This window comes from Myroides guanonis (assembly GCF_900114085.1).
In the GTDB taxonomy this organism is placed as follows: domain Bacteria; phylum Bacteroidota; class Bacteroidia; order Flavobacteriales; family Flavobacteriaceae; genus Flavobacterium; species Flavobacterium guanonis.
Genome location: NZ_FORU01000009.1, coordinates 57,672 through 115,342, shown reverse-complemented (window position 1 = coordinate 115,342; position 57,671 = coordinate 57,672). Strand labels below are relative to the sequence as shown.

The 57,671-nt window shown below is 32.9% G+C and carries 54 protein-coding genes and 1 pseudogene (2 of these 55 cut by a window edge); 27 read left to right on the top strand and 28 right to left on the bottom strand.

Annotation, left to right across the window (positions count from 1 at the left end; all coding sequences use genetic code 11):
• Together BM024_RS08975 and BM024_RS08970 are read right to left on the bottom strand one after the other, a co-directional pair.
• Positions 1-721: the 5' portion of a porin family protein gene (locus BM024_RS08975; protein WP_090679455.1), read on the bottom strand. It extends 65 nt beyond the left edge of the window; 721 of the gene's 786 nt are visible here — the first part of the coding sequence; the start codon lies at positions 719-721; the stop codon falls past the left edge of the window.
• Between the two features lie 10 nt (positions 722-731).
• A complete protein-coding gene (locus BM024_RS08970) occupies positions 732-1,820 on the bottom strand; it encodes a PCMD domain-containing protein (RefSeq protein WP_090679427.1) in 1,089 nt (362 codons plus the stop codon).
• A gap of 170 nt (positions 1,821-1,990) precedes the next feature.
• Between BM024_RS08970 and BM024_RS13725 the strand changes: the two genes are divergently transcribed.
• Positions 1,991-2,155: a hypothetical protein gene (locus BM024_RS13725; protein ID WP_177190189.1), complete on the top strand. Its 165-nt coding sequence runs from the start codon at positions 1,991-1,993 to the stop codon at positions 2,153-2,155.
• 174 nt (positions 2,156-2,329) lie between these two features.
• On the opposite strand, the gene BM024_RS08965 is transcribed toward BM024_RS13725, so the two are convergent.
• Positions 2,330-3,376, bottom strand: a complete 1,047-nt coding sequence (locus BM024_RS08965) for an NAD(P)-dependent alcohol dehydrogenase (protein ID WP_090679425.1) — start codon at positions 3,374-3,376, stop codon at positions 2,330-2,332.
• 381 nt (positions 3,377-3,757) lie between these two features.
• On the opposite strand from BM024_RS08965, the gene BM024_RS08960 reads away from it, so the two are divergent.
• Both BM024_RS08960 and BM024_RS08955 read left to right on the top strand, forming a co-directional pair.
• Positions 3,758-4,243, top strand: coding sequence for a hypothetical protein (locus BM024_RS08960; protein ID WP_143077747.1), 486 nt, complete (start codon positions 3,758-3,760; stop codon positions 4,241-4,243).
• 153 nt (positions 4,244-4,396) lie between these two features.
• The gene (locus BM024_RS08955; protein ID WP_090679421.1) at positions 4,397-5,035 is read left to right on the top strand and encodes a YdeI/OmpD-associated family protein; all 639 of its coding nucleotides are present in this window, start codon (positions 4,397-4,399) and stop codon (positions 5,033-5,035) included.
• A gap of 58 nt (positions 5,036-5,093) precedes the next feature.
• On the opposite strand, the gene BM024_RS08950 is transcribed toward BM024_RS08955, so the two are convergent.
• From BM024_RS08950 to BM024_RS08930, 5 genes are all read right to left on the bottom strand, one after another.
• Positions 5,094-5,582 (bottom strand): VOC family protein, encoded by a 489-nt coding sequence (locus tag BM024_RS08950; RefSeq protein WP_090679419.1) that lies wholly within the window; start codon positions 5,580-5,582, stop codon positions 5,094-5,096.
• Between the two features lie 88 nt (positions 5,583-5,670).
• On the bottom strand, positions 5,671-6,906 hold the full coding sequence (locus tag BM024_RS08945) for a PQQ-dependent sugar dehydrogenase (protein ID WP_090679417.1): 1,236 nt from the start codon (positions 6,904-6,906) through the stop codon (positions 5,671-5,673).
• A 102-nt stretch (positions 6,907-7,008) separates the two neighbouring features.
• Positions 7,009-7,752: a dienelactone hydrolase family protein gene (locus tag BM024_RS08940; protein WP_090679415.1), complete on the bottom strand. Its 744-nt coding sequence runs from the start codon at positions 7,750-7,752 to the stop codon at positions 7,009-7,011.
• Positions 7,753-8,018: 266 nt separating this feature from the next.
• Positions 8,019-8,897 (bottom strand): diacylglycerol/lipid kinase family protein, encoded by an 879-nt coding sequence (locus tag BM024_RS08935; protein ID WP_090679414.1) that lies wholly within the window; start codon positions 8,895-8,897, stop codon positions 8,019-8,021.
• A 164-nt stretch (positions 8,898-9,061) separates the two neighbouring features.
• Positions 9,062-9,373, bottom strand: a complete 312-nt coding sequence (locus BM024_RS08930; protein ID WP_177190194.1) for a rhodanese-like domain-containing protein — start codon at positions 9,371-9,373, stop codon at positions 9,062-9,064.
• A gap of 127 nt (positions 9,374-9,500) precedes the next feature.
• On the opposite strand from BM024_RS08930, the gene BM024_RS08925 reads away from it, so the two are divergent.
• Positions 9,501-10,163 (top strand): thiamine diphosphokinase, encoded by a 663-nt coding sequence (locus tag BM024_RS08925; protein WP_090679409.1) that lies wholly within the window; start codon positions 9,501-9,503, stop codon positions 10,161-10,163.
• 60 nt (positions 10,164-10,223) lie between these two features.
• Here BM024_RS08925 and BM024_RS08920 read toward each other — a convergent pair whose 3' ends face one another.
• The 5 genes from BM024_RS08920 to rocD form a co-directional block, all read right to left on the bottom strand.
• A complete protein-coding gene (locus BM024_RS08920; protein WP_090679407.1) occupies positions 10,224-10,805 on the bottom strand; it encodes an outer membrane beta-barrel protein in 582 nt (193 codons plus the stop codon).
• Between the two features lie 174 nt (positions 10,806-10,979).
• Complete coding sequence (locus BM024_RS13720) at positions 10,980-11,117, bottom strand: hypothetical protein (RefSeq protein WP_177190188.1); 138 nt, start codon at positions 11,115-11,117, stop codon at positions 10,980-10,982.
• Complete coding sequence (locus BM024_RS08915) at positions 11,101-11,646, bottom strand: hypothetical protein (protein WP_090679405.1); 546 nt, start codon at positions 11,644-11,646, stop codon at positions 11,101-11,103. Before BM024_RS08915 ends, BM024_RS13720 begins: the two co-directional genes overlap by 17 nt.
• Positions 11,647-12,261, bottom strand: coding sequence for a bifunctional nicotinamidase/pyrazinamidase (gene pncA, locus BM024_RS08910; protein WP_090679403.1), 615 nt, complete (start codon positions 12,259-12,261; stop codon positions 11,647-11,649).
• Between the two features lie 50 nt (positions 12,262-12,311).
• Complete coding sequence (gene rocD / locus BM024_RS08905) at positions 12,312-13,550, bottom strand: ornithine--oxo-acid transaminase (RefSeq protein ID WP_090679401.1); 1,239 nt, start codon at positions 13,548-13,550, stop codon at positions 12,312-12,314.
• A 164-nt stretch (positions 13,551-13,714) separates the two neighbouring features.
• Between rocD and rlmD the strand changes: the two genes are divergently transcribed.
• From rlmD to BM024_RS08875, 6 genes are all read left to right on the top strand, one after another.
• Positions 13,715-15,127, top strand: a complete 1,413-nt coding sequence (rlmD, locus tag BM024_RS08900; protein ID WP_090679399.1) for a 23S rRNA (uracil(1939)-C(5))-methyltransferase RlmD — start codon at positions 13,715-13,717, stop codon at positions 15,125-15,127.
• Between the two features lie 124 nt (positions 15,128-15,251).
• Positions 15,252-15,761, top strand: a complete 510-nt coding sequence (locus BM024_RS08895) for a DUF6452 family protein (RefSeq protein ID WP_090679397.1) — start codon at positions 15,252-15,254, stop codon at positions 15,759-15,761.
• Positions 15,727-16,506, top strand: coding sequence for a DUF6048 family protein (locus BM024_RS08890; RefSeq protein ID WP_090679395.1), 780 nt, complete (start codon positions 15,727-15,729; stop codon positions 16,504-16,506). The genes BM024_RS08895 and BM024_RS08890 overlap by 35 nt, the downstream gene beginning before the upstream one ends.
• Before the next feature lie 152 nt (positions 16,507-16,658).
• On the top strand, positions 16,659-17,228 hold the full coding sequence (locus tag BM024_RS08885) for an L-threonylcarbamoyladenylate synthase (protein ID WP_090679393.1): 570 nt from the start codon (positions 16,659-16,661) through the stop codon (positions 17,226-17,228).
• A 26-nt stretch (positions 17,229-17,254) separates the two neighbouring features.
• A complete protein-coding gene (locus tag BM024_RS08880; protein WP_090679391.1) occupies positions 17,255-18,688 on the top strand; it encodes a CCA tRNA nucleotidyltransferase in 1,434 nt (477 codons plus the stop codon).
• A gap of 8 nt (positions 18,689-18,696) precedes the next feature.
• Positions 18,697-19,734 carry a COX15/CtaA family protein gene (locus BM024_RS08875; RefSeq protein WP_090679390.1) on the top strand — a complete coding sequence of 346 codons (1,038 nt, stop codon included), beginning with the start codon at positions 18,697-18,699 and terminating at the stop codon, positions 19,732-19,734.
• On the opposite strand, the gene BM024_RS08870 is transcribed toward BM024_RS08875, so the two are convergent.
• The 3 genes from BM024_RS08870 to BM024_RS08860 form a co-directional block, all read right to left on the bottom strand.
• The gene (locus BM024_RS08870) at positions 19,731-20,567 is read right to left on the bottom strand and encodes an alpha/beta hydrolase family protein (protein WP_090679388.1); all 837 of its coding nucleotides are present in this window, start codon (positions 20,565-20,567) and stop codon (positions 19,731-19,733) included. The two genes, BM024_RS08875 and BM024_RS08870, sit on opposite strands and share 4 nt — an antisense overlap.
• A gap of 167 nt (positions 20,568-20,734) precedes the next feature.
• Positions 20,735-21,829 carry an inorganic phosphate transporter gene (locus BM024_RS08865; protein ID WP_090679384.1) on the bottom strand — a complete coding sequence of 365 codons (1,095 nt, stop codon included), beginning with the start codon at positions 21,827-21,829 and terminating at the stop codon, positions 20,735-20,737.
• A 19-nt stretch (positions 21,830-21,848) separates the two neighbouring features.
• Entirely contained in the window at positions 21,849-22,493 is a 645-nt protein-coding gene (locus BM024_RS08860) for a DUF47 domain-containing protein (RefSeq protein WP_090679382.1), read from the bottom strand.
• A 269-nt stretch (positions 22,494-22,762) separates the two neighbouring features.
• On the opposite strand from BM024_RS08860, the gene BM024_RS08855 reads away from it, so the two are divergent.
• Complete coding sequence (locus tag BM024_RS08855; RefSeq protein WP_090679380.1) at positions 22,763-24,391, top strand: acyl-CoA carboxylase subunit beta; 1,629 nt, start codon at positions 22,763-22,765, stop codon at positions 24,389-24,391.
• A gap of 77 nt (positions 24,392-24,468) precedes the next feature.
• On the opposite strand, the gene BM024_RS08850 is transcribed toward BM024_RS08855, so the two are convergent.
• The 3 genes from BM024_RS08850 to dinB all read right to left on the bottom strand — a co-directional run bounded on the left by BM024_RS08850 (position 24,469) and on the right by dinB (position 29,074).
• The gene (locus BM024_RS08850; RefSeq protein WP_090679379.1) at positions 24,469-24,876 is read right to left on the bottom strand and encodes a hypothetical protein; all 408 of its coding nucleotides are present in this window, start codon (positions 24,874-24,876) and stop codon (positions 24,469-24,471) included.
• Positions 24,877-24,969: 93 nt separating this feature from the next.
• Entirely contained in the window at positions 24,970-27,912 is a 2,943-nt protein-coding gene (locus BM024_RS08845) for a DNA polymerase III subunit alpha (protein ID WP_090679377.1), read from the bottom strand.
• Between the two features lie 13 nt (positions 27,913-27,925).
• On the bottom strand, positions 27,926-29,074 hold the full coding sequence (dinB, locus tag BM024_RS08840) for a DNA polymerase IV (RefSeq protein ID WP_090679376.1): 1,149 nt from the start codon (positions 29,072-29,074) through the stop codon (positions 27,926-27,928).
• A gap of 156 nt (positions 29,075-29,230) precedes the next feature.
• On the opposite strand from dinB, the gene BM024_RS08835 reads away from it, so the two are divergent.
• From BM024_RS08835 to BM024_RS13830, 3 genes and pseudogenes are all read left to right on the top strand, one after another.
• Complete coding sequence (locus tag BM024_RS08835; RefSeq protein WP_090679374.1) at positions 29,231-30,004, top strand: XRE family transcriptional regulator; 774 nt, start codon at positions 29,231-29,233, stop codon at positions 30,002-30,004.
• Positions 30,004-30,783: a GIY-YIG nuclease family protein gene (locus BM024_RS08830; protein WP_090679372.1), complete on the top strand. Its 780-nt coding sequence runs from the start codon at positions 30,004-30,006 to the stop codon at positions 30,781-30,783. Before BM024_RS08835 ends, BM024_RS08830 begins: the two co-directional genes overlap by 1 nt.
• Positions 30,784-31,496: 713 nt before the next feature.
• Positions 31,497-31,718, top strand: a pseudogene (locus tag BM024_RS13830) (conjugal transfer protein TraG); the annotation flags it as partial.
• Between the two features lie 60 nt (positions 31,719-31,778).
• Here the strand turns inward: BM024_RS13830 and BM024_RS08820 are convergent.
• Positions 31,779-32,546, bottom strand: a complete 768-nt coding sequence (locus BM024_RS08820; RefSeq protein WP_090679370.1) for an AraC family transcriptional regulator — start codon at positions 32,544-32,546, stop codon at positions 31,779-31,781.
• Positions 32,547-32,653: 107 nt separating this feature from the next.
• Here BM024_RS08820 and BM024_RS08815 point away from each other — a divergent pair, with 107 nt between their 5' ends.
• A complete protein-coding gene (locus tag BM024_RS08815; RefSeq protein ID WP_090679368.1) occupies positions 32,654-33,799 on the top strand; it encodes a multidrug effflux MFS transporter in 1,146 nt (381 codons plus the stop codon).
• A gap of 426 nt (positions 33,800-34,225) precedes the next feature.
• On the opposite strand, the gene BM024_RS08810 is transcribed toward BM024_RS08815, so the two are convergent.
• The 4 genes from BM024_RS08810 to BM024_RS08795 form a co-directional block, all read right to left on the bottom strand.
• Positions 34,226-35,863 (bottom strand): DUF6770 family protein, encoded by a 1,638-nt coding sequence (locus BM024_RS08810; protein WP_090679366.1) that lies wholly within the window; start codon positions 35,861-35,863, stop codon positions 34,226-34,228.
• Between the two features lie 23 nt (positions 35,864-35,886).
• Positions 35,887-37,083 carry a M48 family metalloprotease gene (locus BM024_RS08805; RefSeq protein ID WP_090679452.1) on the bottom strand — a complete coding sequence of 399 codons (1,197 nt, stop codon included), beginning with the start codon at positions 37,081-37,083 and terminating at the stop codon, positions 35,887-35,889.
• A 458-nt stretch (positions 37,084-37,541) separates the two neighbouring features.
• Positions 37,542-38,180: a nitroreductase family protein gene (locus BM024_RS08800; RefSeq protein WP_090679364.1), complete on the bottom strand. Its 639-nt coding sequence runs from the start codon at positions 38,178-38,180 to the stop codon at positions 37,542-37,544.
• Between the two features lie 234 nt (positions 38,181-38,414).
• On the bottom strand, positions 38,415-38,867 hold the full coding sequence (locus tag BM024_RS08795) for a DUF1569 domain-containing protein (RefSeq protein WP_090679362.1): 453 nt from the start codon (positions 38,865-38,867) through the stop codon (positions 38,415-38,417).
• A gap of 210 nt (positions 38,868-39,077) precedes the next feature.
• Here BM024_RS08795 and BM024_RS08790 point away from each other — a divergent pair, with 210 nt between their 5' ends.
• From BM024_RS08790 to BM024_RS08775, 4 genes are read left to right on the top strand one after another with little or no spacing between them, the layout of a single operon-like run.
• Complete coding sequence (locus BM024_RS08790; protein WP_090679361.1) at positions 39,078-39,893, top strand: 2,3,4,5-tetrahydropyridine-2,6-dicarboxylate N-succinyltransferase; 816 nt, start codon at positions 39,078-39,080, stop codon at positions 39,891-39,893.
• 9 nt (positions 39,894-39,902) lie between these two features.
• Positions 39,903-40,673 carry a glycosyltransferase family 2 protein gene (locus tag BM024_RS08785; protein ID WP_090679359.1) on the top strand — a complete coding sequence of 257 codons (771 nt, stop codon included), beginning with the start codon at positions 39,903-39,905 and terminating at the stop codon, positions 40,671-40,673.
• A complete protein-coding gene (locus BM024_RS08780; RefSeq protein ID WP_090679357.1) occupies positions 40,670-41,776 on the top strand; it encodes a glycosyltransferase family 4 protein in 1,107 nt (368 codons plus the stop codon). Before BM024_RS08785 ends, BM024_RS08780 begins: the two co-directional genes overlap by 4 nt.
• A gap of 1 nt (position 41,777) precedes the next feature.
• Entirely contained in the window at positions 41,778-42,866 is a 1,089-nt protein-coding gene (locus BM024_RS08775; RefSeq protein ID WP_090679355.1) for a glycosyltransferase, read from the top strand.
• Between the two features lie 150 nt (positions 42,867-43,016).
• Here BM024_RS08775 and BM024_RS08770 read toward each other — a convergent pair whose 3' ends face one another.
• Entirely contained in the window at positions 43,017-43,721 is a 705-nt protein-coding gene (locus BM024_RS08770; protein WP_090679353.1) for a polysaccharide deacetylase family protein, read from the bottom strand.
• A gap of 130 nt (positions 43,722-43,851) precedes the next feature.
• Between BM024_RS08770 and BM024_RS08765 the strand changes: the two genes are divergently transcribed.
• A complete protein-coding gene (locus BM024_RS08765) occupies positions 43,852-45,375 on the top strand; it encodes a hypothetical protein (protein ID WP_090679351.1) in 1,524 nt (507 codons plus the stop codon).
• Between the two features lie 64 nt (positions 45,376-45,439).
• The gene (purL, locus tag BM024_RS08760; protein ID WP_090679349.1) at positions 45,440-49,105 is read left to right on the top strand and encodes a phosphoribosylformylglycinamidine synthase; all 3,666 of its coding nucleotides are present in this window, start codon (positions 45,440-45,442) and stop codon (positions 49,103-49,105) included.
• Positions 49,106-49,267: 162 nt separating this feature from the next.
• Here the strand turns inward: purL and BM024_RS08755 are convergent, their stop codons facing one another.
• The gene (locus BM024_RS08755; RefSeq protein WP_090679346.1) at positions 49,268-50,884 is read right to left on the bottom strand and encodes an ABC-F family ATP-binding cassette domain-containing protein; all 1,617 of its coding nucleotides are present in this window, start codon (positions 50,882-50,884) and stop codon (positions 49,268-49,270) included.
• 178 nt (positions 50,885-51,062) lie between these two features.
• On the opposite strand from BM024_RS08755, the gene BM024_RS08750 reads away from it, so the two are divergent.
• Positions 51,063-52,478: a thioredoxin-like domain-containing protein gene (locus tag BM024_RS08750; protein WP_090679450.1), complete on the top strand. Its 1,416-nt coding sequence runs from the start codon at positions 51,063-51,065 to the stop codon at positions 52,476-52,478.
• A 29-nt stretch (positions 52,479-52,507) separates the two neighbouring features.
• Here BM024_RS08750 and BM024_RS08745 read toward each other — a convergent pair whose 3' ends face one another.
• Positions 52,508-52,897 carry a group III truncated hemoglobin gene (locus tag BM024_RS08745; RefSeq protein ID WP_090679343.1) on the bottom strand — a complete coding sequence of 130 codons (390 nt, stop codon included), beginning with the start codon at positions 52,895-52,897 and terminating at the stop codon, positions 52,508-52,510.
• 55 nt (positions 52,898-52,952) lie between these two features.
• On the opposite strand from BM024_RS08745, the gene BM024_RS08740 reads away from it, so the two are divergent.
• The 5 genes from BM024_RS08740 to BM024_RS08720 all read left to right on the top strand — a co-directional run bounded on the left by BM024_RS08740 (position 52,953) and on the right by BM024_RS08720 (position 57,232).
• On the top strand, positions 52,953-53,702 hold the full coding sequence (locus tag BM024_RS08740) for a Rossmann-like and DUF2520 domain-containing protein (protein WP_090679341.1): 750 nt from the start codon (positions 52,953-52,955) through the stop codon (positions 53,700-53,702).
• On the top strand, positions 53,702-54,229 hold the full coding sequence (locus tag BM024_RS08735; RefSeq protein ID WP_090679339.1) for a KdsC family phosphatase: 528 nt from the start codon (positions 53,702-53,704) through the stop codon (positions 54,227-54,229). The genes BM024_RS08740 and BM024_RS08735 overlap by 1 nt, the downstream gene beginning before the upstream one ends.
• An 8-nt stretch (positions 54,230-54,237) precedes the next feature.
• On the top strand, positions 54,238-54,819 hold the full coding sequence (locus BM024_RS08730; RefSeq protein WP_090679338.1) for a Maf family nucleotide pyrophosphatase: 582 nt from the start codon (positions 54,238-54,240) through the stop codon (positions 54,817-54,819).
• 2 nt (positions 54,820-54,821) lie between these two features.
• Positions 54,822-55,349 carry a mechanosensitive ion channel domain-containing protein gene (locus tag BM024_RS08725; protein ID WP_090679336.1) on the top strand — a complete coding sequence of 176 codons (528 nt, stop codon included), beginning with the start codon at positions 54,822-54,824 and terminating at the stop codon, positions 55,347-55,349.
• A gap of 188 nt (positions 55,350-55,537) precedes the next feature.
• Positions 55,538-57,232, top strand: a complete 1,695-nt coding sequence (locus BM024_RS08720; RefSeq protein WP_090679334.1) for a sodium:solute symporter family protein — start codon at positions 55,538-55,540, stop codon at positions 57,230-57,232.
• Here BM024_RS08720 and BM024_RS08715 read toward each other — a convergent pair.
• Positions 57,229-57,671, bottom strand: partial view of a trimeric intracellular cation channel family protein gene (locus tag BM024_RS08715; protein ID WP_090679332.1) — the 3' portion only. The gene runs 163 nt beyond the window's last position; the window shows 443 of its 606 coding nt (coding positions 164-606); its start codon lies beyond the right edge, outside the window; it ends in the stop codon at positions 57,229-57,231. The two genes, BM024_RS08720 and BM024_RS08715, sit on opposite strands and share 4 nt — an antisense overlap.

Below are 57,671 nucleotides of genomic sequence, written 5' to 3'. Positions count from 1 at the left end.
AATCAGACTTAAAAACATCATTTAAGCCCCAACTTAAATTTGAAAACACATTTAAATGCCTTGAAGCATTCCAATTGCTTCCAATCTCTATACCATAGGTAAACTTTCTTAATTCATTTGAAAAGTCATAAGTTGCAATATTATCTTCTCTAAACTCAACCTTATTACCTGTTGGGCCTCCTTCTCTAAGATAACCATCATACACATATCCTGAAAAATCCTTTTCTAAAATCAGAGAGCAAAAGGTTCCTAAAGAAAATCCCCAATTCTCATTCATAGCGTAAGTTACAGCTATGGGAATTGTTATATAAGAATTGACAACCTGAGTAGACACACCTCCTGTCCAATTTCCTGCTACGCGCTCTCCGTTATCACCTAATATCTCCATACTATAGTTTTTGACTTTTGAATCGGTTTTCATACCCTTATTTTCAAGTTTAATACCAGCCTTTACTCCCCATAATCTCTTCTCTCCTCCAATCCAATAGGTAGCACTTCCTTCTACACTAAAATTTAATCTAGGGTTGAATCCTTTAATTTCTCTAATTTCGGCAGGAAAAGGTAATGGAGAAAATCCCCCTATATTAATTCCTGTTCGTATTTGATAAACGATACTATCCTGATGTAATTTATAATCGTCTATAACACTTCCTTGAGCCATAGAATTTCCAATGTTTCCTAGGAGTAGAAACAGGATAGCAAAAAGGTTTAATTTGACCATTTTATCTGTTTTATTCATGGATTATTTCTATTTCATCTATAAGAAGGGTACTCCCCTCTGCTCCAGCAAAAGTATCTCCATCTATACTAGAAGTAAATACTAAAGTTAAACTGTATTTTCCGTCTTTCAATTTTTTCTCATCAATAATGGCATTGTCTTTAAAAACAAAAGGGATATGAAAAGAAGACCACTCTCCACTTTCAATTCGATCTTCTGGTAAAATACGCGCTATTGCTAAAATATTATCATGTGTAAATCTATTAGTTCCATCTAAATGTTTAAGAGTGCTGTCTGTTTCAAAAAATATTGCATAGCAATCCCAAGAATCTTTTCTATCAGGTTTTTCAACATTACCTTCTTTAAATAACTCACCTGCTTTATACTTGAAAAAACCTCTAAAAGCGTATGGAACAAAATCAACCGGCATTCCTAATCGCAAACTTTTTAAAGGAGCTGTAATAGAGGTTCCTAAGTCGAATTCACCCATAAATATATTTCCAGCAGCTAAAGGTTTCCCCATAGTTGCTCCTAAAGCACCCGTTAACCGAGTTACTAATCTTACTCCTTGGCCCTCCTTACCATTTAGCAATCTAGCTGTTGGATAATCATCTGGTTTTGATGCAATTCCAGTTAAACTAAAACCAGCATTTCCACTCGCCCAATCCATAATATTTTGATTATCATCATCTATTTCATAGAAAATATCATATTTCGAATTTTCAGTTCTTACGTGCTCAAAACTATATTTTGATCCGACTGCCGAACTTATATAGGAAACCTCATAAGTCTTTTGCGATTGACCATCTTCTGATGTTACTATGTACAACTGGGGTTTAGTAAAATTTAAAGGGGTGCCACTTTGAGGATAAATCGTAGCACCTGGAGATAATGTAAAAACAGGAGCTTGTGATGTTAAATCAACAAAAGACTTAACAAATATCTGAACACGCTCATTTTGAATAATAGGGTCTTTTTTAAGAATCATACTATCGACAGAACAAGATAAAATATCAGCTTCGGCATTGGGTAGTTCATCTTTTATACATGACATAAACGGTAGACAAAAAAGAACTGTGAAAAAAAGTAAGATATATTTCATATAATTCTATTTAGAGTATAAAAGACATTTTTTAGTTTGCATGTATAATTATTTAAATTTAGCTATATAATCGCATATTATGTTGAAAAACCCAAAAAATATCCATAGGGTTTGTATCTATCTAAAAGCATTAGATTATTTTAAAAACATAAAACCACAAAAAAGCAGCAATGCATTTTGAAGCAGCCGCAAAAAGTCATCTCGAAGCAACGATGTATCATGAAGCGGGTAACCACGAAAAAGCAGCAAAATGTACTGTAGAAGTACATGGACACTCTTGTCTAGGTAATGAGGCGCAGAAAGAAGATGTTAAGCATCATACTTCAAAAGTATAAATTCACAACTTAACTAAAAACACTTTTATTAAAAGTATTTTTAGTTTTGTATCTCTAATACAAAAACAAGGAATAAAATATATAAAGTAACTACCATAAAAAAGTGGAGACTTTTCCTATTTAAAAATCTCCACTTTTAACTTATAAGTTCTGAAATTATAATAAACTCTTTTTTTATTTCTTCAAGGAGTTCATATCAATTACAAATCTGTATTTCACATCGCTTTTCAACATTCTTTCATAAGCAACGTTTATATCCTGCATCTCAATAAGTTCAATATCAGATACGATATTGTGTTTACCACAAAAATCTAACATTTCTTGAGTTTCTTCAATCCCTCCTATCAAAGAACCAGCAATCGATTTTCTCCCCAGAACTAAAGGTGCTGTATTTAATGGAGGATTTAATTCACCCAAAAAACCAACAAGTACTAATGTACTATTCGTTTTTAATGTAGTTATATAAGGATTCACGTCGTGGGCATAAGGAACAGTATCGATAATTAAATCAAAAGTATTAGCAACCGCTTTCATCTGTTCTTTATCAGTTGAAATTACAACGTTACTTGCTCCTAGTTTATTAGCATCCTCAGTTTTCCCTGGTGTTCTAGAGAACAATGTAACATCTGCTCCCAATCCTTTTGCTAGCTTTATAGCCATATGCCCTAAGCCACCTAATCCTACAACAGCTACCTTGCTCCCCTTTTTTACATTCCAATGACGCAATGGTGACCATGTAGTTACACCTGCACATAACAAAGGAGCTACAGCTGCCAAATCAAGATTAGCAGGAACTTTTAAAACAAAACTCTCTTTTGCAACAATTTTCTCAGAATACCCTCCAAAAGTTTGTTGATTTAAATAAGCATCATGACTATTATAGGTAGCTGTAAAACCACTCTCGCAATATTGTTCTTCTTTACAATTTGGACAAGCACATTCAACCATACATCCAATAGCTGCTAAATCACCTATTTCAAATTTGGTTACTTCAGCACCAATTGCAGTCACTCTTCCAACAATTTCATGTCCGGGAACAGCAGGATACTTTGTTCCTCCCCAATCATTTCGAGCGGTATGCAAATCGGAATGGCATACTCCACAATACAAAATATCAATTTCTACATCATGAGCTGTTATCTCTCTACGCTCAATATCCATTTGCATTAAATCTGCATCTGGCGCTATCGTACCGAATGCTTTTGTGTTTGTTGTTTTCATATTTTATATTTTGATGTCATTATAATACTCGTGTGTTTTTCACCTAACATGATATTCATTCTATCATACTGTACTAATCTTGTCTTTAGTAATCTATAATTTGTAAATATAATTATAACTAATAAGGTTAGTCATGCACATACGTTACTTTGTGTTTAATTTAGGTTCTTGTGCTTTTAGACAAATTACAACAACTGCTCTTTATCGATCAATTGCATACACTTTGAAAACCTTTACTTTAAACATATTTTTCATCAAAAACACTAAGAACTAGAACGTAAACACCTTATTATTGAATTTTCAATCATACCTACAAAAACTATTTTTTTGTAAATTTGATTAGACTAATTGCTTTAATTCTAAAAACTAATAATGATCACTATGAAAAAACTCATTATGCTCTCATCTCTGTGTTTACTCTTCTTTTCATGCAATAAGAAACAAGTAAAAGTAGAGGAAACCATCTCTACAGAAACTCAAGAAATAATGATTCCAAAAAGCAACTGTTTTGCTTCACTATCAGACAAAGACAGTATTTGGCTTAAAATTGAAGTGTTTCCAAATGTAGCAACAGGTATACTAAAATATCAACTTTCTGGAAAAGATAAAAACACAGGTACCCTCGAAGGTACTTTTGAAGGGAACAAATTGTTTGCTAATTATACTTTTAATTCTGAAGGAGTAGAATCAGTTAGAGAAGTCGCATTTATAATCAATGATGACAGCGCTATAGAAGGTTTTGGTGAAATGGAAGAAGTAAATGGAAAAATGGTTTTCAAAGATAAAACCAAAATTGATTTTTCAAAAGGTATAAAATATCATCAAATCAGTTGCATTGATAATGATATTCAATTTCAGATAAATTAATTGTGTCTTTTTTCTAGATATCTCTGTGAACGATCTTTTGCATCTAAGCTATTGACGAGACTAAACTAAAGAAGTCTTACTCCCTTTAATTCTAAAGCATATTTCTAAGTCCTCGCAGCTAGGTAACCTCAAAATTTAATAGTAGAATCAATTATGAAAATCAATTTAAACCCTCTTGTAGATAAATATCTCATCGATGGCTGTATGCGTTGCAAATTTGGAGGAACTTCACGGTGCAAAGTAAAAAAATGGACCGAAGAGCTAGAGATATTAAGACAAATCGCATTAGAGACTGGTTTAACTGAAGAAATTAAGTGGGGAGTACCCGTTTACACAAAAAATGGGAAAAATATAGTTATAATAGGAGCTTTAAAAGATTGTGCTACTATTGGATTCTTTAAAGGAGTACTACTATCGGATACAAGTAAAATATTAATACAACAAGGTACTCTTCAATCTGATAGAATAATTAAATTCACCAATACAGATGATATAAATAATATAAAAGATGTATTAAAGGAATATATATTAGAAGCAATACATATAGAGAATCAAGGTCTTAAAGTGGAATTTAAGAAAAACCTAGAACCTCTACCTGATGAACTATTACAAGTTTTTGAAAATAACCCTTCATTTAAGAAAGCTTTTTATGATCTAAACCCAAGCCGCCAAAGAGGTTACATTATTCATTTTTCACAACCAAAACAATCTCAAACGAGATTTGGGAGGATAGAAAAAAGCATGCAAAACATTCTTATGGGGATTGGGTTAAATGATAAATACACTAAATAAAGTAAAATATTATTTACTGTTTACTTTTAATAAGTGTTTAATAGAGGACGAAAGTTTACTATATAAGATTTAGTAAACTCTCAATATCCAACCTTTTTGTGTACATATCAAGGGAACCATCTTCTTTTGTAGGCCAAAGTTCCTTTGGTCTGTCCCAATACAACTCAACTCCATTCCCATCAGGATCATTAAGATATAAAGCTTCTGATACTCCATGATCACTTGCTCCTGAAAGTGGATAATTAGCCTTAAACAATCTCTCTAAAATTAAAGCTAAATCCTTTCTTGTAGGATAGAGAATAGCTGTATGATACAGTCCAACAGAGTCAGTATTTGCAGCAGGTGCATTTTTACTGTGCCAAGTGTTTAGACCTATATGATGATGATAACCACCCGCAGAAAGAAAAGCCGCTTGGTCACCGTATAGCATAGTTACTTCAAATCCCAACAAATCTCTATAAAATTCTAGAGCGCGATCAAGATTTGAAACTTTTAAATGAATATGCCCAATTCGAGTTTGTGATGGAATAGTATATTGGTCACTCATAATAGAGAATAATTATTTTTTTAATGAATTCTAATTTATAAAAGAAATCAATGTTATAGGTTAAGTAAAATTAATAAAAACTAACATTCTATTTTTTATCAATCTTATAAAGTCTCCCTGCTTGTGTTATAGCGTATAAAGCCCCGTCCTTCCCCTGGGTAATGTCCCTGAAACGCTGTCCTTCTCTTTCTAATAATCGCTCTTCTCCTACTACTTTATTATCCTTTATGACAATTCTAGCAATGTGTGTACTACTAAGTCCTCCAATAAACAAGTTATTTTCCCATTCAGGCATTTTACTTCCCGTATAGAAAGTCATACCGCTTGGTGAAAGAACAGGATCCCAATAGTAAATAGGTTGTTCCATTCCCTCTTTTTGCTGTATTGGTGGATTGCCTATTGGATCCTCACTATATTCCAATCCATAAGTGATAACGGGCCATCCATAATTAGCACCAGCTTTAATACGGTTTATTTCATCGCCGCCCATCGGGCCAAACTCACTGTTCCATAATTCTCCTGTTTTAGGGTGAATAGCAAGTCCTTGTGGATTTCGATGTCCATAAGAATAAATTTCGGGCAATTTGCCTGCTTGTCCTTCGAACGGATTACCTGCTACAGCTTGTCCATTTGGGGTAATATGAAGTATTTTTCCAAGTGCTGATTTTAAATCTTGTGCTTGTGGACGTGTTTCTTTATCTGAACGTTCTCCAGTACTTACAAATAGATTTCCATTACTATCAAAGACAATACGCCCACCATAGTGTAATATCCCATCATAAGTAGGTAGTGCACGATAAATTACTTGTGCATTCTCAATCATTTTTTCATCATTAGCTAATCTACCTTTACCTACTGCAGTATGAGTTCCATTGGAAGCTTTTTCAGAGAATACCCAATACACCATCCTACTTGTTGAGAAATCAGGAGCTATTGCCAAACCTAATAAACCTCCTTGTCCTCTATCATCAACAGAAGGAATTCCAGTAATCGCTTCGCTCAATGTACCACTCACCGGATTCACTATACGCATAGTTCCACTTGTTTCAGTGATTAACAGTCTACCATCAGGAAGCGATACAATCCCCCATGGAGCCTTTAAATCTTTGGCGATGATATCAAATCCATAAGAAGTCATTGTTTTTACTCCACCTATTCTAGTTTGTCCTTTAAAAGCAGGTTTATAATTTGTGTTTGCAGGATCAGTTTCTACTGGTGGTAATGTATTAGTATCTGGTGGTACGTTATCGTCTTTAGAAGAATCCGCCTTATTACATGAAAAAAATACGGTAACTATAAAGACTAAAGAAAGAATACATTTCATAATATCTATATTTAAAATTCACTAATATTTTATTTGTTCATATATTCTTTAGCATCCCAACCAAAAAACTACAATAAAATCTTTAATTCGCTAGTATTCAAATTATTTCAAAACTTCTTTTAAAAACATTAAAGTATGATTCCAAGCTCTATTAGCCATTGTTGGATTAAAATCATTTGATTCAGGATTTGTAAAAGTATGTGCGCTATTAGCATAAGTAATGATTTGCCAATCTGCCTCACCTTCGTTCAATTCAACAACAAGATTGTCATAATCAGTTTTACTGATAGATGTATCATTAGCAGCATGCTCCACAAGGACTTTACTACTTATTGATTTATTCTGTCTATCTGTTGATTTTGCATAACTACCGTGAATGCATACTACTCCGCTAACATCCATATCAGAACGAGCTACTTCTAAAGCTCCCGCTCCACCAAAACAATAACCTATAACTGCAGTTTTGCTTGGTATAGCTCCTGCTTTTATAAGTTCATCCAAAGCTAAACCAATTCGATGTTGATAGGCTTTATAATCATTTTTATACTTAGAGGAAATATTTGCTGCCTCTGTATTGTCTTTCGGAATATTTCCATCTCCATAAATATCAGCTATAAACGCAATATACCCTTGTTTTTCAAGCTCAAGGGCAGCAGTTTTTGATTCATTATCGATACCTTTCCAAGCAGGTAGAATTAATACTCCTGGAAGATTTTGTCCCACATTAGAAGTGATTAAGCCAGATAACTTTTGATTTCCATCTTGATAGTAAACCTTTTTTAGTTCTTGAGCATGAAGCGAATTTTGCAATACAGTAATTATTAAAATTAGAATGTGTTTTTTCATAATAGCTTAATTTGAATTTTAAGTGTAAAATATCCTGTTTTAATCTATTAATTGTTTTTTCTACATTCTAAAGTTAAAGATTTTTTTAAACTATTGTTTCTGTAAAAATTTATTTAACCAATTTAAACGAATATAACTTTTCAAAATAAATCTAAATTATGAAAACTACGAAAGTAATATTAAACAAGAAAGCCAACAGTTACGTTAGCTTTAGAATTTCACTTTCAATCGTCAAGAAAACACATTAAGAAGATTACGCAAGAAATCTAACAAATCACCCTTAATGCTCCTTTTAAAACACCTATCTTGAAAATTGTTGTTGAAAATGGATAATACTCTCCATCCAGTTGCAAAGTATTGATACCTTCTTCTAAAATGCGTACTTCCATCTCTGGAATCTGTACATATATAGCATTTTTAAACAGATGAGTTTTCCTTAAAACAACTAGAAGACCATAATACATTTGTTTAAAAATAGAAATTTTAGGAATTAATAAGAAATCTAATAATCCATCTCTTACACTCGCCTGAGGAGTCAAACTCATCTTGTATCCCATTTCATTAGAGTTAGAAACGAATAACAAAAGTGGATTCACCATCTTAACTTCATCCTCATAACAAACCTCCATTGGCTTGGTACGATATTCTTTAGCCGCATTTAAAGCTGCTTGTACATAAGCACTCAACTTTCTCTTCCCAGACTTTTCATAATTCCTTATAATTGTCGCGTCAATTCCAAATCCCATATTGCTAAAGAAATAATGATCATTTACATAACCAACATCCATTGGCTGTATAGTTCCATTTATAATTAATTCAATAGCTTGAATAATATTTTTAGGGATTTCTAAGTTAGAAGCTAATCCATTCCCAGAACCCACAGGTATTATACCGAAACCAATATTCTTTCCAACTAATTCAGTTGCAACTTCATGAATCGTTCCATCGCCACCACATGCTACAATAATGTCAGGATTATCTAAAATTGCATTTTGTGTTAACTGAATTGCTTCTTTCTTATACGTTGAATAAGATACTTTTATATCATATATCGAACTAGAAAAATAGTTATCTAGCAAAGTCTTTTCAATTTTGTGTTGTCCTTTCCCAGATATTGGATTTACTATAAAGTGGATTTTAATCATCCTTGATTTTTATTTTTAAAATTCTTAATAATCTATATTGAATTCTTTAATATTCTATGCTTTAAAAGCAAAAAGCATCTGCGAATCTTAGCAGATAACACAGATACTTTTTAATTGTTGTTTTGCACTCTTAAAAGTACAAAACTATTATCTTCAATTAAAGACTATTCATTGATTGGTCCTGTCCATTCGGTGATACCACCTAATAGATTATATGTATTTTCAAAACCGAGTTGTTCCATCAATAAACAAGCTTGATTACTTCTACCTCCTGACTTGCAGTAAATATAATAATTCTTGTTTTTATCTAAATTACTTACTTCATCAAGAAAGCCTTGTCCCTTGTAAATATCAATATTAATACTATTTGGAATACTTGATTCTTCAACTTCCTCTTCTGTTCTCACATCTAATATAATAGCATTTGAATCATCTTGATACTGTTGCCACCATTGTTCTTGAGCTAAATTCATAATAATTATCTGGTTTGTTTTTTAATGCTTCAAAGATAAAGTTTTCTTTATAACTAGTAAAAAAATTAATCCCTTATAGATAAATGAATTCGTAAAGCTTATTTTTGTTCTTTTACTAAAACAATATCTTATGTCATCCCACCATATCGTTCGTGACGACCAAGAACCCGCATTAATAATCGCTAATGGAGAAAGCTGTTCATCTGAGCTGTTAGGACAACTATTAGAATGGTCTCCTTTAGTAGTAGTCTTAGATTCGGCAATGCATCGAGTAGTCGAATTAGGTATTAAAGTAGATGTTTTAATAGGAGACTTTGATCATGGCTTTGAACCCGAAAGTTTTAAAGACACACAATATCCATTAGAAATCATACATGTTGAAGAACAAGATTCCACTGATTTAGAAAAAGCTTTTAAATATTTAGTCGACAGGGGTATACCAAGTGCTAATGTTGTATGGGCTACTGGTAAACGAATGGATCATACTATTACCAACCTAACAAGTCTTGTTAAGTTTCGAGAAAATCTAAAAGTAGTCATATTAGATGATCACTCTAAAGTTTATCTATTATCAAAGCAATTTAAAAAATGGTATCCATCTAAAACAATCATATCTTTAATTCCTATAGGCAAAGTAAGCGGTATTCATTCTTCAAATCTTCTGTACTCTCTTAAAGATGATTCACTAGAATTAGGATATCGCACTGGTAGTAGCAATAGTGTTTTAAACGATGGTATTGTATCTATCACCCATGAGGAAGGAGATCTATTGATGATGGAATGTAACGATTAAACTCAAAAAAAAAGAGAGACTATAAAGCCTCTCTTTTTTTTAATTATTCTTATTAGTTCATTAGTTTCCTAAGAAAATTTGGAAACCAACAGCTAAACCTAAACCATTCTGAGCAACCGCGCTAGAAGCATTAGATTTACTGTAGTTATATCCAACTTGAGCTTCTAAAGCAACATTTCTAGAAACAAAATGAGAATAACCTAGACCTAATCCAAAAGCAAAAGATGTTTGATTAGTGTTATTAGCAGTAGCAGAAGCTCCACTTATTCCAACTTCACCTTGTCCAAAGAATCTACCGGTTTCGCTAGAACCTTCAGGGAAGTAATATCTCACAAATGGCGACACATTATAGTGCCAAACATTATCACCACCTTTTACAGTTTGAAAACCAACTCCAGTACCTAAACCAATAGCTATTCCATCAGTAATGAAATATCCAGCCTTTGGCATAATATTAATATTGAAGTTTTCTCCTTCAAAACTATAACCTAATGATCCGATAGCTCCACCTACCATCCAATTACCTTCTTTGATGGGAGTTGTTCCTACCTTATCAGATAGATTAGGGGTTTGAACAGATTGTGCATTTACAGTCATTAATCCTCCTAGAACTAATGCAATACTTAAAAATAGCTTTTTCATAGTAGTTTTTTTAAATAATTAAACGTTATTATTCACTTTCTTTTCTACCTCTAATTTACAAAAAAAATATTAAATAACTAAAAAACTATATTTATTTGTCATTTTTTAATAATATCATAACATTTAATCCTAAGTTAAATAATATTAAACCTAGAGTAAGGTTCATTTTTAGGTTTATTCCTTTCCTAAAAATCCTTTTTGAATGAGCTTTAATTTTTCTGCCCGTTTTGTAGTAGCATCACTTTTAGCCCTTTTCTTTTGATCTAATTTTTTCTTATGTGCCTTTCTGTTTTCTTCATTTTTTCTGCCCATCAGTCCAAGCTCTTTTAATTTGAATCATACTATCGTTAGAATGTATTAATCTCTCTACCACAAAACATGTGATTTCTCCTAAATCTTCATAATCTAAATACTTTGCCCACGAATCATCTTCAAACACAGTACTGATTAATTGTATTCTCTTAACAGTAGATATAGCAGACCTATATAAATGATTACCATTAGTATCTATAAACTTATGCTGGTATTTCGCTGTCCTATTTCCCCAATCTACTTCTATAAAGTAGAGTAAATCAGTATCATTATTTGGATAAAAATCCGTCCAATTAGCATATCCAATCTGATTTATCTGAGATACTTTTTGACTAGACAATAAACGCCATCTACAATTAGCAGCTCTTCCCCAGTGATTGGCGATTCTATACACTCCATCAGAAGTAAAGTAATAGCTACTCCCAGATTTACTTATATAATCTATCTTTTGTTCTGGAACTCCATCCACCGATCTCCAATCACAAAATGTATGTTTGAAAAAATTATATTTGTTATACTTCTTAGTCATCTAAACCTTTAAATCTTCTTTATTTAATAATAATTGTACACCCATATCTCTCATTATCGATTTTGCTTCTTCATAACCGCTTTCACTAATTGCTTTGGTCGCAAACTCTAGATAATAAGTTTTAAATCCTTCTTTGAATGAATCACGAGCTGTATAGAACACACAAAAATCCGCGGCCAATCCACATACATATACCTCTTCAACCTTCTTTTCTCTTAGATATCCCGTCAATCCAGTCTCGTTCCCCACACCATTATCATAAAATCCACTATATGAATCGATATGAACATCAGTACCTTTTCTAAAAATAGCCTTTACACAGTTTGAATTCCAATCTTTAGCAAAGTCTGCCCCCTTAGTTCCTTGTACGCAGTGATTAGGCCATAATACTTGCTGTATCCCATTCAAATCAATTACATCGAATACAGCTTTCATCGAGTGTTGAGAAGCAAAACTCTGGTGATTTATAGGATGCCAATCTTGAGTAGCTATAACAATGTCAAATCGATCCTGAATTTCATTTATCACTTGAATAATATCATCTCCATTAGTAACTGCCAAAGCTCCATTCGGTAAAAAGTCATTTTGCAAATCAACTACTATTAATGCTTTCATACGTATAAAATTAAAAAACTCGCTACTTTAAAAGTGCGAGTTTTATGTTTTTACTTCTCAAATTGTTTTAAAGTCTCAATGATGATTCTTACACAATCAAGTAACTGTTCTTCGTTCATAACTAAGGGTGGCGCAAATCGAATAATATTACCATGTGTTGGTTTTGCCAATAAACCATTGTCTCTAAGCGCTAAACAAATGTTCCAAGCTGTCTCACTTTCTTCTGAATCATTAATTAAAATAGCATTCAACAACCCTTTACCTCTCACTAGATTACATATTGAACTATTCTCTATATATTCGTTTAATTTAGATCTAAATAATTGACCTAATCTCTCTGCATTTTCTGCTAATTTCTCGTCTTCCACTACTTCAAGTGCAGCGATAGCTACTGCTGCTGCTATTGGATTTCCTCCAAATGTAGAACCATGTTGACCAGGTTTAATCACTTCCATAATGGCATCATTTGCTAAAACCGCTGAAACTGGGTAAGCTCCTCCAGAAAGTGCCTTTCCTAAAACCAATATATCTGGTTTCACATTCTCATGATCAACTGCCAACATTTTTCCTGTTCTAGCAATTCCCGTTTGAACTTCGTCTGCTATAAACAAAACATTATGTTGCTCACAAAGCAATTTAGCTTCTGCCAAATATCCTGTAGATGGAACGTAAACTCCCGCTTCTCCTTGTATAGGTTCTACTAAAAAGCCTGCTATATTTTTGTTGGATTCTAATATCGCTCTTAAAGCATCTATATTATCATATTCAATTTGAATAAACCCATCTGTATAAGGACCGTAGTTTTTTCTCGCCTCTGCATCATTTGAGAAAGAAATAATAGTTGTAGTTCTTCCGTGAAAATTATTTTCACACACGATTATTTGTGCTTGATTTTCTGTGATCCCTTTCTTCTCATAAGCCCACTTTCTACATAACTTTAATGCAGTTTCAACAGCTTCTGCACCAGAATTCATTGGTAATACTTTGTCAAAACCAAATAAAGTCGTTATTTTCTCTTCATACAAACCTAATTTATCATTGTAAAAAGCTCTAGAAGTCAACGTTAAAGTTTCTGCCTGCTGCGTCATTGCTTTTACAATTTTCGGATGACAATGTCCTTGGTTCACCGCTGAATAGGCTGATAAGAAATCATAATATCTTTTTCCTTCAACATCCCAAACATACACTCCCTCTCCTTTTGTTAAGACTACTGGCAATGGATGATAATTGTGAGCACCGTGTTTCTCCTCTAAATCAATTGCTTGCTGTGAAGTTATTTTCTGTGACATAGTATCTATATTTTTTTCCTAGTTAATACAAAATTGTTCATGTTTTGCAAAGTACTTAAAAAAAAAGAAAAGATATTGAATCTGTTACAACAAAACCGTCCAATTCATCAAACAATTTTTCGATAAACTGAATAATAAATCAAACAAAGAGCTATTTTTGCTGCATGAGAAAAAAGAGAACAGAAAAAATCGTATTCGAAAACGTAGAAGTCCTTGATGCAGGTGCAAAAGGTGTTTCGGTAGCTAAAGCTCCAGATGGAAAAATTATACTTATTCCAAATGTAGTTCCGGGAGATGTTATCGATGTGCAAACTTTAAAAAAGCGCAAAGCTTATTATGAGGGTAAAGCCACCGTATTTCATAAATTTTCTGAACACAGAACACAGCCAATTTGCGAGCATTTTGGAGCATGTGGTGGTTGTAAGTGGCAAAATATGAAATATAGCCAACAACTTTTTTACAAGAATCAAGAGGTTTACAACAACCTTAAACGAATCGGTAAGATAGAATTACCTGAGTTTGAGCCAATTTTAGGTTCAGAAAAAACCTTGTTTTATAGAAACAAAATGGAGTTTTCTTTTTCAAATGCTCGTTGGCTAACTGAAGAGGAAATTAGAAATAGTGACGAAATTATCAAAGAAAATGCTCTTGGGTTTCATATTCCAAGAATGTGGGATAAGATATTAGACATTAAAAAGTGTCACTTACAGCAAGATCCTTCTAACGACATTAGAAATGAAATACGTCGTTTTGCTAACCAAAACAACTTAAGTTTCTTCAATCCTAGAGATAATGAAGGATTATTGAGAACCTTAATGATTCGTACCGCTTCAACTGGAGAAATTATGGTATTGATTCAGTTTTATTATGACGATAAAACTGAACGTGAATTGTTAATGAACTTTTTAGTTGAACGATTCCCAGAAATAACATCATTACAATACGTTATTAATGGTAAACCTAACGATACTATTTATGACCAAGAAGTTGTGTTGTTCAAAGGAAGGGAATATATTTTAGAAGAAATGGAAGGTTTGAAATTTAGTATCAATGCTAAATCATTTTATCAAACCAATTCAGATCAAGCATATGAATTATACAAAATCACTAGAGATTTTGCTGGATTAACTGGTAATGAACTAGTATATGACTTATATACTGGAACAGGAACAATCGCTCAATTTGTTTCTAAAAATGCTAAAAAAGTAATTGGTGTAGAAGCAGTACCTGAAGCTATTGCAGATGCTAAACTAAATGCTGAACGCAACGAAATAACTAACTGTGAGTTCTATGTTGGAGATATGAAAAATGTTTTCAACGATGATTTTATTGCTACACATGGACATCCAGATGTAATTATTACAGACCCTCCTCGTGATGGAATGCATAAAGACGTAGTCGCTCAAATCTTAAAAATAGCTCCTAAGAGAGTTGTTTATGTAAGTTGTAATTCAGCAACACAAGCTAGAGACTTAGCTTTGATGGATGAAGACTATAAAGTAATAAAAGTTAGACCTGTTGATATGTTCCCTCAAACACACCATGTTGAAAATGTGGTATTGCTTGAAAGAAAATAAAATAAGAAACTAATCTTCAACGATTAGAATTGAAAAGCGTTGTCATTTACAACGCTTTTCGATTTCAATTACTAATAGATTCACTATTTTTGAACAATCAAATTATTCAATTGCAGCTCATTTTATGAAAAACTTCTTATTATACAGCAGTATTCTTCTAAGTCTATTAGCTTTAACGGCTTGTGAAAAAGATGATATTTGCCCAGAAGACACGGACACTACACCTTTGATTTATGTGAAATTTTATCGAGTTGATGACCAAAATCAAAACAACACTACTGGAAATGTGTATGCAAAAGCATTAGGTTTTAATGACACCATTTTCAGAAAGGGTAATGAAATCAAACTACCGCTTCAAATAAGTAAAGAAGAAACAACATGGGTTTTAACATTAGAATCCTTGAATGACGAGAATCAAATGATAGTTAGACATGATACTTTAAAGTTTCTCTACAGACCAAGAACAGAATACCTAAATAAAGCATGTGGATATCGCACTACATTCGTGCTTAATGAAGAAACAAAGATGCCTATTTTGAATAATAACAAACAAGGCAACTGGATTTCTATTTACGAATTACAAACTAGTTTTATTGAAAATGAGAAAGAAGAGCATCTTAAAATATTCTATTAGTCTTCTATTACTTTGTGCCCCAATCTACATAAAGGCCCAAACGAATCAGACCGAAGAAAATATTCATTATTACCCACAGCGATATGGATTGCGAGTAGGAGCTGATTTATTTAGTCTTAGTCGTAACCTCTATGATAAGGACTTTAGCGGCTTTGAAATCAATGCCGACTACAGACTAAAGAAAAAAATATTTGCAGCGGTTGAACTTGGAACCACAGAAATCACTAAAGATGAAGAGAACCTTTATAATTTTACTACTAAAGGACACTATATAAAATTAGGATTCGATTACAATCTTCACGAAAACTGGATGAACAGAGAGGATATGATTTATGTAGGTTTCAGATATGGGTTTTCGACATTTTCGCAAACTCTAAATTCCTATAATATTTATACCACTAATCCTTATTTTGAAGAAGGAACTGTTACATTAAACAAAGCCTATGATGGGCTTACTGCACATTGGGCTGAAATGATTTTAGGTATTAAAACAAGAGTGTTTAACAATGTTTTCATGGGGTTTAATTTTCAATTGAAGGCACTACTTGCACAAAAGCAACCAGAAGATTTTGAGAATCTCTACATACCTGGATACAATAAAAAATACAGTGGAGGAATTGGTGTTGGATTTAATTATAATGTCACTTATTTAATACCACTTTACAAATCTAAAAATGATGCATTCTCAATTCCAACGGATAAAAAATCAAAAGAAGAAATCGAGTTCGACTCTTTAGAAAAGTAAAATTAGATTTTTAATAATTCTTTTTTAGATGGTACTATTTAACGCTACGCTTAGAATAGTTTACCACCCTAATATTAATAATTACGGCTAATTTTCATTAATTTTAGCCCATTCATAGCCCAACAAGTTCTGGGAGTGAAATACGACAAACTATGGAAGATATAAAGCAAGAAGTACATAATGCTTATGAAGTCATTAAAGATGGCGGAATCATTCTTTATCCAACAGATACTGTTTGGGGAATAGGCTGTGATGCAACCAATTCAGAAGCAGTAAAAAAAATATATGCTTTAAAAAGACGTGCAGAATCAAAAAGCATGATTGTATTGGTGAATGGAGAACGATTAATGCATCAAGTTTTTAAAGAAATACCTGAAGTTGCTTGGCAAATTCTTGACTTAGCAGATAAACCAACAACCTTAATTCTAGATAATCCAAGAAATGTGGCTAAGGAAATTATATCTGAAGACCAATCGTTAGGTGTTAGAGTTGTAAGTGACCCTTTTTGTTTTAGATTAATTGAGAGATTGAAAGCTCCTTTAGTTTCTACATCAGCAAATATCAGTGGAGCACCTTCTGCATTATCTTTTAAAGATATAGACCCAATCATTTTAGCAGGTGTTGACTATATTGTCGACTTAAACAAAGATGTTAAAAGCACCAAACCTTCTACTATAATAAAACTTACGCTAGACAGTAAGGTTACAATTTTGAGAAAATAATTGATTTTTCTCAACAAAACATTACCATGAATACACTTTTATCATATAAATCAGCGCTTACTCACCCCGTTTTTAATATCATTCAAGAAGCGGCAGCGGAACTCAATTTAGAATGTTACGTAATTGGGGGGTTCGTACGAGACCATCTCTTGCAACGTGATAGTAAAAAAGATATTGACATTGTTGCTATTGGCAGTGGAATAGACTTAGCTCTAGCTGTTTCAAAACGAATAAAAAATCAACCTAAAGTTCAAGTTTTTAAAAACTATGGTACTGCTATGTTGCGGTATGATGATATAGATGTTGAATTCGTTGGTGCACGTAAAGAATCTTATCACTTTGAAAGCAGAAATCCAGTAGTAGAAGATGGAACCTTAGAAGATGATCAAAAACGCAGAGACTTTACTATAAATGCACTAGCTCTTTCTTTAAATAAAGAAAATTTTGGTGATTTAATAGATCCTTTTGATGGAGTCAAAGATCTAAATAATAAAATCATACGTACACCACTAGATCCAGACATCACTTATTCAGACGATCCACTACGAATGATGAGAGCCATTCGATTTGCTTCACAACTGGATTTCGAAATTGAAAAAGATTCTTTAGAAGCTATAACTAGAAATCATGAGCGTATTTCTATTATTTCTGGAGAGCGAATCGTTGATGAACTAAACAAGATTATATTGTCTAAAACACCCTCTTTAGGCTTTATTCATCTATACAAAACTGGATTATTAGATATTTTACTTCCAGAATTAACAGCTTTAAACCAAGTTGAAGAGATAGAAGGTCATTCTCATAAAAACAACTTTTATCACTCTTTGGAAGTGTTGGATAATATTTCTAAAAACACAGAGAACTTATGGTTGCGATGGGCTGCATTATTACATGATATTGGTAAAGCACCGACAAAACGCTTTCAAAAGAAACAAGGTTGGACCTTTCACGGGCACGAATTTGTTGGAGGAAAAATGGTTAAGAAGATATTTACACGCTTACACATGCCTTTGAACCAGAAGATGAAATATGTTCAAAAAATAGTTACGCTAAGTTCTAGACCCATCGTACTTTCACAAGAAGAAGCTACGGATTCTGCGGTTAGACGCTTGGTGTTTGATGCAGGAGAAGATGTAGAAGATCTAATGACATTATGTGAAGCAGATATTACTACAAAAAATCCTAACAAATTTAAAAAGTACCATAACAATTTCAAGAATGTCAGAAAGAAGATTGTTGAAGTTGAGGCTAGAGATCACGTTCGAAAATTTCAACCTCCTGTTACAGGTGAGGAGATAATGGAACTATTTCAACTTCCTCCTTCACGTGAAATTGGAACTTTAAAAGAAGCCATCAAAGAAGCTATACTTGAAGGAGTTATACCAAATGAATATCAAGCTGCTTATGACTTCATGTTAGAAAAAGCAAAAAAAATGGGGCTTACTCCCCCGCTAAAATAACCTAAGAAATGAAAAAATATTTTTTACCCTTAGCAAAAACATCTCTTATCCTAGTCTACCTAGTAATACTTGCAGGAGCATTAGTACGGATGACTGGTTCTGGAATGGGTTGTCCAGATTGGCCAAAATGCTTTGGTTATTACATTCCACCTACTGATGTTGAAGAGATACTTTGGAAACCGGATAGAGAATTCAAAAAAGGACAAATCATTATACATGATGAGAGTTTGTGGGTAGCTAAATCTGATTTCAAAACTGCTACTACCTATGATGAAAATAACTGGGAACGTTATACCAAGCATGACTATGCGACTTTTAATCCTCAACATACTTGGATTGAATATTTAAACAGACTTTCCGGGGCCCTTGCTGGTTTTGCATGCTTTGGTATGGCAATAGCCTCTATTGGATATTGGAAGGAACGAAAATCATTAGTTTTAAACTCTTGGCTTGTTGTGTTTCTAATGGGTTTTCAAGCTTGGCTAGGTGCCACAGTTGTTTTTTCTGTTCTGAATCCCCTAAAAATTACCGTTCACATGGTTATGGCCTTAGTAATTGTTGCTCTACTTATATATATTGTTAGAGAAGCAAAATGTAAAAAGAACGAACTAAAAAAATACCATGGTGCTTTTAAAACTCTAATATGGGTTTCCGTTGTATTCACCTTAATACAAGTAATCTTAGGTACGCAAGTAAGAGAGTTGATAGACGAACAAGTAAATGCAGGAATAGGAAACTCTAATTTATGGCTAAGCGACCCTAATTGGGAGTTTTACGTACACCGCACTTTTTCATTTGTAATTTTATTCTTAAATATGTATCTATTCTATATAAATAGAAAATTGGATTTAGGATTCAATAAAATGAAATGGGTAATGGTTCTTTTAATATTAGAAGTATTTACAGGAGTTTTAATGTATTATGTACATTTTCCTTTCGGAAGTCAAGCGGCTCATTTAATACTAGCTGCTGTCTTATTTGGAGTGCAATTCCAATTAGTACTGGAAGCAAAAAAATGTTACCACTCTGCTAAAAACACTCATTAATTTCTCAAAATAAAAGCTATCGTATGTTTAACAACTATGTTTAAATCATGCGGTAGCTTTTCTTCATTCCACGGATGTCTAGAACCAAAGACATGGTCCGTATCTAGAAAAAATAATTCTGACTTTTTAATCCACTCATGTAATAAAGCAGCCTCCTTCATCGGAACAGCTTCATCACTTGTTCCATGCACAATCAAAGCAGGTTTTGATAAATTCTGAGCAGCATATTGTATATTCAAAGCCTCTTCATTCGCTATATAATCTTCATAAAAAGAAAAATAATGAGGCATCTCTTGTTTTGTTCTACCATTAACAGAGTAATAAACACCTGTTCTTTTCCATTCATCAAAACGAAGTCTTTGAGGAAATCTTTTATTTAAGTTAGAAACTCCTGCCCACGTAATCACACCTGTTACAGCTTTATTATAATAAGCATTCAAAATCACAGCTCCCCCTCCTCTGCTGTGTCCAATTAAATAAACCCGTCTTCCATCAACCTCTTCTTGTTCTTTAAAGTAATCAACAACATAATTTAAATCTCTCTGTTCTTGCGAATACGTATTAGCACCAAAAGCTTCTAAATCCTCAAACTCCATCGGGTTGTCCAATGTAGTACCATTATGAGAGAAATTAAACTTTACAAAATAAAACCCTGATTCTGCAAAATGCCTTGCTACCAATTCCCAAGCTCCCCAATCTTTAAACCCCTTATATCCATGCACAAAAATTACTAGAGGCAATTTATCAACACCATCTTTATAGTAAGAATCAGCTAAAAATGGTCTAGTAAATGAAGGAGATAAAACAATGTTCTTTGTGCATTTAATTTCCATGATGAGATTTTTATTTATTCTCGTCAATATACCAATTTATTTTCATTTGAAATATGACTTCCACTTTCTTAATATACCTCATGAATTTAATTACATCAAAAAAAAATGGGTAATCAATTAAGACTACCCATAAAACATATTAAAAAGTAACTAGTACTGAAAACTTTCTAAAACAAAGCAACAATATAATATACCAAAGCGGCTAATAATGCAGATACTGGTATAGTTAAAACCCAAGCCCATAAAAGACTTATCGTTACGCCCCATCTAACAGCTGAAACTCTTTTAGTTACTCCAACTCCAATAATAGCACCTGTTATAGTGTGTGTTGTAGAAACTGGAATCCCTAAAAACTCTGTAAGATATAGAGTTATCGCTCCTGCTGTTTCTGAAGCAACTCCTTCTAATGGAGTAACTTTAGTAATTTTAGTTCCCATTGTTTTGATGATCTTCCAACCCCCACTAAGAGTACCCAAACCAATAAACAAAAATGAAGCTAAAGGAACCCACCACCAATGATCAACGAATAGTGAAAAGTTATCTCCAGAACCATTAACATATAATGGATCCATATCTACGTTTAAGTGGTAAAAAATAACCGCTGCACCAATAATACCCATTACTTTTTGCGCATCATTCATACCATGTCCCAAACTAAACAAAGCTGAAGAAACTAACTGTAACTTTTTAAACCACTTTTCTGCACGAGCAGGGCTTGCACGTTTACATAAATGCAAGATGATAATCGTTAATATATGTGCTATTAAAAGACCTATCACCGGAGCTAAGAAAATAAACAAAAAGATAGGTATTACTTTAGCATAGTTCACTACATTTTCAAAACTACCCGCATGAGCAATTGCAGCACCCATAAATCCACCCACTAATGTGTGTGAAGAAGAGGAAGGTATTCCCAACTTCCAAGTTGCTAAATTCCATACAATAGCAGCAATTAAACCTGCTAAAATGACTTCTAAAGTAATGAAGTCTTCGTTTACAGTTTTAGCAATCGTATTTCCAATTTTAAACTCACCTATAACATATAGAGAAACGAAATAAGCAATAAAATTAAAAAAAGCTGCCCAAATCACCGCTTGTAGCGGAGTTAAGACTTTGGTAACAACGATAGTTGCAATAGAATTGGCTGCATCGTGAAACCCGTTGATGAAGTCAAATCCTAAAGCCAATACTATAATCACTATAAGCAAAATCCCTTCGGGTCTGCTTATAATATCCAGAAACATATCTAGAAATGTATCCATAATTATAAATTATTTAAAATTAAGAATACTTAACTGTAATAGCTTCTAATACATTAGCTACTTTTCTACAGCTATCTGTAGAACTCTCTAATGCACTCATTACTTCTTTATAACGTATAACATCTCTAACATCAGCTTCGTTTTCAAAAATATCAGATAATGCTTTATCAAATACTTTGTCAGCCTTACGCTCTAAACGATAAATTAATTTACAACTATCAGCAATCTCATCAAGATTCTTCAAATTCTTTAGATACATAATAGCTTTCGCTATTTCTGTACAAGCCTCTAGATTTGCTTCTGTTAACTTTCTCAATGGTTTAGTCACTTTATTCAAATGGTATAAACGCATTCTACTAGCTGCATCACTCAAGTTATCAGCAACATCATCAATAGCAGAAATCAACGCATGAATATCTTCTCTATCGAACGGAGTAATAAAATTCTTCCCTAATTCAATACGTGTTCTCTGTGCTATATTTTCAATTTCACTTTTTAAAACCTCTACAGCCTTCAACTTATCTTCACGCTCTTTGCTTGGCAAATTAACAGCCTCATGCATAGTTTCAGATAATAATTGCAATTTACTTGCAGCAATTTCAAATAAAGGATGGAATACTTTGTCCTTAGGAACTAGAAATTGAAAAATAGAATTTAATGACATGTTTTTGTTGTTTAAAATTGAGGCAAAAATATTACTTTTTCAAATACCCAATGTTTCCAAATCATTAAGTATTCGATAAATTATAGTAATTAATAATAATTCCAATTACGTAGGTAACCTTACTTTTACAATATCTCTTCTAAATGTTATATTTTCTTTATTATTCAAACTAGTACTATGACTATTTCTAATAAGGTTTCTAGTAATATTTGCCTTGCTTTTTGTACATTAGCCAGCAACTAAAAAAGATATTAAAATCAGCATAAATTATGGACATCAACTTCAATATAAACGAAGATCACAACAAGTTACTTTTATCCGATTTAAAACATAAATTATCACAAGTTAAGCTAGGAGGTGGTGAAAAACGTATAGCGAAACTTCACGAAAGTGGAAAAATGACAGCTCGTGAACGCATAGATTATCTTTTAGATGAAGACAAAAATAGTATTGAGATTGGAGCTTTCGTCGGAGATGATATGTATCAAGAACATGGCGGTTGCCCTTCAGGAGGAGTAGTCGTTAAAATGGGATATATCAGAGGTACGCAGTGTATCGTTGTTGCAAATGATGCTACAGTTAAAGCGGGTGCTTGGTTTCCAATAACTGCTAAAAAGAACTTAAGAGCTCAAGAAATTGCGATGGAAAATCGTCTTCCTATTATTTACTTAGTAGATAGTGCTGGGGTTTATCTTCCATTACAAGACGAAATTTTCCCTGACAAAGAACATTTTGGAAGAATTTTTAGAAACAACGCCATTATGAGTAGCATGGGAATTACTCAGATAGCTGCAGTAATGGGAAGTTGTGTTGCAGGTGGTGCTTACCTACCTATTATGAGTGACGAAGCACTAATTGTTGACAAAACTGGAAGTATATTCTTAGCAGGTAGCTATCTAGTAAAAGCTGCAATTGGAGAAAGTATTGATAACGAAACTTTGGGAGGAGCAACAACACATTGTGAAATCTCAGGTGTAACAGATTATAAAGCAAAGGATGATGCTGATGCGTTAAACACAATCAAAAACATCGTCGACAAAATTGGTTCTTTTAATCAAGCGGGATACAACCGAATTAAAACAATAAAACCTGCATTAGATCCTAAAGAAATTTACGGTATTCTACCAAAAGCAAGGTCTGAGCAATACGACATGATGGAAATCATTAAGCGCTTAGTAGATAATTCTGAATTTGAAGAATATAAGGCGGGTTATGGTCAAACTATAATAACAGGTTATGCACGCATCGATGGATGGGCAGTTGGTATTGTTGCCAATCAACGAAAAGTTGTAAAGACTAAAAAAGGCGAAATGCAGTTTGGTGGAGTGATATATTCAGATTCAGCCGATAAATCTACTCGTTTTATCGCCAATTGCAATCAAAAGAAAATACCATTGGTTTTTATACAAGATGTAACTGGATTTATGGTAGGTTCAAAATCAGAACACGGAGGAATTATTAAAGATGGCGCTAAAATGGTAAATGCGGTTAGTAACTCTGTAGTACCGAAGTTTACTGTTATAGTAGGGAATTCATACGGAGCAGGTAATTATGCGATGTGTGGAAAAGCATATGACCCTAGATTAATTTTTGCTTGGCCAAGTGCTGAATTAGCTGTTATGGGTGGTTCACAAGCTGCAAAAGTATTATTGCAAATTGAAGCTTCTTCATTGAAAGCTAAAGGAGAGGTTTTAACTCCTGAAAAAGAAGCTGAGCTTTTTGATAAAATAAAAGCAAGATATGACAAACAAGTATCTCCATATTATGCGGCTTCTCGTTTATGGACAGATGCTATTATAGACCCATTAGATACTAGAACATGGATTTCAATGGGAATAGAAGCTGCTAACCACGCTCCTATCGAAAAACCTTTTAACCTTGGTGTTATTCAAGTATAATCTTAGAAAAAAAGGCTGTCTCAAATCAACTGAGACAGCCTTTTTTATTATTAGTAACTTTTCAGTTACTAAATAATTTATTTCTTTTGAGCAATCCAAACTGCTAAATAAGCAAAAGGAATATAAGCGCCTAATAAATCTACTACAGTATACCAAATTGGAGAAGGAAGCATTAATACACTTGCTACACCACCTAACAAAAAGAATACTCCGATTCCTATAGCCAACGACTTTTTATATTGAGCTGCCATCATATAGGCCACCAATGCTCCAACAAAGGTTCCCAATGCATGTGCTAAAAAAGGAAAAATATAATGTTTCGGTTCAAGCATATGCATACCTGCTTGTAATCCCTCTGTAGTTGTCATATCTACCCCCTCTGGTGGTGGAATAATTGAACCACTTATCATTATAATTCCCATATTTACCATACTTCCGATTACTAATCCCAAAAGCACAGCTAAGATATTTCTAACAATTCTCATATATTAAATGTTTTTATCGTTTCTTTTTCACACTATTATCCTTCAAAATTAATAAAATATTTAGTATTTCTTTAAGAATTAATCATTCAAGTGCTATTCGCTTCTTGGATCAGCCTTTAACGGCATTCTTCCACACTTTTGAACTTCAACACTGGGACTTGAATAATCCACCACCACCCTTCCTTCAATTAAAAAAAGCCCGTTAGAAGTCAGAGGATATCTTTGAAGACTTTGTGGAAAATGAACTGTATCAAACAATCTACCTTTACAATCTATAAAAGTTCCAAATTTCATATACTTTCCGGTTTTAGTCTTCACCGTTTTATAAGTCACTAGATAGGCTACTATACGTACTTGTTGTCCTTTTAATTTAATTAAATCTGACACCACAACATTCCCTCTATAATTTGATTTAGCCAAGTCGAAGAAAGTGCCCGAAACCGGAAATCCTAAAAGCTCTACCTCATCATATATGTCCTCTAAAACATTTGTTTGTAGAGCAGGTAATTTGAACTCTTTTGGTTTAACAGCAAATAGACTTGTTACATAACTAGTGTCTCTTTTTTGTTTTTTACGCCATAACAAATGAACTTCCCATAAAAGATTTTTCTTTTCCTTTTCCAAAAAACGAAAAGCTCCACATCGAATTAATATAACTGCTTGTTCTAAACCGACATCTGTTCGTTCCAAAAAATCTTCTAGTCCAACATATTCTCCATTTTCAAAACGTTCTTCTAGAAATGACTTAGTCAAACGTTCTTCTAAATTCAAGAGTACGTCAAATCCTAAATAAACCTTCTTTTCTTGTAAACTCGTTTGAAACTGACTGTTATTTACACAAGGTAACTCTATAATTCCTCCTGCTCTCTTTGCTTCATTTATATATACTTCTCTACTATAAAACCCTCCATAATTATTCAATACACTTACTATAAACTCCAATGGATAGTATGTTTTAAGATAGAGGCTTTGATAGCTTTCTACTGCAAAACTAGCACTGTGTGCCTTATTGAAGCTATAACCTGCAAAAGACTCCATCTGCCTCCATACTTCACTAGCTATCTCTTGGGGATATCCCTTATTCTTGCAATAACTAAAATACTTTTCTTCTATTTCTTTCAGGTGATTTTTATTTCTATATTTCCCACTCATCATACGTCTCAACACATCTGCATCTGCCAAATCCAAACCTCCAAAATGATGTCCTATTTTCATTACATCTTCTTGGTAAACCATCACTCCATAAGTTTCCTCCAACTGTTCTTTAAAAACGGGGTGTAAATAAGATACTTTTTCAGGATTATGGTGTCTTTCAATATATGTCTGCATCATACCAGAAGAGGCAACTCCAGGTCTAATGATAGAACTTGCCGCCACTAGGGTTAAGTAATCGTCACATTGTAATTTACTTATTAATTGCCTCATCGCAGGACTTTCTATATAAAAGCATCCAACGGTATCCGCATTTTTTAAACGAGTGGCAATTTCAGGGTCTTCAAAAAATCTTTTAGGATTCTCTGAAGTAATCCGAATGCCCGTATTTGCAAAAACAAGCTCACAGCAATCTTTTATATGTCCCAATCCTCTTTGAGAAAGTATATCAAACTTTTCAAAACCTATGTCTTCTGCTACATACATATCATATTGTACAGTTGGTAATCCCTTAGGTGGATAATCCAATGCAGAATAACAAGTAAGAGGTTCTTCTGAAATAAGAACTCCCGAAGCATGAATAGTTCGTTGGTTAGGAAAATCTTGCAACTTCGTATAGGTAGACATAACTTTATTTACAACCTCATTTTCATTCAATAGATTTCCTGGTTCTCGAATCAATCGATCGATATCAGGTTTGGGTAACCCATATATTTTCCCGAGCTCTCTAAGTATAGATCGGTCTTTAAAGGTACTCATAGCCCCCATTAATGCAGTATGTGTTGTTTGATATCTATTAAAAATATAAGTATAAATAGAATCCCTATCTTTCCAAGAAAAGTCAATATCAAAATCAGGGGGACTTTTCCTTTTGGGATTTAAAAAACGTTCAAAATACAAATCTAAAGTTACAGGACATACTTCTGTAATCCTCAAACAATAAGCAACAATACTATTAGCTCCACTTCCTCTACCTACATAATGAAAGCCTCTACTTCTTGCATATCTACATATATCATCTGTGATTAGAAAATAACTTGAGAAATGAAGTTCGTCTATAATTCGAAGTTCTTTTGCTAATCTTTCTTTGGCTTCTATGTTGTATGATTCATATCGAGTAGCAAAACCTTCTAAAGCATATTGCTCTAAAAGCTTTTTATCGTCTTCTTTATTTCCTGTAAACGTTTTTTTTGTTTTAGTCCCTTTAAAATCAAATGAAAAACTACACGTCTCTAGTAATCGCTGGGTGTTTTCAATCAATACAGGGAAAGCAGAGAAACATTCTAAAAGCTTATTCTTTTCAATAAAAAAATCAGTTGCTTTAGCACATTTTCTATCATCTAATTGTGAAATCAAAATATTGAAATCAATTGCTCTCAATTGTCTATGCAGTTCTTCTTCTTCAAATCCAAAAGTTATAGGATGCCATACTACATAATACTGCCACAATTCAGGGTTTTGCAGTGCTATAGTGTTTAGGTTATCATTAGCCACTCCTATATATTCTCGTTCTCCTAATTCCTCTGTTTTAACAGCTCCAAACGGATATACTATAAAGACTTCTTCAAAAATTGGAGCGTGATAACCACATGTTTTCTTCTCTGCATTTAGATAAGTCATCCAATCATTAAGCTCCTTAAATCCGCGCTCGTTCTTTGCAATACCTATATATCGCAAAAAGCCATCTTCTCTAAACTCCATTCCCGCCAATCCTCTTATCCCCGCTTCTTTTGTTTTCATTATAAAATCTATAGAAGCTGCAGAATTATTTATATCCGTTAAGACAAGCGTATCATAACCAAAATGAATTACATTTTCAATCAGTTTATCCAAACTAAGAGTACCATATCTCAAACTATAATAACTGTGAACATTTAACAGCATATCTATTGATTTTTTATTTTAAAGGCAATGCAAAACCTCGCATAACCGACTGTGTTCCAAAACGATTTCGTATATGATCCAATGCTTTAGACAAATTCAAGTCTTCTTCTGTATCTTCAAATAGATTTGCTTGATAGCTTCCATAAATGAGCTTAGTAAACTTCACTCCTACCAAGCGAATTAACATACGTCTACTATATAGTTTAGAAAACAACTGAAGTACTTTTTCGGAAATCACTTTTTCAGAACTCGTAAAAGGAAGTGCAGCCTGCATCGTATGCGTATCGAAATTAGTATATCGTATTTTAATCGTAACACATCCCATCAACCTACCACCTTGTCTAAGCTCAAAAGCCAATTGATCTACCATAGTAAGCAATACCTTTTTTAAAAGAAGCATATCTATGGTATCTTGTTCAAAAGTATTTTCTTTACTCAGACTTTGCTGTTGATGAAATGGAATCACAGGACTAGTGTCTATTGCATTGGCTTTTTTCCATATAGTAACTCCATTCTCTCCTAACAATTGTTGCATAGCCATGACATCTAATTCTTGCAGGGTTTTAATTCTACTCACTCCCATCTGTCTAAGCTTAGGATAGGTCTTACCACCTATTCCTGGTATTTTGCGAATAGATAGAGGGGCTAAAAAAGATTTTTCAAAACCTATATCAACCTTTTGTTGCCCGCTAGGTTTGACCTCTCCTGTTGCAATCTTACTCACTGTTTTATTTATCGAAAGACCAAAAGAAATAGGCAATCCTGTTTCCTTTATTATTCTACTGCGCAACTCTTTGGAAAATTGCCAAGTATTAAAAAAACGATCCATACCAGTCATGTCTAGATAGTGCTCATCAATAGAGGCTTTTTCAACTACAGGTGCTTTTTCTTCTATAATCTCTGTTACCATAGTACTGTATTTAGAATACATATCAAAATCTCCTCGTACTACCACAGCCTCAGGACAAAGCTGTCTTGCTAACTTCATCGGCATCGCAGAATGAATTCCGAATCGCCTTGCCTCATAACTACAAGAAGCTACCACCGCCCTATCGGACATTCCTCCTACTAAAACAGGTTTTCCTACTAGACCCGAATTTTGCAATCGTTCTACCGACACAAAAAAAGTATCTAAATCATAATGTACAATCTGTCGTTCCATAACATAACATGTATTAATAGAGTAAAACAAAGAGAATCAATCCTATACAACCTATATACTCAAAGTTACTTTGATTCATTTTTGAGTTTTTTTTCTTTTCCAAAACTACTACAGATTATATCATTTACATTATATTTGTTGCTACAAATTATAGCAATGTCATTTCTAGCCGAAAATATCCGTTATTTAAGAACACAACTCAACAAATCGCAACAGACTGTTGCTTCATCTCTTTTGATTACCCGAGGACGTTATGCCAAGTATGAAGATGGAGCTTCTGAACCGCCTTTGGAAATTCTAGTACGCATCTCTCGATTCTTTCATGTGAGCATTGACTTACTGCTATCGGTAGATTTGAGAAAAGTCCCATTAAATGAAATCATACAATTACCTGATAATAGAATTGTTTTTCCTATCAAGGTAAATGAACATGGAAATAACTGTATTGAAATCATCCCTCATAAAGCCCAGATGGGATACTTAAGCAGTTATAGCGACCCCGAATACATAGAGAACCTCTCTACGCTCTCAATACCTTTTTTGAGAAACGGAAAATTTAGAGCTTTTCCTACAGAAGGAGACTCTATGCCTCCTCACCAAAACGGCAGTTTTATCATCGCTCAATATGTAGAAAACTTGAATGATTTGAAATGTGGACGAACCTATATTTGGGTAACTCGTAATGAGGGAATCACCTACAAACGTTTGAAGGCTGTAGAAGAAAATGCATTACTACTTTGTGCAGACAATCCCATTTATGCTCCTTATTCAATTGAGTTACAAGAACTAATAGAGGTCTGGGAATATAGCTGTAGCATCGCTACAGAAGAGTTTGAACAGGGTATACTCTCTCCTGACTCTGCACAACTCATGTTCCTTATGGAAGAATTGAAAAATGATGTGCAACAAATCAAGAAAAAACTTCTATAATGAAAACCATCGCTGAACAAATAGAGGATTTACCACTTTGTCCAGGAGTATATTTCTTTTATGGAGAAGACAGCCGACTGTTATATATCGGCAAGAGTATCAATATAAAAAAAAGAGTGTTACAACATTTTAGTGGTAAAGACCGAAAATCCAATAAAATTCAACGAACCACTTCTCAAATTAAATATGAAGTAACAGGAAGCGAATTAATAGCATTGCTTCACGAATCTGATTTAATCAAAACACACCAGCCCATCTATAATCGTGCACAACGTCGAACGATATTTCAATATGGTTTATATCTAGAGGATTATGAAGGATATAATGCGCTTCGTATTTCAAAAACACGAGATAACGAAGAAGCCATCACTTCATTTACGAGTATGATGGAAGCAAAAAACACGCTATTCAGAATTACAGAGAAATATCGCCTGTGTCAAAAAATAAATGGTTTATATAAAACTAATGGAAGTTGCTTTCAATATCAGATTAAAGAGTGTTTAGGAGCCTGTATTTCAAAAGAAAGACCTACAACATATAATGAGAGAGTTCAAGACTTTTTAGACAGTCATAGTCTTCAGAAACACTCACAGATTCTACAACTAGCAGGTAGAACAATTGATGAAAAGGCATTTGTATATATAGAAAATGGTATATATAAAGGTTTTGGATTTTGCCCCAATGAAACATCCGAATTTGAGTTGTTAAAATATTTAGACTACAAAACTGACCATAAAGACGCTAGAAGAATCTTGATTCGATATCTAATTTCTATCTAGTGTTTGTTTATTATCTCATCTACCTGCTTTCATAAAAACTAAGAGAATAGATATATAAAAAACTAGCTATACTTATTTTTTAATTCTCTTAATCATTCATGTCATAAATGATATCATTTGATATCATTTGATTCTTAAAAACAACATACATATCTGAAAATCAATAACTAAAAATATCAAAAAAGTGTTTTGTTCGGATATGCTTCGGGAATTTCTAGTGTTTACTGGGGATAGAGGCCCGTTTTCCGAACAAGACCCGAACAAGACCCGAACAAACCCCAAATAAAGAAAGCTTTTAACGACTCTTTTACAGTATAAACATCATATGACGTTTTATAATTAAAAAAAAACGTGAACTCCAAAAATGAATATTCACGTTTTCTGAAATTACATATCACACAATAAGACTCTTATTAAAACCTAATTATATGCAAAATTATTCTGCCTTTTTATTTTCACTTTTCTGGATGAATAATCATTCGGAAAATAAATATAAAAACTCACTATTCTTTACTTCTGTCTTTTCGTTTTGTTTCTTTACTAGCTCTTTTTTCCTTTAAAGTTTTAGTAGGCGCCGTCTTATCCGACTTCTTCTTTCCTTCTTTTTCTCTTGACATAATTGCTTACTTTAAATTTATAATAGGTAAAGGTGCAATTTTAATAATCGTGTTGTATTATAGATACTTATAAAAGAATTGCGTATTTTATCCTTATTTTTTGAACAAGACAAATGGAATGACAGCTCGATAAACATCGTCAATCCTTTTCGAGTAATGATTGTTTTAGGAACTCATGGTTCGGGAAAATCTTATGTCATCGTAAATAATTATATCAAACAACAAATCAAGAAAAGTTTCAGTATGTACAACTAGGATTTTAAATTTGATGATCTTTCTACCATTGCCTGTAATCGTTTGTTGAAACATACGGATAAATAGAAACCACATAAAACACCTAGGTTTCCTTCTGGAGAGGGAAAAAATTAGAATTGATATTTATTTGAAATACTTATGCGGTGTTTCCCTTTGGTATTTTTTAAAAAATTCAATGAAAGCACTATCACTTGAAAATTCTAAATCGTAGGCTGTTTCGCGAACATTTCTTCCTTCCGCTAACAATTCAATTGATTTTTGAAGTCGCCATTGCTGTCTCCATTCCTGATATGACATGCCGGTTTCTTTTAAAAAGATTCGGGCTATAGTCTTTTCACTTGCACCTACTTCTTTTGTAAATTCTTTTAGAAATCTGGGCATAGATTTTCCTTGATTCCAAAGTTCAACATGATGTTTAATTCTTATATCTCGGGGAACTAAGAGCGTTAAATTTTGTTTTGGAGCACTATGGAATTCTTCCCAAAAAATTGATAATGTATTTTTTTGTAAATCAACAGACATATTCCATGGCCAAAAAGAAATTCTTTCTATTAATTCCCTTAATAGTCCATTTACATTTAATATAGCAAATTCGGATGAATTATCTGGAAACACAGACTTGTCAAAATAGATAGAACGATATGCAACCACATTTTTCATCGTAATTCTATGCGGGAAATATGGCGGAATCCAAGCCGCCATTGTTGGGGGTAAGATACTTTGTTGGTTATCACTATTAATAGTCATGCATCCACTTGGAGCAAATAAAAGTTGTGCCATATCATGGTGGTGCAATCCTGAATCATGGTATGTAAAATTTGAGGCAATACCAATTACTGCTGCTTTTATCTCGTCAGGATTAAAATAACTCTCTTTAGATATAAATGCCATTTGTCCTTATTTTGATGTTTTCTGTCTTAATATCATTACTAAGATAGACAAACTAGGATTTACTTTTGTCAAAAAATAAATAAATAAATAAATATAAATAAAGAGTAATGAAAACCAAACCGAGCCTGCTATTACTAATTATACTGATTATGTTTCCCCAGTTTGTTGAAACTATTTATAGCCCAGCATTACCAAGTATCTCAGAGGAGTTTAATGTAACTAATGAGGAAGCCTCACAAACCATATCAATTTATTTTCTAGCATTCGCAATTGGTGTGATTTTTTGGGGTATAGCAGCAGATAAAATTGGTAGACGAAAGGCAATGATTTACGGTTTAATTACCTATTCCATTGGTTCAATACTAGCTTTAATAGCTACTAATTTTAATATAATTATGATTGCCAGAGTAATCTCAGCATTCGGTATAGCTGTAGGATCTGTTGTAACACAAACTATATTTAGAGATTTGTATGATAAAAAAGAACTTGGAAAAGTATTTTCAATTATAGGTATTGCTCTTTCCATCAGTCCAGTTCTCGGACTTCTTCTAGGGGGAATAGTTGTTAAGAATTATGGGATTATAGGTGTTTTTTCCAGCCTTGTCTTCTTATCTTTTGTCTTGGGAATTGCCAGCTTTAAGTTTCTTCCAGAAACAAAAAAAGAATTGGATTTAAAAATAAATTTTAAGGAATTAGTGCGCGCATTGCTCTGTGATCAATTAATTTGGTTGAGTGTGGTTTTAGTGGCTGCGTTTAATATTATGTTGTTTTGTTATTATTCATTAGCTCCATTTATTTTCGACAAATTAGGTTATAGTTCCACACAATTTGGATATAGTGGAATTTTACTAGCGACAAGCTCATTGATTGGGGGGATAATCAATAAAAAAATGATTCACAATAATGTTTCCTCAACTGTTTTAATTTTGGTCGCTTCAATAATTGCCACTATCGGTGGTCTAGGAACATTACTATTACAGGATAGTTTATATTTTTTGGTACCTATGATTTTTGTTGTCATTGGATTTAGCATTGCTATTCCTAATATATTAAGTGAAGCATTGGTTAAGTATAGAGATGTTGCTGGCACAGCAGGAGCTTTATTTGGTCTAATGTACTATATACTCATAGGAATTGGGCTTGCTATTTCGGGATTGATTCAGAATTTGGGTTTAATACTTACTATATTGTCTTGCTTTTCTTTTGTCCTTGCAATAGTTTATAAAAGAGTAACTCCTTCTAATGAACAATAGAGTTCAATAAATGAAAACCTCTTTAATAACTACCACAATTCAGTTTATTATGAGATTAATACATCAACTTAATTTATTGAGTAATGATAGATAAGCAACTTTTTTGTATACTCAAGAGCTAAACTAAGTGTATCTATTTGCAACTTGTATATTTAAACGAGATTTTGTAAAATAGTAGGTATCAAATCAAAAAACTTCAATAAAAAGTTAAGATATGCCAAATGATGAAGACGTTCATCTGTTATGGAACTGGTGTAGCTAATCGAGCAAATTTATCATCTATTTAAAAAGAAATATATCCATCACGATAAATCCCGTGGACTTCGATTATTCTACCATAATTACCTAACTACAATCTTATTATATACGACAAGAACCCTCATATATTTGGGGTTCTTGTCGTATAATTAAAAATATGATTGAAGTTTAATTCACTTTTTCCAAGCGCATTTCTACTCCCTTTTTTCTGTCTTTAAACTTTTCCATAATCAAGATGTATCCTTTTTTTGCAGCTGCAATAGACAACTCGCTTCCATCTTTAGACTTTAAAGGAAGTTTTTGCTCTTTCAAAACTCCGTCTAAACTAGATATTATTCCTAAAACTCTTTGTTTTCTTCCTCCCTCTCCTGATCTCTGTTTATTAAAATAGAAGAATATATAATTATCATCTCCTAAATCTTGGTATCCAGAATAGTCAAAAGCGCCAAAATAATCAGCAGATGTACCTTGCATTTTCACACCGTTTCTAATGTTTTTTGAATCTTTAGCAACTCTTTTGTACTGAACTAAATCCATGTTTTTATCCACTTCAAAAAGAATCATATCGTTTATTTTAACTCCTTGTGATCCAGCTACCATTATAGTACCAGACAAGGTTCTATATTGCTCTGTTACAAAAATAATATTCCCATTAGATTTAAGTATTGCATCGTGAAAATACAAATAACTATTTGGCTCTCCCTTTTCTTTTATATAACCATACTCATCAATTGATAAGTGCTTTGATAATTTATCCCATGTAAAGAAATTTCTACTTATTTCCTTTCCTGTCGAAATCTCGTATTCCGATTTTGAAAATCCTGTAATTTTTTCTTCATCAAAAACAAACTTCTTACCTTTAGTATTCATAATTCGATCCAAGAAGACTACTCTTTCATTTGAATTCATATAAACGTTTATAGTAGAAATATCTTTCGCTTCAATTCCATTTGCCTGTTTAAGTCCGTAGGGTGAGAACTCATTAATCAATTCTCCCGAGTCTTTGTTCAAAAACAAAAATGTATTAAACAATTCTCCCTTTTCCCTCAAGTTTTCATTTTTTGAACCATTATAATATCTCCTACCAACTAAAATATCTGAATGATTTTTATTGTTTAGAAAACTGATCTCCTCATATTTTTTCTTTGTAGCATCTTCATTATAATCTAAAGACCAAACAGGGTCTAACTGTTCGTTGAAATAGTAAATCCCACGTTCTCTCGCTCCTGCGTCTAACATGGTATTTGGAGTCATGGCAAATAGACCTCTATCTATATTATTTTCCACGGGAGTTGTTAAACTATATCCAAATGAATTAGGCCAAAATGTAAAAACCGTACTCTTTCTCGCTGATTTAGGCTCTTCATTATAAACTTTATCAAGGTTCTCATCTAATACAAAGGCATCTGAAAGAGAGTTCGCCTTAATGTCTAACACTCTGTACCTTGATCTTATTTTTGCTGTATACTCACTGTACATCTCATCTATTTTAAATGAGATAAACCCCTCGCGATAAATTCCATTTACATCAATGCTCTTTCCATAATTTCCTAATATTTCTGTAAAATCGCCAGAAAGTACTTTATTTAAATTCTTATCTAACAGTGTGTATTCATACAAAAACTCTTTCTTGTCTAGTTTATCTTTCTTAAAAATAAATAAGTATCCATATACATCATCTTGTGTTTTATTAAACAATGGTTGTCCTTGAACTAGTTCTCCATTGGATAGTTTTTGTAATTCAACAATCTGACTGTGCATCACTGCACTAAATAGCAGTAATAAAAATAAAAGTGTTTTTTTCATAATTATATAAAAGTGTTTTTCGTTTATAAGGATTTATTAATTATCTCGAGATCTTCTAAACCGAGATTAAATATAAAGGTGCTAAACAGATTGTAACTGTCAGTATATTCCACAACACTCACTTGACTGACATACTTATTCAGTCGATAAGCCTTTTTAGCTTCATATAATTTTTTAAAGTTTAAACTAATCCATTTTTTGAGTTGATCATCTGGTTTTCTATTGTAAAGCTTTAAAGCTTCATATAGACTATTTCCATAATTCTTTAAAAAATATTCGTTCTGGATATTCTGATATACAGCACTCTGCTTCCATTTTAAAAATGATTCTGAATCAAGGTTTTTGAATTCAACTGATATAGCTTCTGTTTCTAACTCAGGTGCAATACGAGTCAATTTCTCAATTCTCACATCACAGTTAGGGTGAGTACGCAAAGAATCTGTATTGAACTTAGTGTTTTTTTGATAATGATATTCATCAAAACTTTCCATCTTAAACCATCTTTCTTTGGTAGAAAGCTTAAAAGAATCGAATATCCTTTTATAGTCATCAACGATTAATGAATCAGATTCTTTATCAGAATCTCTCAAATTCTCTAATATTCGAACCACTTGTTTTGGATTGCGATTCAATCGTGAATAAAAAACATAACCTAAAGAATCGGCTTGAATTTCTTTTGCTCTATTAACAGCTGAATTTTTATATGCAAGTTCCTTTAATAAATTCTCAGCACTCGTTTTTCTGCTATATCTCTGTTTCTTAACTTGTTTAGTTTTAGATTTCAACTCGGTTGAATTATTCGTTTTTACATATTTTTTAACGGACTCAAGCACGTGATTCAATGTTTGATGAGCCATTTCATGACATAACACATAGACTAATTGATCTTCATTATCCACCGCATTAAGTAAACTATTATTAATAACAATCGTCCCTTCCCCTCGATTATAGGCGTTGGCTTCATTCTTACGCGAAACCAGTATCGAAAGATTTCTAGGAATTTCAGGATTTTCTTTTTGAATTGAAGCTGTGAGTTTATCCAAATAGAGATTTAAAGGTGAATCATACAGCAATTCGTTTTTTTCAATTTTTTCAAAAACATCTTTATAACTCTCTTCAAATATGTTTTTAATTTCTTTTATATCTTCTCCATTTTGCCCACGATCAAGTTGAGCGAAAAATTCCGTTTTTCGCTGATTATATCTGTTTTTTAAAATCATTTTTTGCTTTGATTTTAAAGTATCTAATAATACCGGCGGCTGTTGAGCAAAAACTAAAGAAGAAAAAATGAGGGTGGTTAGTAGGTAAATAATTTTCATGGGAAAACGCTAAGAATTGTAAACTAGTTTTAATTTCACTTTATAAGATTTAAAAATTGATAGTAATTCTTTATGTACCATTATTAAAATTAAGTCAGCTCAAGAATAATACTCTTAAAGGCGCGACGAAAATACACAGAAAAATTTGTTTTACAAATTTTAAGATAAAATATACTTAATCATTATAAAAACGAATGCTTATAATTCCTCGCTATTAAAGCTGTGTTTACTATTTAGACAAAATATCAAGCATAAAAAAAGCGCACGGAACAAAATTCCGTGCGCTTTAATAAAAACATTGAGTATACTTACACTTTGATATATCATTTAAACATCAAAATGCAATTCTTTTAAACCGATTATTTTTTCCAACGTTGTACCAATTCTTCTTTTGGTATTCTAACTTTCTTCATTTTACTCATCCAGTCATTTTCTTCATCGCGGTATCCTAAATATAACATAACTGTACTTCCAAGTCCTTGAGCTTTAAGCCCCAACACTTCGTCCATAACTGCAGTGCTAAATCCTTCAGCTGGTGTACTATCAATTTTCAACTCTGCTGCCTGAGCTAAAGCTAAACCTAACGCTATATAAGTTTGCCTTGCCGCATGATCAAAATGAGCTTTAGCATCCAATTCACTAAAAGAAGCTTTTAGTTTATCTGTGTAGCTATCAAATCTCCCACGCGGTAAACTGCGTTCATCTGTAGTAAAATCATACATATCATCAATCTTTTGATCCGTGTATTCATTCCATGCAGCAAACACGATAACATGTGAACAATCTCTCATACATTCAGGATTCAAAACCGTAGTCATCAATTGTTCTTTCGTGTCTTGATCTTCTATAACAAAGGCTCTAAACTGCTGCAAACCTGAAGACGTCGGAGCTAATTGGATAGCCTCTATAATTTTATCTAAATCAGCTTCTTTTATCTTTTTTGATGGGTTATATGCTTTAGTAGCATTTCTCCATTTTAAATTATCTATTAATGTCATTTGTAAAAATCTATAATTAAACAAAATAACATAAGTGTTATTACTAAAAAAATACACTTACATTAAACAATGTGCAAAATTACAGAATAAAACACAGACCAATATCAGATTTTAGATTACTTTAACCTTCACTTTAATCTTACTAATTTAAAGTACTCTATTTTCAAAAACATTAGTTAAAACAATTACTCTAGCTTTAAAAGATAGTCTTTACCACTAGTTTCATAAAAGTATTTATACACCAAATTGATTCAAATGATGATTCAAATGCTTATAAAACATATTACTCCATTCATTAGACGTTAAAACTCCAAAAGAATGATTCACTTTTCCTTCAAAGAAAAGAGCTCCTTTCTCTTGAGTAAGCTTTAAATACTCAATTAATCTTTCTTTCTCTTTGTCGAATTCCCTAGTTCCTATAATCTTAAATTCTGGTGCTGTAGGACTATTTCTTTTATACTCTTTCTCTCCAACTACAATCGGCTTTACAAAAGTCTTTAAAAGCATTTTTTTTAACCAATTGGGTTTAGATACTTTGTTCTCATAAGTTAGTTCATAAGCAACATTACAGTGCGCTAACATCTGATTTACATTCATTTTCCCCCACTGAGGCATAGAAGATGTATTTAGATTATTAATCCTTGCTATAAGTTCTTCCGAAATGGATTTTTCAAAAATATTTTTCATTTGGTTCAGTTTTAATTTTGGTTTTCAAATATAGCCAAATGTTCTATTTATTGTAACAATAACCAATACGGCGAATCTTCTTTTCTTGTAAATTATAAAGTATCTACCACTTCCATTTTTATAAGAAAAACAAATCCAAAACAAAAAATAAAATCTACTCCTTGCCACACTAGCATTATGTTTATATTTGCTTTTATTTACCAAAAGCGTATGAACAAACAAAGAGAAATCATTGAGCAAGCTTGGGAAAACAGAAGTCTCCTCCAAGAAGCAACCACACAATCAGCAATTAGAGAAGTCATTGAAGCTATTGATTCAGGACACCTACGTGTTGCAGAACCTATTGAAACAGGTTGGCAAGTAAATGAATGGGTTAAAAAGGCGGTAGTTTTATATTTTCCAATTCAGAAAATGGAAACTTTAGAAGCAGGTATTTTTGAGTACCACGATAAAATGCCATTAAAGCGTGGATTTGCTGAAAAAGGTATTCGGGTGGTTCCTAATGCGGTTGCAAGACATGGTTCTTTTATCGCACCTGGTGTTATCTTAATGCCTTCTTATGTAAACATCGGTGCTTATGTGGATGAAGGAACAATGGTTGATACATGGGCTACGGTAGGTTCGTGTGCTCAAATTGGAAAACATGTCCATCTTTCAGGGGGTGTTGGAATTGGGGGGGTCTTAGAACCTCTACAAGCAGCTCCCGTTATCATTGAAGACCATGCATTTATTGGATCTCGTTGTATCGTAGTTGAAGGAGTTCATGTGGCTAGAGAAGCTGTTTTGGGAGCAAATGTTGTGTTAACTGCTTCTACAAAAATATTAGATGTAAGTGGAGATGAAGTTATAGAATACAAAGGTTATGTACCAGAGCGATCTGTAGTAATTCCAGGTTCTTATACAAAGTCCTTCCCTGCGGGAGATTTTCAAGTTCCTTGTGCATTAATAATCGGTAAGAGAAAAGCTTCTACTGATCTAAAAACATCTTTAAATGATGCTTTAAGAGAGCATCAAGTAGCTGTATAAAATTGTTATATGAGTAAAATTTCAGGGGTAATAATTGCCTTTAATGAAGAACAATATATTTCTAAGTGTTTAGAATCTCTTCAAGGAGTAGTTGATGAAATCGTTGTAATCGATTCTTTTTCAACCGATCAAACTGTGAAAATTTGTGAGAAATACGGAGCTCGTGTTATTCAAAGAGCTTTTATCGGTTTTACAGATCAAAAGAACTTTGCAAGTGAACAAGCTCAATTTGATTATGTTCTTTCTTTAGATGCAGATGAAGCTCTTTCCGACGAGTTAAGAGATTCTATATTAAAACTGAAACCTACTTTAAGTGCTGAAGGTTATTCTTTTAATATTCTAAATCACTATTGTGGACAGTGGATTCATCATTCTAATTGGTATCCTGGCACTAAAACAAGACTGTTTAATAAGAACAAAGCCTATTGGTATAGTCCTACAAATATTCATGAAACTATTAAGCTCACTAACCCTAGCAGCCTTGTTAAATTAAAGGGAGATTTACTACATTGGGCTTACGATAGCTATACAGAGCACCATAGAAAAAACGACACTTATACTACCCTAGCAGCAGTAAATTATGTCAAAAATAATGGAAAGGAAATTTCTATTTTTAAGGTCGTAATCAATCCTTTTTGGAAATTCTTTAAAAATTACTTTTTCAAAAAGGGGTTCCTAGATGGTTTTCAAGGTTTTGTAATCTGCTCTATGGCAGGTTATTCTACTTTTTTAAAGTATATTAAAATCATTGAACTACAGAAAAAAGAAGGAAATCAATGAAAATAGGTTTTGATGCAAAAAGGTTGTTTCACAACCAAACTGGCTTGGGAAACTACTCTAGGGATTTGGTTCGTATTTTAAAGGAATTTTACCCTCAAGATACTTATGTACTATTCAATCCAAAAAACAAGACAATTCCTTTCTTTTCAGACACCGAATTGTTTTCAACCGTGACTCCTAAAGGGTTATGGAAAAAACTACATCCTATTTGGAGAACCTATGGTATTGCGAAGGAAGACAGTCTTAAAGAATTGGATATTTATCACGGTCTTTCTGGTGAAATACCCACTAATCTACCTAAAAACATAAAAAAGGTCGTAAGTATTCACGACTTAATTTTTGAACGATATCCCGCTTTATACAGCAGTTGGGATAGACATATGCACAGAAAGAAATTTCAATATGCAGTAGACCATGCAGATATAGTAGTCGCTATCAGTCAACAAACTAAAAAAGACATTGCTCAATTTTTAAAGGTTCCTGAAAAAAATATTCGTGTAATTTATCAAGGATGTTCTAATGTTTTTAAACAGACCTTTAGCGATGATAGTCTATCCGCAACACAAACCAAATTTAATTTACCTAAAGAGTTCGTCTTAAACGTTGGAACTATAGAGGAACGCAAGAATGCTTTTAGCTTAGTAAAAGCTGTTAAAGATCTAGACACTACTTTGGTTTTAATTGGTAGAGAAACCGATTACTGTAAAGCAATACATACCTATATTGAAAAACACCATATACAAGCTAAAGTTGTTTTCTTAAAAAATGTAAGTCAATTGGAATTGGCTCATATATATACACTTGCTACTATTTTTGCATATCCATCTATATTTGAAGGCTTTGGCATTCCAATTATAGAAGCCATGTTTTGCAATACTCCAGTTATAACAACTAACTCTGGTGTTTTCCCTGAGGCAGGAGGTCCTAATAGTGTTTATGTTGATCCTTACAATATTTCTGAAATAGGTTTTCAAATAACTACATTGCTAAAAAATCCGACATTACGCAATGAAATTGCTGAAAAAGGTCGATTATATGTTGAGCAATTTCAAGATCATAGTATTGCTACTCAATGGCATAATTTATATAAAAATCTAATTTAAAATGAAAATCGCTTTTTTTAACTCTATTGCTACTTGGGGTGGTGGTGAAAAATGGCATTACGATGCTAGTGTTTCCTTTGCTAACGCAGGTCATGATGTTTACTTTTTTGGTGCTCCTCAAGGGATTATTGCTAATAAACTGAAAGATAATAAAGATGTGAAGTTCATTCCTGTTCAGTTATCTAACACTAGTTTCTTGAATCCCATAAAGCTTTTACAGTTAAAGGAAAACTTTAAAAGACTAAAATTAGATATATTGGTTATCAATCATCCGGGTGATTTAAAAATTGCAGCTCATGCCGCTCATTTAGCAAAAATTCCACATATTATATATCGAAGGGGTTCTGCAATTCCCATCAAAGATAGATTGCTTAATAGACATATATTTAAAAATTGGGTAACTGATATTTTAGCCAATTCTAAAGCTACTAAAAACACTATTACCGAACTCAATCCAGATTTATTCCCAATTGACAAAATAAAGGTTATCTACAATCCAATAGATATAACCGAGTTTTTAGAACGTCCTTATACCCCTGTTATTCCAAAATCTAATGATGTTTTAACAATAGGTAGCTTAGGGAGATTAGCTCCTCAAAAGAATCAGTTTTTCTTAATTGACTTATCAAAGAAATTAAAAGAACAACAAATACCTCACAAAATTTATATTGGAGGAATTGGATCTCTACAAGAGGAACTACTAGCCTATTCCAAAGAAAACAACACTGAAGATACCGTTGTTTTTCTAGGATTTTTAGACAATGTGAAAAACCTGCTCATGGAAATTGATGTATTCGTACTTCCTTCTCTCTGGGAGGGGTTTGGCTATGTGCTTGCTGAGGCTTCTCTTTGCAAAAAACCTATTATTGCTTTCAATAGTAGTAGTAATCCTGAGTTAGTCTTAGACAATGAAACAGGTTATTTAATTCCTGAGAATAACCTTGATGCCGCAGTAGACAAAATAAAAATATTGCAAGACCCAACATTGCGCTCAAAGCTAGGTGAACAGGGTTTTAACTATTGCAGTCAAACCTTTGACAAAAATAAAATATCAGAGGAACTACATAGATACTTTACTGGACTAGTATAAGTCAAACTACTTTTCCCACCCATATAGAGGAATAGTGAATTGAGCCCATAATGACTGAATAAAAAATAGCAATATTAAACTTAGCGTATTCTTTTCACTCACAAACAATTAACAATAAACTATATAATTACAAATAAAGTAAAACCATATCTAAAACAGTTTACCAAAACGCAATTTAAATTTAAAAAGAAATAGAGACTCCTCTCCTTTTACATCAATTCTATTCAATTCATAACGGTTCAAAGTAGGTATTGTGTTTATCTTGTTTCCAATTCTCAATGCAAACAATATCCCCTCTTCTTTCATTTGTTGGAAAAATGGGGTTTTAAGAGGTTCTTTTTTTGGAAAGCTTCCATAGGGGTAGGCTAAAACTGGAGAAACTTCTAATTTATTTTCCTTACAAAAAGCCTTGCATTTATCGAAATCTTCTGTTATTTCAGCACTAGTCATCTTAGCATAAGCTCTATGATAAAAAGAGTGATATCCCAACTCAATATTCTTACTTAAATCTTTTAGTTGCTCTACATTCATAATTGGTTCGGCACCTTTATTCCATTCATCGGTCTTCCCCACATAGGCAAAAGGAATAAAGAATGTAGCCTTGAGATTGTATTTCTCCAAAAGTGGTACAGCATATTCCAATTGATTTAATGTTACATCATCAAAGGTGATTATTACAGATTTTCCCGATCTATTTATTAACTCATTCCATTCTGAAAAGTGATATGTATTAAAGCCTTTAGTTACTAGGTATTGAAACTGCTTTTCTAGCTTTTCTGCCGAAATAGTTAATCCAATTGATTTTTCAGGGTTTGCTGTTACATTGTGATACATTAATATCGGTAGACGACTCATAACTAGTTTTTTTTATTTCTAAGTTGAAACACACACAAAAGTAATCACTTTTGATATACCATCAAAAACTCTTGAAAAAAGTGTAATCATTCCGTATTTATTTGACTATTTTTACCCAAAGTCTACTTTTATGAGCAACACTTTAGTACTTGGATTCTTATTGCTTTTCGCTATTTTAACACAGTCTTGTCGCAAAGATTTTGATTTTGAACCTAGTCAAGGTAATTTAGAGTTTTCTAAAGACACCGTTTATTTAGACACGGTTTTTACCAACATTGGAACTAGTACCTATACTCTTAAAGTTTACAACAGGTCAAACAACAACATACAAATCCCTAGTATTCGACTCGCAGAAGGAGAGGCATCAAACTATCGTTTATTGCTAGACGGTATGTCTGGTAAAGTTTTTCAAAATGTTGAGTTATTAGCAAAAGACAGTATGTTTGTTTTTATTGAAGCTACTATAGACTATGAAAAATACAAAAATCCAGATGCTTCTTTTCTCTATACAGACAAACTTATTTTTCAATCGCAAAACAAAACACAAAACATTGAAGTGGTTACTTTAGTAAGAGATGCTCATTTCTTATATCCCAAAAAAAATTCAGACGGAGTAATTGAAACACTTCCTATAGGAGATGAACAAATCAAAGGCTTTTATCTTTCAGAAAACGACCCAATTTTCGGAAACTCTTTACTTTGGAAAGCTGATAAACCTTATGTAGTTTATGGATATGCAGCAGTGCCACAAAATAAAGAATTATTAATTGAAGCTGGTTCTGAAGTTTATTTCCACAAAGACTCTGGTATCATAGTAGCTAAAGATGCTGAAATTAAAGCAATTGGAACTATAGAAAAACCAATCGTATTTCAAGGGAATCGACTTGAATATTCCTACAGGTATACACCGGGCCAATGGGGAACTATATGGTTAACCCCAGAAAGCAGTGGTGTTTTCAAAAACGTAACTATTCAAAACCCTACAATAGGGTTGTTTGTCAATAAAAATAAGGGTAATTTAGATCTTAACAACTTGCAAATCTACAATGCCTCACAATATGGAATCTTAGCTAGAACAGCTACTATTCAAGGAGATAATATAGTTATTGGAAGTGCTGGTTTAACATCCTTAGCCTGTACTTTAGGAGGTTCTTATAGATTTATACACAGTACTTTTGTAAACCTTTGGAATTCTCCAGGAACTACTTCCGTTTGGATAGATAACGGGGATGGAAAAGAAGAGTTTCGACTTCACGATGCGCTTTTTGCTAATTGCATTCTCTATAGCCAGTCTAGTGAAAGTTTAATCCTCTCTCCTGCAACTAAGGAGTTATCAGATTTCCCAGTATATTTTGACACAAATTTCATAAAGTTCTATGACGGAAACAATAAGTTATCAGGGCAATTTCCTTACATTTTTAATGACAATAATTCGTTCAAAAGCAATTACATACAACGCAGAAACAGCACTTTCAATCCAATATTCCTAAACCCTTCTAAAAATCAATTACAGTTAACTATCGAAACGATTGAGCTCTTAGGAGTTGCCAACCCTTTCTACACAAAGGAAACACCAATAGATATAACTGGAAAAACCCGATTAAACGAACCCGATTTAGGAGCTTACCAACATATTTTACAAGAGAAAGAATAATTTTTAAATTGTCTTTTTTTGCAGTACTTTTGCATCTTACAACAACTACTAAAAACAGATCGTAATGATTTACTTCTTTGAAAATCCTTCTAGCATTTTTTATGCAGTAGATTCCACTGATTCTTTGACCAACGAAGATATATCAAAGCTAAATTGGCTTTTTGGAAACGCTAAGCATTTAAACGTGTCCTCATTACAAGAGGCTTTTATTGGTCCTCGTGCAACGATGATTACACCTTGGAGTACCAATGCTGTTGAAATCACTCAAAACATGGGAATAGAAGGTATCTTGCGAATCGAAGAATTCATTAGATCAGAAGAGAATAGCAGTTTTGACCCAATGTTATCTCAGAAATTCACTACTTTAGATCAAACTATTTTCGACATCAACGCAAAACCACAACCTATTCTTGAAATAGAAGATATCACTGCTTACAATGAGAAAGAAGGTTTAGCACTAAATGCAGAAGAAATAGAATACCTTGAAAATCTGTCTACTAAATTAGGTAGAAAACTTACAGATTCAGAGGTTTTTGGTTTTTCTCAAGTAAATTCTGAACACTGTCGTCACAAAATATTCAATGGTACTTTTATCATTGATGGTGAAGAAAAACCAACTTCACTTTTCAAATTAATTAGAAAAACATCAGAAACAAATCCTAACGATATTGTTTCTGCATATAAAGATAATGTTGCCTTTGTTAAAGGTCCTCGTGTTACTCAGTTTGCTCCTAAATCAGCAGACAAACCAGATTTTTATCAAGAAACAGAATTTGATTCTGTAATTTCTTTAAAAGCTGAAACTCACAACTTCCCTACTACAGTTGAACCATTTAATGGTGCTGCAACTGGATCTGGAGGAGAAATTAGAGACCGTCTTGCTGGCGGACAAGGTTCTTTGCCTTTAGCAGGAACAGCTGTATACATGACTTCTTACTCTAGACTAGAAGAAAACCGTCCATGGGAAAACGCTATGGATGAACGCCAATGGCTATACCAAACACCAATTGATATCTTAATCAAAGCGTCTAATGGAGCTTCTGATTTTGGAAATAAATTTGGCCAACCGTTAATTACAGGTTCTATCTTAACTTTTGAGCACGAAGAAGATGCTCGTATGTTAGGTTTTGACAAAGTAATCATGCAAGCTGGTGGAATAGGTTATGGTAAATTAGACCAAGCGATCAAAAAAACACCTAAAGATGGTGATAAAGTTGTTATTTTAGGAGGTGAAAACTACCGTATTGGTATGGGAGGTGCTGCGGTATCTTCTGCAAATACTGGTGCTTTTGGTTCTGGTATTGAATTAAACGCTATACAACGTTCTAATCCAGAAATGCAAAAACGTGCTGCAAATGCTATTCGCGGTATGGTAGAAAGCGAAAATAACCCTATTGTTTCTATTCACGATCATGGTGCAGGTGGACATTTAAACTGTTTATCTGAACTAGTAGAAGAAACTGGAGGTTTGATTGACTTAGACAAACTTCCTATTGGAGACCCAACTCTTTCTGCTAAAGAAATAATCGGTAATGAATCTCAGGAACGTATGGGATTAGTGATTGCTCCAAGTGATATAGACACTCTTAAAAGAGTCGCTGATCGTGAGAGATCTCCTATGTATGAAGTTGGAGATGTAACTTCTAACAATCGTTTTACTTTCGAATCTAAAACCACTGGAGAAAAACCAATGGATTTTAATCTTGAAGATATGTTTGGTAGCTCTCCGAAAACAATTATGGAAGACAAAACAATTGTTCGTAATTACCAAGATTTAGAATACACTACAGCTAATGTTCCAACCTATCTAAATCAATTGCTACAATTAGAAGCAGTTGCTTGTAAAGACTGGTTAACAAATAAAGTAGACCGCTGTGTGAGCGGACGTGTTGCAAAACAACAATGCGCAGGTCCTTTACAGCTTCCATTGAACAACTTAGGAGCTATGGCTCTTGATTTCAAAGGAAAAGAAGGTATTGCAACTTCTATTGGTCACAACCCAATTGTTGCTTTAATTGACCCTGCAGCAGGAAGTAGAAATGCAATTGCTGAATCTCTTTCTAATATTGTATGGGCTCCTTTAAAAGACGGTCTAAAAAGCGTCTCACTATCCGCTAACTGGATGTGGGCATGTAACAACCCTGGAGAAGACGCTCGTTTATACCAAGCTGTTGAAGCTTGTTCTAACTTTGCTATAGAGTTAGGTATTAACATCCCTACTGGTAAGGACTCTTTGTCTATGAAACAAAAATACCCTAACCAAGATGTTATTGCTCCTGGAACAGTTATTATTTCAGCAGCAGGAAACTGTAATGACATTACAAAAATTGTAGAGCCAGTTTTAAGTAAAAACGCAGGTTCTATTTACTATATAAACCTCTCTAATGACACATTCAAATTAGGTGGTTCTTCTTTTGCACAAATTCTAAACAAAATTGGTAACGAAGCACCTACTATTAAAGATGGAGCATATTTCAAAAAAGCATTCAATACTGTTCAAGAGTTAATATCTTTAGGCCACATTGCTGCTGGACACGATATTGGTAGTGGTGGTTTAGTTACTACTTTACTAGAAATGTGCTTTGCAGATGTTGATTTAGCTGCTAACTATGATTTAAGTGGATTAAACGAAAAAGACACTGTCAAAGCTTTGTTTAATGAAAATATCGCATTAGTAATTCAAGCGAATGATGATAACGCATTTGAAACATTTGTTTCTAAGCAAGGTATTAAAGCTGTTAAAATTGGGCAGGTTATTACAGGAAATGAAGTTTCTATTACTAACAATCAAGACACATTTACATTCAATGTTTCTGAATTAAGAGATACTTGGTTTAAAACTTCTTACTTATTAGATCAAAAGCAGTCTAAAAACGGAATGGCGCAAGCTCGTTTTGAAAACTATAAAAACCTACCTCTTCAATTTACATTTCCTCAGCAATTCGATGGTAAAAAACCTCATTTAGACAATTCTAAGCCAAGACCTAAAGCTGCTATTATCCGTGAAAAGGGTAGTAACTCTGAACGTGAAATGGCCAATGCAATGTATTTAGCTGGTTTTGATGTTAAAGACGTTCACATGACAGATTTAATCTCAGGGAGAGAAACTCTAGAGGATATCCAATTTATCGGAGCTGTTGGTGGTTTCTCAAACTCAGACGTATTAGGTTCTGCAAAAGGATGGGCTGGAGCTTTCTTATACAATGAAAAAGCAAATACAGCCTTAAAAAACTTCTTCGGCAGAAAAGACACTTTATCTGTGGGTATTTGTAATGGTTGCCAACTGTTTATGGAACTTGAATTAATTCAACCTGAACATGAAGTACACGGTAAGATGCTTCACAATACTTCTGAAAAACATGAAAGTATTTTTACATCTGTAACGGTTCAAAACAATAATTCTGTTATGTTATCTACTCTATCGGGTAGCACTCTTGGAGTATGGGTTTCTCATGGTGAGGGTAAATTTCAATTACCTGAAGCAGAAGATAAATACCAAATTGTAGCAAAATATGCTTACGATAAATATCCTGCAAACCCTAATGGTTCTGACTATAACGCAGCAATGCTTACAGACAGTACTGGTAGACATTTAGTTATGATGCCACATATTGAAAGATCTATTTTCCAATGGCATTGGGCTAATTATCCAGAAAACAGAAATGACGAGGTTTCTCCTTGGATCGAAGCTTTTGTTAACGCAAGAGAATGGATTGAGAAAAACTCATAATCGATAAATTTCTATTCGAAATAAAAAAAGCAGTCCCCTTTATTGTGGACTGCTTTTTTATTATATAATAAACTCAATTGTAAATATTCATTTATAAACTTCTAGAAAACAAAAAAACCTGTATTTGATAATACAGGTTTTTTTTATCTATAAAGAGAATGGTTATGAATACATCTTCTCTCTTAATTCTTTTACTTTTGGATCATCTAAATAATCATCAAAAGTCATATAACGATCAATTACTCCTTTAGGTGTAATCTCAAATATTCTATTACCTACCGTTTGAGCAAATTCATGGTCATGAGTAGTAAACAATATAGTTCCTTTAAAATTCTTTAAAGAGTTATTAAATGCAGTAATAGATTCCAAGTCCAAGTGATTAGTAGGCTCATCTAACATTAAAACGTTAGCTCTTAACATCATCATTCTAGAAAGCATACAACGAACTTTTTCTCCTCCTGAAAGTACACGTCCTGTTTTCAAAGCTTCTTCTCCTGAGAAAATCATCTTTCCTAAGAAACCACGTACATACACTTCATCTCTTTCTTCTTCTGTTTTTGCCCATTGGCGCAACCAATCCACCAAAGTATCATCTGTATCGAAAAACTCATGGTTATCAGATGGCAAATAAGAATGTATTGTTGTAATTCCCCAATCAAACTTCCCTGTATCAGGTGTAAGTCTATCATTTAAAATCTCATAAAAAGCAGTAGTTGCTCTAGAATCTTTAGAAATAACAACAATTTTATCTCCTTTAGCCACATTCAAATCTACATCTTTGAATAGCACTTCACCATCTATAGAAGCTGAAAGTCCTTCAATATTTAAGATTTGGTCTCCTGCTTCTCTTTCTTGATCAAATATAATTGCTGGGTAACGTCTGCTTGAAGGCTTAATGTCATCTAGCTTTAACTTGTCAATCATTTTCTTACGAGAAGTAGCTTGTTTAGATTTAGCAACGTTGGCACTGAAACGACGTATAAATTCTTCTAATTCAGCTTTTTTCTCTTCTGCTTTCTTATTCTGTTGAGCACGCTGTCTCGCCGCTAACTGACTTGACTCATACCAGAAAGTATAGTTACCTGAATAATGGTTAATCTTTCCAAAGTCAATATCTGATATATGCGTACAAACCGAGTCTAAGAAGTGACGGTCATGTGATACAACTAATACTGTATTATCATAGTTTGCCAAGAAGTTCTCTAACCATCTAATGGTTTCAAAGTCCAAGTCATTGGTAGGCTCATCCATAATCAACACGTCTGGGTTTCCAAATAAAGCTTGTGCTAATAAAACACGAACTTTAAGCTTACCATCCATTTCTCCCATTAGGGTATAGTGATGTTCTGCTGCAATACCTAAGTTAGATAACAAAGTGGCTGCATCAGATTCTGCATTCCATCCGTTCATTTCCTCAAACATCACTTGAAGCTCTCCTATTCTATCTGCATTTTCATCTGTATAATCCAAATAAAGAGCATCCATCTCGGTCTTAACCTCATACAATGACTTATTCCCCATAACCACAGTTTCAAGAACTGTATGTTCATCAAACATATTGTGATTTTGGTTTAACACAGACATTCTTTTACCAGGCTCCAGAATAACTTGCCCGGCAGTAGGATCAAAATCGCCTGCTATAATTTTAAGGAAAGTTGATTTACCTGCTCCGTTTGCACCAATAATACCATAGCAATTGCCTTGTGTAAAGGTTGCATTTACTTCATCAAATAAAATTCGTTTTCCGAATTGTACTGACAGATTTGAAACTGTTAACATTTTATCTTGATTTTTATTCGTTTGCAAAATTAGTAAAAAAACATTGCAAAAGCTAGCTTCTTAATCAGACTGAGTTCTATTCGAAGATTTAACTCTCCATTAACTACAGCTAGGGTATCTTAATATTACTTTTGTACCTATACGAACTCTTGTGTCAATTCCTAAATTAAAAGAAACAATGTATTCTTTAAAAATAAATCACTTATTTTTAATACAATCCATTCTAGTACTTACAGTTCTCTCATCTTGTTCTAAAAAATTTGATGACGAAGACTACTCCGCTTATTTTAGAGGTGAGATTGTTAACCCTACTAGCAACTATGTTTTGTTTTGCAAAGATGAAATAGTGTTAGATACTTTATATCTCGACGAAAACAATCAATTCATAAAAAAATTCGATTCTTTAACTCCAGGAATGTACATATACAGACATAATCCAGAATATCAATATGTCTTTTTTGAAAAAAATGATAGTTTAAACTTACGATTAAACACAAGAGATTTTGACCACAGCATAATATATTCTGGTAGAGGTGAACAAAAAAACAACTTCCTGATGCAATTGAATACAAAAAATTTGGTCGACAGGAATAAACTCTATGAATATTATGATGCATCTGTTCCTGATTTCATCAGAAGAACCGATTCTGCACACGCAGCTCGAACTACATTTTACCTCAGAAACAAGGCAAGTATAAATTGGTCACCTGATTTCGATTTGTATGCCAAAACGATGTTAGACTTACACTTCTTTTCACAAAGAGAAATATACCCAGTTGCTCACTTGGTTAGAAATAACGAAGATATAAGAAAAGACCTACCTTTTGACTACTACGATTTCAGAAAAAGAATCAACTTCAACAATGAAAAATTAATTGATTTCTCTTCATTTACCAGATATCTTGGAGTTATGTTAAGCTCTGAAGTAGAACAAACTGAAATCGAATTCGATAGTGAGACAAGTTTTGATAAGAACATTGAAAAACTAAATATCATTGACACTCTTATTCAAAACGAAAAAGTTAAAAACACTATATTAGATAAAATTGCTTTTATATACTTGTTAGACGATCAAAACATAGTTAACAATGAATTATTTCTAAACAGATACTTCGAAATTTCTACAGATAAAAACCAGCATAATGAAATTTTAAAAATTAGAAATGCTATTCAAAATCTAAAGCTTGAAAAACGATTACCAGAAGCCCCCTTAGTAGACACTAACAATAAATATGTTTCTATTAATAATCTAATCAACAAACCAACTCTGATATTCTTTTGGACAAAGAATGCCATAGATCATTCTGATGCTTCTCACAGAAGAGCTCTTTTAATCGCACAACAAAATCCCAATTTACAAATCATTGCAATCAGTATAGACGCTGATCACATCGGTTGGGTTAATCATATAAATAATCACCGCCCTAATACTATTTTAGAACTTCGAACAACTAATTTTCAAACATTGAAAGACCTCTGGATTATTAATAAAATTCAACGCGCTATTAGTTTAAATAGTGATGGAACAATTCACAATCCGTTTGTAAACATATTCGACACTAATATTATAGAGAAGCTAAGTACAGCTAACTAACAATTTGTTTTATTAGGTTTTTTCGAAAACTACAACAATGTTTTACCTGTATACTCTTTGAAATACTCTATTTTATTCAAGAACATTTGAGCCATTTGATTAGCACGCCATTTAGCTTCTTCAACTTTAGGTCCATCAAATAATTCGTCTAAAGTATTTTTAAAAAGTTCTAACCAAGTATCAAAATGTTCTTGAGATATAGGCAAATGCGCATGAGGTGGAAAGGGTCTACCATTATAGGTGTGCTCTTCTAATAAAACTGTTTGCCAAAAATTATACATCTGCTGCAAATGCATTTCCCACCTATCTTGAATTTTAGCATTAAAAATCGGACCTATTAATTCGTTGATACGCACACGCTCATAAAACATATTAACTAATTGCTTTACATCTTCAAGGTTTTCGATATCTTTTTTCATAAATTTGTAGATACTATAATAAATTGAATTCATTGTATAAAAGTATTTTAGACCTATGACCACAATTACAGTACTAGGCTCTGGTAATGTTGCTCATCACCTTATCTTAAACATTTTAAAACATGATTCTCTTTCTTTGCAACAAATATACGCAAGAAACGAACATCATCTAACAGATCTCGTTTCCGAAGAACTAATAACCACTGATATTAAAAAACTAAGACCTAGTGATATTTTTATAATAGCAGTAAGTGATAATGCTATATCTGAAATCTCCAATGCTATAGACGTTCCAAATCAATTCGTGGTACACGTATCTGGAAACACCCCTATGGAGGCAATAAACCCAAAGCATAGATTAGGAGTACTTTATATGTTACAAACTTTTTCTAAAGATAAAGACGTTGATTTTTCCAAAATACCTTTCTGTCTTGAAGCTCGTGAAAAATCTGATTTAAAAATATTAGAAAATATTGCACTAAAATTTTCAGAACGAATCTATTTCATTGATTCTAATCAACGTCAAGCCATTCATCTTGCGGCTGTTTTTGTAAATAATTTTAGCAATCATATGTACACCTTAGGAGAAGAGGTGTGTAAAGAACACGCTGTTCCCTTTGAAATTCTAAGACCACTCATATTAGAAACCGCGCAAAAAATTGAATTCTTAAATCCTTCGAAAGCTCAAACAGGTCCTGCTATAAGAAGGGATTCTCAAACAATTTCCAGGCACTTAGAAATCCTAAAAGACACTAACAAAAAAGATATTTACACACTAATTACTAAATCAATTCAACGAAAATAATGTCAAAACACTTCAAGGAAATTATGAACGACATCACTACATTCATATTTGATGTAGATGGAGTATTAACGGATGGTACTATACATGTAGCTCAAAATGGCGAATTACTACGTGAAATGTATATACGTGATGGTTATGCATTAAAGGCAGCTGCAGAACAAGGATATAACATTTGTATCATTTCTGGCGGAAGTAATGATGGAGTGCGTATCCGTCTTGAAAATCTTGGCATAAAAGATGTTTTTTTAGGTGTTTCTAATAAAGTTACGGTTTTGGAAGACTATCTAAATAAGCACGTTATTAAAGCTGATCAGGTTCTTTATATGGGCGATGATATTCCAGACTATCACGTTATGCAATTGGTTGGTTTACCTACATGTCCACAAGATGCGGCTCCAGAAATTAAAAGGATATCTAAATACATTTCTCACATCAATGGAGGAAAGGGAGCTGTTCGAGATGTTATAGAACAAGTTATGAAAACACAACATAAATGGTTCGAGCATTTCGAAGCAAAATTTGATTAATTACTTTCATGCTACTACAAGATAAACTAAAGGACAGAAAATTAATTTTAGGTTCTAAATCACCTCGACGTCAAGCATATTTAAAAGAATTACATCTGGATTTTTCTATTCAATCACCAGATGTTGATGAAAGTTATCCTAGCGATTTTCAAGGTCATAACATTACAGATCATATTGCACTTCAAAAAGCAAATGCTATTACATTAAATGATAGTATATCCATTGCTATCACTAGTGATACTATAGTTTGGCATGAACAACGAGCTCTGGGAAAACCAAATGATTATGATGAGTCTTTTGCTATGCTTTCAAGCCTATCTGGAAAAACACATCAAGTAATAACCTCTGTATGCATAAAGTCTCTTGACAAACAGGTTCTTTTTCACGATATTACAGAAGTTACTTTTACAAACATTTCACCCGAAGATATAGATTTCTATATTGAAGAATATCAACCTTTTGATAAGGCTGGTAGTTACGGAATACAAGAGTGGATTGGTTTAATTGGCATAAGTTCTATCAATGGTTCTTATAGCAATGTAGTAGGCCTACCAACAGAAAAGCTGGTTTATGAACTTTCTAATTTTTAATTATGGAATTACAACAGTATTACCCACGTATAATTGCTTCGGCAATCTGTTTGATTGTATATCTTTTGACAAAGAATATCTTGTCGAAATTAATCAAAAAATTCTCAAAAAAAGCAGATATTAAAGGAAGTAGAACTTTAGTGATAATCAGACTTTTTAATATTCTACTTGGCTTTTTGTTAGTACTATCTTTATTTGCTATTTGGGGTGTTGATAAAGAGAATTTTTATATTACACTTACTTCAGTATTTGCTGTTATTGGAGTTGCTATGTTTGCTCAATGGTCATTATTAAGTAATGTTACCGCTGGTGTTTTATTATTTTTTACCTTTCCATTCAAAATTGGAGATTTTATAAGAATTCAAGATAAAGACTTTCCAATTGAAGCTCAAATACTTGACATAAAAGCATTTTACACACTTTTAATGACTAAAGAAGGAGAACACATTTCTTACCCAAATAACTTATTACTACAGAAAGGAATCGTAATTTTAAAAAACGAAGATAACGATTACAATTCCTCCTTATAATATGGCATAGCTATTGTGACATTCAGAACATCGATATAGGTTAATAATTCAATTTTGAGACTAATGGTAGAACAGTTGATTAATTTCTTCAAAAAAACAGAATGGAAACGTTCTTACAGTGTGATACTTTTGGTTAACATTTTGTATATACTATTCTTTTATTTTCTAATGGAATTATACAGTTAACTATGCAAAATTTAGATTGGATTATATTATCATGTACTCTCCTATTCATAGTTGTATATGGAACTATTAAAACAAGAAAGAATAGTAATTTTAACGAGTATGTCATAGCGAATAGACAGTCTCCTAGTTGGGCCGTCGCATTATCTGTAATGGCTACACAAGCAAGTGCAATAACTTTTTTATCACTACCTGGACAAGCATATCATGATGGAATGGGTTTTATTCAATTTTATTTTGGATTACCCTTAGCAATGATCTTTATATGTTTGTTTTTCATCCCTGCTTTTTACAAATACAACGTTTATACAGCCTATGAATTTTTAGAAAAGAAGTTTGATGTTAAAGTTAGAAGTTTGGCGACATTATTGTTCTTAACTCAACGAGGGTTAGTTATTGGTTTTACTATCTATGCCCCTTCAATTATACTTTCATCTCTATTAGGTTGGGACTTAAAACTTTTAATTATTAGTATTGGAATTTTAGTTCTTATATACACAGTAAGCGGTGGTTCAAAAGCTATAATTATCACTCAAAAACATCAAATGTTCTTAATTATGAGCGGAATGTTTTTAGTGTTTTTTATTCTATTAAATAGCTTCCCAGACAGCTTAAGTCTTTCAAATGCATTGGGAATTGCTGCCGCAAACAAAAAAATGGATCTATTGAATTTTTCTACTGATCCGAACGAGCGCTATACTATTTGGAATGGTTTAGCAGGTGGTTTTTTTCTAATGTTAGCGTATTTTGGAACAGATCAAACACAAGTAGGTCGATACCTTACCGGAAAATCTATTCAAGAAAGCAGAAAGGGTTTACTTATAAACGGTTTACTCAAAATACCTATGCAGTTTTTTATTCTATTAATAGGTGTTTTGGTGTTTATATTTTTTCAATTTCATAGCACTCCCCTGCACTTCAATCCAACAAATGTTAATCAAGTTACTTCGTCTTCTTTTGAACCTCAATATTCTAAAATTGAAGATGAATTTAAAGATGTATTAGTAGAAAAAAAAGAAATAAGTATGTTGTATACTGGTCAATTGTATCAAGACTACAACAATCCTATCCTTAAAGAAAAAATGGTTAGTCTCGCTAGTAAGGAAAGAGAATTAAGAGACGAGGCTAAACAGATCATTCTACAAGCAAATCCTCGTGCTGAAATTAACGATAAAGATTATGTGTTTTTATACTTTATCATCAATCATTTACCTACTGGTTTTATAGGTCTATTATTAGCAGTTATTTTTTCAGCGGCAATGAGTGCATCTGCTTCTGAGCTAAATGCCTTAGCTGCCACAACTGTAAATGATATTTATAAAAGAAATATTAGAAAAACACATTCAGAATCACACTATTTAAAAGCAACTAAAATATTTACTGTTATCTGGGGGCTTATTGCTATTGCTATTGGATGTGTTGTACCATTATTTGAAAACTTGATTCAAATGGTTAATATTGTTGGATCCGTTTTCTATGGTGTTTTGTTAGGAATTTTTATAGTTGCTTTATTTTTTAAAAGATTAAATTCTAATGCAGTCTTCTGGGGTGCCATTGTATCTCAAGTATCAGTAATTGCCATTTATATGGCTGAATTAGTGAGCTTTCTATGGTTAAACTTTATTGGAGTCCTTTTAGTAATACTTTTCTCATCATTACTTAATTTAAAAAGTAGCACTGCTAGATATTTAAAAAACTAAGCGTGGGAATAAGGTAATTTCCAAGCTCTTTTTACTGCTAAAATTCTAATTCCTATAATCACCAAAGAAGTTATTATATAAGTTAAATCTTTATCTACTTCCAAATAATACAATGCATAAAAAACTAATCCTCCAGCTATACAGGCCGTTGCATAAATCTCACGTTTTAAAATAATAGGTATCGTATTACTAAGTATATCTCGAATTACACCGCCAAAACAAGCCGTTATAGTTCCTAATGTAACACAGATAATAGGATGTAATCCAACACTCATCCCCTTTTCAATTCCAATTAATGTAAAAACGGCAAGTCCAATAGTGTCAAATAAAAACAGTGAAATTCTTAAATAATCCAGATATTTATAAAAGAGCAGAGCTCCCACTACACTGCCGAGAATAGTGTAAAAATAAACCAAGTCTGTCAACCAAGTTACAGGAG

Coding starts and splice junctions, on each gene's coding strand:
- BM024_RS08745 (WP_090679343.1), bottom strand. CDS start 52,897: ATGAAAAAAGATATCGAAAACCTTGAAGATGTAAAGCAATTAGTTAAT.
- BM024_RS08820 (WP_090679370.1), bottom strand. CDS start 32,546: ATGGCATTTATATCTAAAGAGAGTTATTTTAATCCTGACGAGATAAAA.
- BM024_RS08740 (WP_090679341.1), top strand. CDS start 52,953: ATGACCACAATTACAGTACTAGGCTCTGGTAATGTTGCTCATCACCTT.
- BM024_RS08720 (WP_090679334.1), top strand. CDS start 55,538: ATGCAAAATTTAGATTGGATTATATTATCATGTACTCTCCTATTCATA.
- BM024_RS08725 (WP_090679336.1), top strand. CDS start 54,822: ATGGAATTACAACAGTATTACCCACGTATAATTGCTTCGGCAATCTGT.
- BM024_RS08800 (WP_090679364.1), bottom strand. CDS start 38,180: ATGACATTAATAGATAATTTAAAATGGAGAAATGCTACTAAAGCATAT.
- BM024_RS08835 (WP_090679374.1), top strand. CDS start 29,231: ATGTCATTTCTAGCCGAAAATATCCGTTATTTAAGAACACAACTCAAC.
- BM024_RS08730 (WP_090679338.1), top strand. CDS start 54,238: ATGCTACTACAAGATAAACTAAAGGACAGAAAATTAATTTTAGGTTCT.
- BM024_RS08915 (WP_090679405.1), bottom strand. CDS start 11,646: ATGACTAAGAAGTATAACAAATATAATTTTTTCAAACATACATTTTGT.
- rlmD (WP_090679399.1), top strand. CDS start 13,715: ATGAGAAAAAAGAGAACAGAAAAAATCGTATTCGAAAACGTAGAAGTC.
- BM024_RS08935 (WP_090679414.1), bottom strand. CDS start 8,897: ATGATTAAAATCCACTTTATAGTAAATCCAATATCTGGGAAAGGACAA.
- BM024_RS13720 (WP_177190188.1), bottom strand. CDS start 11,117: ATGGGCAGAAAAAATGAAGAAAACAGAAAGGCACATAAGAAAAAATTA.
- BM024_RS08970 (WP_090679427.1), bottom strand. CDS start 1,820: ATGAAATATATCTTACTTTTTTTCACAGTTCTTTTTTGTCTACCGTTT.
- BM024_RS08895 (WP_090679397.1), top strand. CDS start 15,252: ATGAAAAACTTCTTATTATACAGCAGTATTCTTCTAAGTCTATTAGCT.
- BM024_RS08945 (WP_090679417.1), bottom strand. CDS start 6,906: ATGAAATGTATTCTTTCTTTAGTCTTTATAGTTACCGTATTTTTTTCA.
- BM024_RS08735 (WP_090679339.1), top strand. CDS start 53,702: ATGTCAAAACACTTCAAGGAAATTATGAACGACATCACTACATTCATA.
- BM024_RS08790 (WP_090679361.1), top strand. CDS start 39,078: ATGAACAAACAAAGAGAAATCATTGAGCAAGCTTGGGAAAACAGAAGT.
- BM024_RS13725 (WP_177190189.1), top strand. CDS start 1,991: ATGCATTTTGAAGCAGCCGCAAAAAGTCATCTCGAAGCAACGATGTAT.
- BM024_RS08805 (WP_090679452.1), bottom strand. CDS start 37,083: ATGATTTTAAAAAACAGATATAATCAGCGAAAAACGGAATTTTTCGCT.
- purL (WP_090679349.1), top strand. CDS start 45,440: ATGATTTACTTCTTTGAAAATCCTTCTAGCATTTTTTATGCAGTAGAT.
- BM024_RS08755 (WP_090679346.1), bottom strand. CDS start 50,884: ATGTTAACAGTTTCAAATCTGTCAGTACAATTCGGAAAACGAATTTTA.
- BM024_RS08830 (WP_090679372.1), top strand. CDS start 30,004: ATGAAAACCATCGCTGAACAAATAGAGGATTTACCACTTTGTCCAGGA.
- BM024_RS08860 (WP_090679382.1), bottom strand. CDS start 22,493: ATGTCATTAAATTCTATTTTTCAATTTCTAGTTCCTAAGGACAAAGTA.
- dinB (WP_090679376.1), bottom strand. CDS start 29,074: ATGGAACGACAGATTGTACATTATGATTTAGATACTTTTTTTGTGTCG.
- BM024_RS08940 (WP_090679415.1), bottom strand. CDS start 7,752: ATGAAAAAACACATTCTAATTTTAATAATTACTGTATTGCAAAATTCG.
- BM024_RS08795 (WP_090679362.1), bottom strand. CDS start 38,867: ATGAAAAATATTTTTGAAAAATCCATTTCGGAAGAACTTATAGCAAGG.
- BM024_RS08950 (WP_090679419.1), bottom strand. CDS start 5,582: ATGAGTGACCAATATACTATTCCATCACAAACTCGAATTGGGCATATT.
- BM024_RS08870 (WP_090679388.1), bottom strand. CDS start 20,567: ATGGAAATTAAATGCACAAAGAACATTGTTTTATCTCCTTCATTTACT.
- BM024_RS08815 (WP_090679368.1), top strand. CDS start 32,654: ATGAAAACCAAACCGAGCCTGCTATTACTAATTATACTGATTATGTTT.
- BM024_RS08875 (WP_090679390.1), top strand. CDS start 18,697: ATGAAAAAATATTTTTTACCCTTAGCAAAAACATCTCTTATCCTAGTC.
- BM024_RS08780 (WP_090679357.1), top strand. CDS start 40,670: ATGAAAATAGGTTTTGATGCAAAAAGGTTGTTTCACAACCAAACTGGC.
- BM024_RS08965 (WP_090679425.1), bottom strand. CDS start 3,376: ATGAAAACAACAAACACAAAAGCATTCGGTACGATAGCGCCAGATGCA.
- BM024_RS08960 (WP_143077747.1), top strand. CDS start 3,758: ATGAAAAAACTCATTATGCTCTCATCTCTGTGTTTACTCTTCTTTTCA.
- BM024_RS08890 (WP_090679395.1), top strand. CDS start 15,727: ATGAGAAAGAAGAGCATCTTAAAATATTCTATTAGTCTTCTATTACTT.
- BM024_RS08865 (WP_090679384.1), bottom strand. CDS start 21,829: ATGGATACATTTCTAGATATGTTTCTGGATATTATAAGCAGACCCGAA.
- BM024_RS08855 (WP_090679380.1), top strand. CDS start 22,763: ATGGACATCAACTTCAATATAAACGAAGATCACAACAAGTTACTTTTA.
- BM024_RS08810 (WP_090679366.1), bottom strand. CDS start 35,863: ATGAAAAAAACACTTTTATTTTTATTACTGCTATTTAGTGCAGTGATG.
- BM024_RS08920 (WP_090679407.1), bottom strand. CDS start 10,805: ATGAAAAAGCTATTTTTAAGTATTGCATTAGTTCTAGGAGGATTAATG.
- BM024_RS08955 (WP_090679421.1), top strand. CDS start 4,397: ATGAAAATCAATTTAAACCCTCTTGTAGATAAATATCTCATCGATGGC.
- BM024_RS08750 (WP_090679450.1), top strand. CDS start 51,063: ATGTATTCTTTAAAAATAAATCACTTATTTTTAATACAATCCATTCTA.
- BM024_RS08770 (WP_090679353.1), bottom strand. CDS start 43,721: ATGAGTCGTCTACCGATATTAATGTATCACAATGTAACAGCAAACCCT.
- BM024_RS08765 (WP_090679351.1), top strand. CDS start 43,852: ATGAGCAACACTTTAGTACTTGGATTCTTATTGCTTTTCGCTATTTTA.
- BM024_RS08785 (WP_090679359.1), top strand. CDS start 39,903: ATGAGTAAAATTTCAGGGGTAATAATTGCCTTTAATGAAGAACAATAT.
- BM024_RS08885 (WP_090679393.1), top strand. CDS start 16,659: ATGGAAGATATAAAGCAAGAAGTACATAATGCTTATGAAGTCATTAAA.
- BM024_RS08775 (WP_090679355.1), top strand. CDS start 41,778: ATGAAAATCGCTTTTTTTAACTCTATTGCTACTTGGGGTGGTGGTGAA.
- BM024_RS08850 (WP_090679379.1), bottom strand. CDS start 24,876: ATGAGAATTGTTAGAAATATCTTAGCTGTGCTTTTGGGATTAGTAATC.
- BM024_RS08845 (WP_090679377.1), bottom strand. CDS start 27,912: ATGCTGTTAAATGTTCACAGTTATTATAGTTTGAGATATGGTACTCTT.
- rocD (WP_090679401.1), bottom strand. CDS start 13,550: ATGTCACAGAAAATAACTTCACAGCAAGCAATTGATTTAGAGGAGAAA.
- BM024_RS08925 (WP_090679409.1), top strand. CDS start 9,501: ATGTCATCCCACCATATCGTTCGTGACGACCAAGAACCCGCATTAATA.
- pncA (WP_090679403.1), bottom strand. CDS start 12,261: ATGAAAGCATTAATAGTAGTTGATTTGCAAAATGACTTTTTACCGAAT.
- BM024_RS08880 (WP_090679391.1), top strand. CDS start 17,255: ATGAATACACTTTTATCATATAAATCAGCGCTTACTCACCCCGTTTTT.